General features: G+C 70.7%; 46 protein-coding genes, 3 pseudogenes and 1 CRISPR repeat array (1 of these 50 cut by a window edge). Of the genes and pseudogenes, 19 read left to right on the top strand and 30 right to left on the bottom strand.

Annotated features, from left to right (window positions below):
- From ACFY4B_RS17620 to tgmA, 8 genes are all read right to left on the bottom strand, one after another.
- A protein-coding gene (locus ACFY4B_RS17620; RefSeq protein ID WP_387968600.1) for a hypothetical protein crosses the window boundary here: on the bottom strand, positions 1 to 1194 show its 5' portion. Its footprint begins 207 nt before the window's first position; only the first 1194 of its 1401 coding nucleotides appear in the window; its start codon is at positions 1192 to 1194; its stop codon lies off the left edge, out of view.
- Between the two features lie 85 nt (positions 1195 to 1279).
- On the bottom strand, positions 1280 to 5512 hold the full coding sequence (locus ACFY4B_RS17615) for a caspase family protein (RefSeq protein ID WP_387968598.1): 4233 nt from the start codon (positions 5510 to 5512) through the stop codon (positions 1280 to 1282).
- Positions 5509 to 6432, bottom strand: a complete 924-nt coding sequence (locus ACFY4B_RS17610; RefSeq protein WP_387968596.1) for a hypothetical protein — start codon at positions 6430 to 6432, stop codon at positions 5509 to 5511. Before ACFY4B_RS17610 ends, ACFY4B_RS17615 begins: the two co-directional genes overlap by 4 nt.
- A gap of 272 nt (positions 6433 to 6704) precedes the next feature.
- Positions 6705 to 7436, bottom strand: coding sequence for a hypothetical protein (locus ACFY4B_RS17605; RefSeq protein WP_387968594.1), 732 nt, complete (start codon positions 7434 to 7436; stop codon positions 6705 to 6707).
- 52 nt (positions 7437 to 7488) lie between these two features.
- A complete protein-coding gene (locus tag ACFY4B_RS17600; protein ID WP_387968592.1) occupies positions 7489 to 8463 on the bottom strand; it encodes a hypothetical protein in 975 nt (324 codons plus the stop codon).
- A 40-nt stretch (positions 8464 to 8503) separates the two neighbouring features.
- Positions 8504 to 9652, bottom strand: a complete 1149-nt coding sequence (tgmC, locus tag ACFY4B_RS17595; RefSeq protein WP_387968590.1) for an ATP-grasp peptide maturase system methyltransferase — start codon at positions 9650 to 9652, stop codon at positions 8504 to 8506.
- Complete coding sequence (gene tgmB / locus ACFY4B_RS17590) at positions 9649 to 10620, bottom strand: ATP-grasp ribosomal peptide maturase (protein ID WP_387968588.1); 972 nt, start codon at positions 10618 to 10620, stop codon at positions 9649 to 9651. Before tgmB ends, tgmC begins: the two co-directional genes overlap by 4 nt.
- Before the next feature lie 3 nt (positions 10621 to 10623).
- On the bottom strand, positions 10624 to 10905 hold the full coding sequence (gene tgmA, locus ACFY4B_RS17585; RefSeq protein ID WP_375876868.1) for a putative ATP-grasp-modified RiPP: 282 nt from the start codon (positions 10903 to 10905) through the stop codon (positions 10624 to 10626).
- A gap of 825 nt (positions 10906 to 11730) precedes the next feature.
- On the opposite strand from tgmA, the gene ACFY4B_RS17580 reads away from it, so the two are divergent.
- The 3 genes and pseudogenes from ACFY4B_RS17580 to ACFY4B_RS17570 all read left to right on the top strand — a co-directional run bounded on the left by ACFY4B_RS17580 (position 11731) and on the right by ACFY4B_RS17570 (position 13126).
- Positions 11731 to 12297: a hypothetical protein gene (locus ACFY4B_RS17580; protein WP_387968586.1), complete on the top strand. Its 567-nt coding sequence runs from the start codon at positions 11731 to 11733 to the stop codon at positions 12295 to 12297.
- A 4-nt stretch (positions 12298 to 12301) separates the two neighbouring features.
- Positions 12302 to 12430, top strand: a pseudogene (locus ACFY4B_RS17575) (AAA family ATPase); the annotation flags it as partial.
- Between the two features lie 63 nt (positions 12431 to 12493).
- Positions 12494 to 13126 (top strand): SMI1/KNR4 family protein, encoded by a 633-nt coding sequence (locus ACFY4B_RS17570; protein ID WP_387968584.1) that lies wholly within the window; start codon positions 12494 to 12496, stop codon positions 13124 to 13126.
- A gap of 115 nt (positions 13127 to 13241) precedes the next feature.
- On the opposite strand, the gene ACFY4B_RS17565 is transcribed toward ACFY4B_RS17570, so the two are convergent.
- The 6 genes from ACFY4B_RS17565 to ACFY4B_RS17540 all read right to left on the bottom strand — a co-directional run bounded on the left by ACFY4B_RS17565 (position 13242) and on the right by ACFY4B_RS17540 (position 18752).
- Entirely contained in the window at positions 13242 to 14396 is a 1155-nt protein-coding gene (locus ACFY4B_RS17565; RefSeq protein ID WP_387968582.1) for a B12-binding domain-containing radical SAM protein, read from the bottom strand.
- Complete coding sequence (locus ACFY4B_RS17560) at positions 14350 to 15207, bottom strand: hypothetical protein (RefSeq protein WP_387968580.1); 858 nt, start codon at positions 15205 to 15207, stop codon at positions 14350 to 14352. Before ACFY4B_RS17560 ends, ACFY4B_RS17565 begins: the two co-directional genes overlap by 47 nt.
- A 114-nt stretch (positions 15208 to 15321) precedes the next feature.
- Complete coding sequence (locus ACFY4B_RS17555; RefSeq protein WP_387968578.1) at positions 15322 to 16593, bottom strand: hypothetical protein; 1272 nt, start codon at positions 16591 to 16593, stop codon at positions 15322 to 15324.
- A 19-nt stretch (positions 16594 to 16612) separates the two neighbouring features.
- A complete protein-coding gene (locus ACFY4B_RS17550; protein ID WP_387968576.1) occupies positions 16613 to 16834 on the bottom strand; it encodes a hypothetical protein in 222 nt (73 codons plus the stop codon).
- Positions 16831 to 17781, bottom strand: a complete 951-nt coding sequence (locus ACFY4B_RS17545) for a hypothetical protein (protein ID WP_387968574.1) — start codon at positions 17779 to 17781, stop codon at positions 16831 to 16833. Before ACFY4B_RS17545 ends, ACFY4B_RS17550 begins: the two co-directional genes overlap by 4 nt.
- Positions 17782 to 18143: 362 nt before the next feature.
- On the bottom strand, positions 18144 to 18752 hold the full coding sequence (locus ACFY4B_RS17540) for an ATP-binding protein (RefSeq protein ID WP_387968573.1): 609 nt from the start codon (positions 18750 to 18752) through the stop codon (positions 18144 to 18146).
- Between the two features lie 339 nt (positions 18753 to 19091).
- Here ACFY4B_RS17540 and ACFY4B_RS17535 point away from each other — a divergent pair, with 339 nt between their 5' ends.
- Complete coding sequence (locus ACFY4B_RS17535) at positions 19092 to 19937, top strand: helix-turn-helix domain-containing protein (RefSeq protein WP_380670789.1); 846 nt, start codon at positions 19092 to 19094, stop codon at positions 19935 to 19937.
- Positions 19934 to 20155, top strand: coding sequence for a DUF397 domain-containing protein (locus ACFY4B_RS17530; RefSeq protein WP_387968570.1), 222 nt, complete (start codon positions 19934 to 19936; stop codon positions 20153 to 20155). Before ACFY4B_RS17535 ends, ACFY4B_RS17530 begins: the two co-directional genes overlap by 4 nt.
- 185 nt (positions 20156 to 20340) lie before the next feature.
- Here the strand turns inward: ACFY4B_RS17530 and ACFY4B_RS17525 are convergent, their stop codons facing one another.
- From ACFY4B_RS17525 to ACFY4B_RS17515, 3 genes are all read right to left on the bottom strand, one after another.
- The gene (locus ACFY4B_RS17525) at positions 20341 to 21582 is read right to left on the bottom strand and encodes a helix-turn-helix domain-containing protein (RefSeq protein WP_387968568.1); all 1242 of its coding nucleotides are present in this window, start codon (positions 21580 to 21582) and stop codon (positions 20341 to 20343) included.
- 444 nt (positions 21583 to 22026) lie between these two features.
- Positions 22027 to 22356, bottom strand: a complete 330-nt coding sequence (cutA, locus tag ACFY4B_RS17520) for a divalent-cation tolerance protein CutA (RefSeq protein WP_387968567.1) — start codon at positions 22354 to 22356, stop codon at positions 22027 to 22029.
- Between the two features lie 209 nt (positions 22357 to 22565).
- The gene (locus ACFY4B_RS17515) at positions 22566 to 23180 is read right to left on the bottom strand and encodes a hypothetical protein (protein WP_387968565.1); all 615 of its coding nucleotides are present in this window, start codon (positions 23178 to 23180) and stop codon (positions 22566 to 22568) included.
- A 404-nt stretch (positions 23181 to 23584) separates the two neighbouring features.
- Between ACFY4B_RS17515 and ACFY4B_RS17510 the strand changes: the two genes are divergently transcribed.
- The 4 genes and pseudogenes from ACFY4B_RS17510 to ACFY4B_RS17495 form a co-directional block, all read left to right on the top strand.
- Positions 23585 to 25771 (top strand): PQQ-binding-like beta-propeller repeat protein, encoded by a 2187-nt coding sequence (locus ACFY4B_RS17510; protein ID WP_387968563.1) that lies wholly within the window; start codon positions 23585 to 23587, stop codon positions 25769 to 25771.
- Entirely contained in the window at positions 25768 to 27900 is a 2133-nt protein-coding gene (locus ACFY4B_RS17505) for a PQQ-binding-like beta-propeller repeat protein (protein ID WP_387968561.1), read from the top strand. The genes ACFY4B_RS17510 and ACFY4B_RS17505 overlap by 4 nt, the downstream gene beginning before the upstream one ends.
- A 26-nt stretch (positions 27901 to 27926) precedes the next feature.
- On the top strand, positions 27927 to 28727 hold the full coding sequence (locus ACFY4B_RS17500; protein ID WP_387968559.1) for a hypothetical protein: 801 nt from the start codon (positions 27927 to 27929) through the stop codon (positions 28725 to 28727).
- Between the two features lie 294 nt (positions 28728 to 29021).
- Positions 29022 to 29405, top strand: a pseudogene (locus ACFY4B_RS17495) (transposase); the annotation flags it as partial.
- A gap of 182 nt (positions 29406 to 29587) precedes the next feature.
- On the opposite strand, the gene ACFY4B_RS17490 reads toward ACFY4B_RS17495, so the two are convergent.
- On the bottom strand, positions 29588 to 30157 hold the full coding sequence (locus tag ACFY4B_RS17490) for a hypothetical protein (protein ID WP_387968557.1): 570 nt from the start codon (positions 30155 to 30157) through the stop codon (positions 29588 to 29590).
- Between the two features lie 243 nt (positions 30158 to 30400).
- Here ACFY4B_RS17490 and ACFY4B_RS17485 point away from each other — a divergent pair, with 243 nt between their 5' ends.
- Positions 30401 to 31201: a hypothetical protein gene (locus tag ACFY4B_RS17485; protein WP_387968555.1), complete on the top strand. Its 801-nt coding sequence runs from the start codon at positions 30401 to 30403 to the stop codon at positions 31199 to 31201.
- Positions 31202 to 31474: 273 nt separating this feature from the next.
- Here the strand turns inward: ACFY4B_RS17485 and ACFY4B_RS17480 are convergent, their stop codons facing one another.
- Positions 31475 to 32617 (bottom strand): ParB/RepB/Spo0J family partition protein, encoded by a 1143-nt coding sequence (locus ACFY4B_RS17480; protein WP_387968553.1) that lies wholly within the window; start codon positions 32615 to 32617, stop codon positions 31475 to 31477.
- 29 nt (positions 32618 to 32646) lie between these two features.
- On the bottom strand, positions 32647 to 33285 hold the full coding sequence (locus ACFY4B_RS17475; RefSeq protein ID WP_375876880.1) for a ParA family protein: 639 nt from the start codon (positions 33283 to 33285) through the stop codon (positions 32647 to 32649).
- Positions 33286 to 33951: 666 nt separating this feature from the next.
- Positions 33952 to 34162: direct repeats of the CRISPR family, unit length 28 nt; unit sequence GTCGGCCCCGCACGCGCGGGGATGGCTC.
- Positions 34163 to 34816: 654 nt separating this feature from the next.
- On the opposite strand from ACFY4B_RS17475, the gene ACFY4B_RS17470 reads away from it, so the two are divergent.
- The gene (locus ACFY4B_RS17470; protein WP_387968551.1) at positions 34817 to 38731 is read left to right on the top strand and encodes a hypothetical protein; all 3915 of its coding nucleotides are present in this window, start codon (positions 34817 to 34819) and stop codon (positions 38729 to 38731) included.
- The gene (locus ACFY4B_RS17465) at positions 38728 to 39615 is read left to right on the top strand and encodes a hypothetical protein (protein WP_387968549.1); all 888 of its coding nucleotides are present in this window, start codon (positions 38728 to 38730) and stop codon (positions 39613 to 39615) included. Before ACFY4B_RS17470 ends, ACFY4B_RS17465 begins: the two co-directional genes overlap by 4 nt.
- Before the next feature lie 152 nt (positions 39616 to 39767).
- Here the strand turns inward: ACFY4B_RS17465 and ACFY4B_RS17460 are convergent, their stop codons facing one another.
- Positions 39768 to 41093, bottom strand: coding sequence for a hypothetical protein (locus ACFY4B_RS17460; RefSeq protein WP_387968547.1), 1326 nt, complete (start codon positions 41091 to 41093; stop codon positions 39768 to 39770).
- 1452 nt (positions 41094 to 42545) lie between these two features.
- On the opposite strand from ACFY4B_RS17460, the gene ACFY4B_RS17455 reads away from it, so the two are divergent.
- Positions 42546 to 42845 carry a hypothetical protein gene (locus ACFY4B_RS17455; RefSeq protein WP_387968545.1) on the top strand — a complete coding sequence of 100 codons (300 nt, stop codon included), beginning with the start codon at positions 42546 to 42548 and terminating at the stop codon, positions 42843 to 42845.
- 291 nt (positions 42846 to 43136) lie between these two features.
- On the opposite strand, the gene ACFY4B_RS17450 is transcribed toward ACFY4B_RS17455, so the two are convergent.
- The 3 genes from ACFY4B_RS17450 to ACFY4B_RS17440 all read right to left on the bottom strand — a co-directional run bounded on the left by ACFY4B_RS17450 (position 43137) and on the right by ACFY4B_RS17440 (position 48791).
- Entirely contained in the window at positions 43137 to 43688 is a 552-nt protein-coding gene (locus tag ACFY4B_RS17450) for a hypothetical protein (protein WP_380663319.1), read from the bottom strand.
- A gap of 283 nt (positions 43689 to 43971) precedes the next feature.
- Positions 43972 to 44604: a S1 RNA-binding domain-containing protein gene (locus tag ACFY4B_RS17445; protein ID WP_387968543.1), complete on the bottom strand. Its 633-nt coding sequence runs from the start codon at positions 44602 to 44604 to the stop codon at positions 43972 to 43974.
- A gap of 314 nt (positions 44605 to 44918) precedes the next feature.
- Positions 44919 to 48791 carry a helix-turn-helix domain-containing protein gene (locus ACFY4B_RS17440; RefSeq protein ID WP_387968542.1) on the bottom strand — a complete coding sequence of 1291 codons (3873 nt, stop codon included), beginning with the start codon at positions 48789 to 48791 and terminating at the stop codon, positions 44919 to 44921.
- 334 nt (positions 48792 to 49125) lie between these two features.
- On the opposite strand from ACFY4B_RS17440, the gene ACFY4B_RS17435 reads away from it, so the two are divergent.
- The 5 genes from ACFY4B_RS17435 to ACFY4B_RS17415 all read left to right on the top strand — a co-directional run bounded on the left by ACFY4B_RS17435 (position 49126) and on the right by ACFY4B_RS17415 (position 52255).
- Complete coding sequence (locus ACFY4B_RS17435) at positions 49126 to 49728, top strand: hypothetical protein (RefSeq protein ID WP_387968540.1); 603 nt, start codon at positions 49126 to 49128, stop codon at positions 49726 to 49728.
- Between the two features lie 134 nt (positions 49729 to 49862).
- Complete coding sequence (locus ACFY4B_RS17430) at positions 49863 to 50282, top strand: DUF2690 domain-containing protein (protein WP_387968538.1); 420 nt, start codon at positions 49863 to 49865, stop codon at positions 50280 to 50282.
- Between the two features lie 252 nt (positions 50283 to 50534).
- The gene (locus tag ACFY4B_RS17425; RefSeq protein ID WP_375876891.1) at positions 50535 to 50963 is read left to right on the top strand and encodes a hypothetical protein; all 429 of its coding nucleotides are present in this window, start codon (positions 50535 to 50537) and stop codon (positions 50961 to 50963) included.
- A gap of 74 nt (positions 50964 to 51037) precedes the next feature.
- Positions 51038 to 51958 (top strand): hypothetical protein, encoded by a 921-nt coding sequence (locus tag ACFY4B_RS17420; RefSeq protein ID WP_387968536.1) that lies wholly within the window; start codon positions 51038 to 51040, stop codon positions 51956 to 51958.
- 63 nt (positions 51959 to 52021) lie between these two features.
- Positions 52022 to 52255, top strand: a complete 234-nt coding sequence (locus tag ACFY4B_RS17415; protein WP_380670520.1) for a hypothetical protein — start codon at positions 52022 to 52024, stop codon at positions 52253 to 52255.
- Positions 52256 to 52448: 193 nt separating this feature from the next.
- Here ACFY4B_RS17415 and ACFY4B_RS17410 read toward each other — a convergent pair whose 3' ends face one another.
- Complete coding sequence (locus ACFY4B_RS17410) at positions 52449 to 53357, bottom strand: ricin-type beta-trefoil lectin domain protein (protein ID WP_387968786.1); 909 nt, start codon at positions 53355 to 53357, stop codon at positions 52449 to 52451.
- 30 nt (positions 53358 to 53387) lie between these two features.
- On the opposite strand from ACFY4B_RS17410, the gene ACFY4B_RS17405 reads away from it, so the two are divergent.
- Positions 53388 to 54155, top strand: a complete 768-nt coding sequence (locus tag ACFY4B_RS17405) for a hypothetical protein (RefSeq protein WP_387968534.1) — start codon at positions 53388 to 53390, stop codon at positions 54153 to 54155.
- Positions 54156 to 54302: 147 nt separating this feature from the next.
- On the opposite strand, the gene ACFY4B_RS17400 is transcribed toward ACFY4B_RS17405, so the two are convergent.
- The 5 genes and pseudogenes from ACFY4B_RS17400 to ACFY4B_RS17380 all read right to left on the bottom strand — a co-directional run.
- Complete coding sequence (locus ACFY4B_RS17400; RefSeq protein ID WP_387968784.1) at positions 54303 to 55043, bottom strand: transposase; 741 nt, start codon at positions 55041 to 55043, stop codon at positions 54303 to 54305.
- Positions 54946 to 55401, bottom strand: a complete 456-nt coding sequence (locus ACFY4B_RS17395) for an exonuclease domain-containing protein (protein WP_387968532.1) — start codon at positions 55399 to 55401, stop codon at positions 54946 to 54948. Before ACFY4B_RS17395 ends, ACFY4B_RS17400 begins: the two co-directional genes overlap by 98 nt.
- Positions 55401 to 56507, bottom strand: coding sequence for a hypothetical protein (locus ACFY4B_RS17390; RefSeq protein ID WP_387968531.1), 1107 nt, complete (start codon positions 56505 to 56507; stop codon positions 55401 to 55403). Before ACFY4B_RS17390 ends, ACFY4B_RS17395 begins: the two co-directional genes overlap by 1 nt.
- Before the next feature lie 2 nt (positions 56508 to 56509).
- Positions 56510 to 56761, bottom strand: coding sequence for a hypothetical protein (locus ACFY4B_RS17385; protein WP_387968529.1), 252 nt, complete (start codon positions 56759 to 56761; stop codon positions 56510 to 56512).
- 168 nt (positions 56762 to 56929) lie between these two features.
- A pseudogene (locus ACFY4B_RS17380) lies at positions 56930 to 57187 on the bottom strand (RNA-directed DNA polymerase); the annotation flags it as partial.

The following is a 57187-nucleotide window of genomic DNA, read 5'->3' as shown; positions in this document are numbered from 1 at the left end:
GAGGTCGTTCGGGTCGTAGATGTTCAGCCACTCGGGAAAGCCGTTCGGCAGGGCGGCGCCGGGTTCCAGACCGTGCAGGGCGCCCAGTTCGTGCAGGTAGGGGGCCTGGGAACCGACCGTCACCAGGAGTCGCAGCCCCTCGGGGACCTCCTGGCGGGAGGCCGCCAGGGCCAGGAGGTCGACCAGCGCGATACCGCCGAGGCTGTGGCCGATGACCACCGTCGGCCCGGGGGAAGCCGCGATCCTCTCGGTCAGGTAGCGGCGGAGCGGACCGCCGCGCGCCTGGTAGCGCAGGATGTCGCCCAGCGCGGGGGTGAGCCCCACCGTCAGGGCGCCGCGGTGACGGTTCAGCAGGTACTGGCCGCCCATGCGCATCCCGAGCTTGCCGAGGACACCGGCGGCCCGGCCCAGGGGACCGCGGGCGGTACCGCCGAGGAGGTCGGCCAGGAGCTCGGCCACACGGTCGCGTTCATCTGCTGTGCACGGCGTGGTGGGACCGGCCGAGATGAGGAGCGCGGCAGCGACCGCGCGGGCGGTCGCCGCAGTCAGCTCGGCGGCGGTCGCGGGATCGACGGCCCGCTCGCACGCCTCGTCGAACTCCGGTGAGTCCGCAACCTGCCGCAGCGCGGTCCGCATATGGGTGGCCAGCCCGATGGACACCAGCAGACCGGACAACTCGCGTGCGGCCGACGCGGCCACGTCGTGGGATGTGCCGTCCACCGATGTTCCGCCAGAAGCTCCGGCCGGGGAAGGGTTCTCCGGTGATCCGGTCAGCGTCCCGTTCGCCAACCCGGCCAACGCGGCGGCCACGGCCGCACCGGGCGAACGGAAACCGGGCGACTCGAACCCCTCGTCCTCGACGGGCAGCTCGGCCAGGACCCGGAGCTCGCAAAGGGGATCGACGTACAGCAGCGTCCAGCTGCCGTCGGATCGACTCACCAGCGTCTCCGGACCCGGCACGACCGGTCCGCCGTATCCCTGTTCCGAAGCGGCGGGGAGGGACGACGGAAGGCCCGGGAACCCCGGGATCGAGGCACCGCCCGCGCCGAGCGTCGCACCGTGGTCGTCGCCCCAGTAACAGGGCATCATCTCGGCATCCGGGAACCGGGCCAGGAGTTCACGGCAGACCCGCCCGAACAGCGGGTCGTAACCGTCCCGTCGTACGCCGGTGCCGTGCACGAACAGGAACCGCATGCCACCCCCACGCCTACCCACATCCCGTGTCCGGACAGCACCCTAGCGCTGCGTGAGGCGTTGAGCGCAGGATCCGGGCGAATGCCTACCGTCCCAGGGGCTCGGCAGCATGCCCTCGGTTTGGGCTGGTGCGAGAAGCACCTGAGCGCTGCAGGACGACCACCTCGTATCCGGCTCCGACGACGAGCTCACCGCCTGGGGCGAAGGCGACAGCGGCGGGACGCACTGGCATCTGGACCTCATGAAGGAGCGCGCCGTGGGCAAGGTCCCAGATACAGACGGAGCGATAGCCGGCGGTGACGGCCACCGGCGTCCCGTCCAACAGGCCGAACTCCACATCGGACACCCAGCCGCCACCGAGCCGGTGACGCAGTTGTCGGGTCCGCAGATCCCACACCTGGGCACCGTTGGTCGCCGTAGCTGCCAGGACCACAGGGTTACGTCCGTCAGAGCCGCAAGCCAGGGCGTTGACCTGGTCTGAAAGGCCTTCCAAGTCACCTGTCTTGGTCTGGTCGGTGAGATTCCAGAGCGCTGTCCGCCGCTCGCTGGGCTGGCGCGAGTACCCCGAGACGACTGCCAAGGGTTGTCCGTCCACGAGAGCCCATGCCAGGGCGGACGTACCTTGGGTGCCCTCGAAGGTTCCAGCAGCCCCTAGGGTCTCCAGATGCCATATGTGCGTCCGCTCGTTTTCGAATTTCCCCTGTGCGACCAGGGCGATCGGACCGTTGTCGAGGTATCCGCAGGCCAGCGGTGCCGAATAGCTCGCCTCGGTTCTGCCGGTCTCCGAGCCATCCGTGAGGTTCCACATCCGGATGGTCCTGTCATGTCCGCCGGTCACGGCGGTCGGTGTGCCGGAGACTGCTGTGCAGGCCACCTGCCCCACCCAGTGGGTATGACCCGCCAATAGTTGTAGCAACTTTCCGGAGGCTACATCCCAGACCCGTGCCGTGTGGTCCTTGCTCGCCGACACGGCGACAGCGGCTCCGCCCACTACCGTGCACGCGACGGACGACACCTGGCTGGAGTGACCCACGGGCTCGGTGGCCTCGGCCTGCTCGTCCAGACTCCACAGACGGACGGACCCGCTGACGCTGGAGCTGGCGGCTACAGGCTCGCCGTTCACACTTGTGATCACGATGGAGGTCACCCAGTCCGTATGGCCGTTGAGCCGGGCAAGTAGTTGGCCATGCTGTTGATCCCTCAGTTCCATTGAGCCGTCCCCGTAGCCCACCACCATGACTGCGCGGTCGTTGAGTTTGGTGAACGCGAGAGCCGTGATCCAGCCCTCGCCGACACGGTAGGAGGAGACGATGGTGTTCGTGATGGGGTCGCGGAACTGAAGCCTTCCATCCTGATAACCATGGACCACGAGCTCGCGGTCGTCTTGGTCAACGCTCGCCGTCGTCATGCAGGCCTCGGAATCGTGGAGGTGATCCGACTTCCCTGTCTCCAGGTTCCACCACAGCAATGGACCGGAGTACAAGCCGACAGTGGCGGTAACCACCACCCGTGTCTCCGGAGAGAGGAGCGCGAGACGGTGGTAAGAGCCCTTCGGCGGGGGCGGAAGGGTCCGACGAACCTCACCGGACATCAACTCCCGAGCCCAGGCCGAGCCGTCCGGGGCGCAGCCGACGATCAGTGACTCGCCGTGGACCCGGGCGCAGGCCAGGCCTGCCACAACGCTCCTCGCCCCTCGTCGATCGGCCCTGCGGGCGGTCTCGGCCTCGCTCTGCACCACGAATCTCCGGAGTTCGGTGGTGCGTGCGAGGTCCCAGACGCGCACGGTTCCGTCGTCGGATGCGGTCACGACGAGCGTGGTGCCGTCTACGTCGATGCAGTCCATTGCCGACACCCTGCCGGTGTGTCCGTCCAAGGTGGCGATGCAGGCCTGTTGCGCGGGGTCCCAGATCTGCACCAGCCCACTGCGCTGTGGGCTGAGCACGACCGGCGTTCCGTTCATCTCCGTGGCGACCAGAGGGTGGTCGGACCACGAGCTCAGCTCGGCCCGGAACAGGCTGCTCGTCTGTGACCCGGTCGCCCACCGCGGCGCCCACTCCAGTCTCCGCCCCAGCCTCTTCCGGTGGTCCTCCAGCTGGTAGCGGGCCGCGTCCACAGCGAGCACCTGGGCCCGTTCGTGGACGCAGAGATCACGGTGGAGGTGGACCGAGGTCCGGTACATCGCGCAGATGCGCCCGGCCTCTCCACCCGGCACGCCGTCCATGGCGGCCAGCAGCCCGTCGGGCTCCGCGTGCACCAGGAACCACGGGTCCCGCAGCAGGTGTTCGAGGTCCCCCGAGGCCGCCGAGTGGCCCGCCAGGTGGGCGTGGACGTAGGGGTGCGCGCGCTCCCAGTCCGGGCCGTCGCTGTCGGCCCGCGGCGGGACGGAGGCGAGCAGTTCCGCGGTCATCCGGCGCTGGTCCTCGCGGCTGCGGCGCGGATCGCGCAGGTGCTCGGCCAGCGCCTCGTGGTACAGCCGGAACACCGACCGGTCCTCGCCGGCCCGGGCCTCCACCACGTACGCGCCCGCCTGCCGCAGCAGCCAGTCCACGTCGTCGTTGGTGCACTTCTCGCCCGACAGGGCCGCCGCCAGCGGGGCCCACAGGGAGTCCCACGGGAGGCCGGAGCCCTCCGCGTAGGCCAGGGGGCGCAGCAGCCGTCGGACCCGGTCCTCGTGCTCGCCGTAGCGGGCGAGGTAGTCGTCGAAGGCTTGTCCGACCTCGGAGGGCAGTTCCTCCTCCCAGCCCGGCCGGGTCAGGTCGGGGGTCAGGTGTCCGTGGAGCAGGGCCCGTACGGTCATCCGGGCGACGAGGAAGGAGCGTCCGGCACGTCGGGCCACCGCGGCGGCCAGGGCCTCGCGCTCCGGTGTCGTCAGGTCGCCGGGTTTCTCGGCCAGTGCGCGTCGTACGTACTGTTCGATGTCGTGGCGGCCGGTGTACGCCTCGCGGTCCAGGTCGACGACCTCCACGGCCCGGCCGAGTTCGGGGATCATCGTGCGGCGGGTGCCGATCAGCAGGCGCAGGTTGTGCAGGGTGGACATCGGGCGGAGCAGTTCGCGGGCGATGCGCTGGGGTTCCCGCCCGCCGACGCCGGTACCGGCTTCCTCCAGTGCGTCGATCAGCACGGTCCGCAGGGGGCCGTCGTACTCGGCGAGTCTCGCGAGCAGGTGCGGCGGGCCGTCCGCCTCCACCCCCAGTGCGGCGGCGAGCCGTGCGGTGAGCTTCTCCAGGGTGGTGCCGTGTGCGTGCACGGACACCGTCACCGATCCGGGCGGCGGCAGCAGGTGTGCAGGGGCTTCCGGATGGCCGGGGCGGGCCAGGGCGAGCAGCCGGCCCAGGACGGCCGACTTGCCGGAGCCCGGGTCCCCGGTCACCACGCGCGCCCGGGCGTCGTGGACAGGGTCGCGCAGCCAGCCCGCCAGCGTGGCCAGGGCCTGCCGGCGTCCGGTGAACCAGTCGCCCGGCTCGCTCGCGTACTCCACGCCGCGGCCCCGCGGACCGAAGTGCGCGGTCCACTCCCGCTGCGACTCCACGTCCATCGCCTCGTCGGGCAGGCCGGGCCGGTAGTTCGGGTTGGGCAGGAACGGCGGGACCGCCCGGCCGGACACCGCGTGGTAGTTGGCGCACTGGTCCGGGCGGTGCTCCCTGAGGTGGCCGTTGATCTGGTCGGTCACGGTCGGGATGTCCAGGTACCGCTGCCGCATCCCCGCCGTGCTCGCGCGTACCGCGGTCTCCAGGGCCGACACGAAGGCGTGGTCGTACGCGAGCTCACGGGAGCGGGCGGAGGCCACCAGCCACAGGCCGTCGGCTTCCGGGGGCCGGTTGTCCACCAGGTGGCCGGTGACGCCCGTGATCTCGGCCGCGCCCAGTTCGGAGTAGCAGGTGTCGAGCAGCAGCAGGACGTGCCCGACCCGGGTGTCGGCCAGCAGGTCGGCGAGTTCGCGGGAGCCGAGGGTGGTGCTCCGGCGGTTGTGGCGGCTGTTGCGGAAGGTGACGCGGTGGGAGTGGTCGTCCCGCAGGCCGTGTCCCGCGTAGTACACGACGAGCACGTCCTGCTCGCACCGCTCGTCCGCCTTGAGCCAGTCCTCCAGGTCCGCGCGCAGCTGCTGGGCATCGGGCGCGCCGGCCAGGTGCGGGAGGATCTCCCGGTACCCGAGGGAGGTGAAGAGGGCGTTGACCCGGCGCAGGTCCTCGGGCACGCCGGGCAGGTCCTCGAGCACCGGGTCGACGGGGAACGTGTCGGCGCCGAAGGCGAGGACATACCGGTTGAGCCCGTCCGCCGCGCCCGTGGCAGGAGCACCCGTCGTCGGGCCGTGCGTCACCGGGCCAGTCCCGCGGCGATCGCCGTCCCGGTCTCCACCGCCGTCAGATAGGCGCGCATGCTGTGCATCTCGGAGCCGTTGTCCACCGGAACGTCCACGACCTCCGAGCCGAACCGGGGCGCGAGTTCGCGGACGACGGCGACCAGGTCGCACCTGTCGGCGATGTTGGTCCACTGCTTGACGGGGGCCGGCCAGACCCCCGTGCCGTCCTGCCGCGGGGCCGGCTGCAGGCGGTCGAAGACCAGCCCGGCCAGGCCCAGCGGGGAGCCGAGCGTGACCAGCGTCAGCGGCGGCCGCTCCGGAGGGAGGCCGCACAGTACCTCGTAGGCGACCACCGAGCCGAGCGAGTGCCCCACGACCACCTCGGTGTCCGGCGTGATCAGCTCCTCGACCCGGGCCCGTACGGCGGCACGCAACGCGGGCTCGGTGAAGTACCGGCGCACCTGCTTGAGGTCCGAGACGAGCACCCGGTCGGAAACGGGGCCGAAGTATCGGGTGCGGGTGAGGGCGTGCAGGGCACGGCGGACCCGCTCCACGGCCAGGGGGCGGGAGGCGAGGCGGCCGACCGCGCCGCGGGCGGCGGGAGCGGCACCCGTCCCGTCCGGGGCACCGGCGTCCGGTCCGGGAACACCGGGATCGAGCCGGGCGGCCTCCCGCCACCAGGCCTCCAGCAACTCGGTCTCGAATCCCGGCTCGACGTCCTCCGCCCGGTAGTACGGCTCGCCGCGGGTCCCGGCCTGCCGGTAGAGGTCTCCGTACCCGGCGCAGACGATGTCGCCGTCCGCCAGGTGTCCGAGCGCGGGGTCCCTACGCAGCGCGAGGCCGACCCCGCCGCGCAGCGCCGGCTCCACCTCCGCCAACAGGGTCTCGGCGGTGTCGAGTTGCCGCCCCACCCCGTGCACCACGACAACCCGGCTCATGGCCCCCCTCAAACGCGTCCCCGTGTTCCTGCCGCGAGCATAGTCCGGGGCCGGACCTCGGGAGTCTCCCTTCCTCCTCGGGGCGTCGGACGGGCGGCTCTGCACTGCTGCGCCTCCGGTCGGGCGGGGCGAGTACGGTCCCCACCTCAACCCCGCGACCGATGACACGCTGGGGGGCGTGTTGGCATGACTCCTCACCAGCGTGGTCACGAGTCCCTATGAGGACGGTGACCGACACCAGGCACACGCGCGGTTCCGGAATCCGAGGCAGGTCAGGCGGGCGCGGTCGGCTCCGCCCGGGTGAGTGCAACCCACTGGCTCACCTCGTCGGCGTAGCCGCCTGAGGCCGTTGCCTCCGCGACGGCCGCGACGGCCTCGGGCGCCGGCGCACCATTGCGGAAGAGCAGGGCGAGCGGCCAGGACGGAGCGCTCGGCTGCCCGCCGTCGAACGCGTTCCAGCACCACGGAGCGTCGAACCGCCACGCGCGCCCGTCGCGGTCGACGACCTCGTCGCCGGCTTCCAGGAACGCGAAAGGGCGGAAGAGCAGTTCGAGCTGGAACGGCACACCACCGACCGGGTCGATCTCGTACCCCTGCTCCTCGAGCCCGGCGTCATAGGACTCGCCCTGCCCCAGGACGTGGAGGTAGGTCGCGGGCCGCGGCAGCCAGCCCGTCTCCAGGGGCGGATCGAAATGGCGGACCGCCAGGACGTGCACCACGGTCGCGGGGATCCCCACCCGGCACCTGTCGCCGACCTTCACCGTGTCCACCGCCGGCACCGTCCGGAAGAACTCGTTCCTCCAGTCGTCGTCCGTCGGCGTCGGAAGAGCCACGTCGCCGTTCCATTCGATCCCGTCCGCCGCAGTGTCGATCTCCCACCATGGCCAGCGCACCGAGACGTGGGACCGGAAGACCCCAGTGACCGTGACCTCGGTAAACGGACATGCCATCCTCAACACGTCGCCCGAACGGTAGCCCTCGGCTTCAAAGGTCTGGCTGCTCATGTGTCCCAAGGTGTCCTCGGGCCTCGGCACCGTCAAGAGCTGACGAACATGTCTACGAGCCGTCCTTGTTCAATGAGCGGATCTGCTGCACCTTGTCTGCGGCCCGTCGGCCGAACAGCACGACTGCCGAGATCAGTACCCCCGCGCCCACCGTCTGGACCTGTACACCCCCTGTCAGACCCACGGCTTCGGCTGTCCAAGCCAAAGCGGGTGGGGTCACCGCGAGGACGGCCAGCCGCAGAGTCTCGAGCTCGTCGGATGGTTTGACGCCTTCGAGGTCGGACTCCGGTAGCAGGGCGCCCAAGCGGCCTTCCACGTACGCCTCGGCGATGCAGTGCAGTTTGGCCGCCAAGTCACACCGCGCGAGTTCTGGATACGTATCCAGGCTCGCCTCGGCTTTCCGGAGGGCGGAGACCACCTTGCCGGCGTGCCCTTTGAGCGCAGCCTGGCGGTGCGAGCGGCGGGGAACCGTTCCGCGCCGCAGGCGGGCGCGCCGAACGGCCCGCTCACTGCTACGCAGCAGCCGTGGCAGATCTCCGGCCCGATCAGGCGACTCACACGCCGCCAGCGCCTTCAGAAGCGGCTCGAGTGTCCGGTAGTGGTTCCACTTGCTGTCTGTCAGTGCCTTGGCCGCCTCGTGCGCGCACCACATGGCGGCCCGCAGTGCGACGAAGAGCATGCTGTAGAGGATCGATGCCGCCAGCATCGCGAAGATCGTGCTCTGGAGCGCGAGCAGCTGCTCGATGACGTGCGTTCGCTTCACGACCTTGACTTCGAGGCCGAACACGGCGAAGCCGACCAACGCGCTCGCAAACACGGAGAAGCTGAATACCGGAAGCACCGCGTGGGCGGAGCGAACCTCCATCCGCAGCGCGGTCGATATCCGCCGTCCGGATGCCACCGCGTTGAGTGCGCCCTGCGCTTCTCTGGTGAGCTTGCGCGCGGCCGGCCCTCCGGGTGCCGTGGTCGCTAACCGCCACCAGTGTCCCAGGCGTTGCCGCGCCGAGGCTGCTTCCGTTCCCGACACGTCGCCCTCCTCCGACACGGACCCCGGGTAGGCAGCGCGATCACACCGGCAGGTGCCAGACGGGTCCGTCCTCGTTGCCGAGCCAGACCCGTTGTCCGTCGCCGTCAACGGTGATGCCGAACCGCTCCTGGTGCGGTGCGCCCGCCGCCTGCCAGGTCTCGACCGCGTCCTCGACCTGGTCCCACAGGCGCAGCGGGCCGCGCTGGGTGACGGTCCATCCGCCGTGGCCATCGGGTTGGGTGCGGGCTTGGGAGCCGGTGGCGTGGTCGATGAGGATCTGCTGGTCGCCGGCGTCGATGCGTTCGGCGGAGGGGGCGGCGAGTTGGGCGACCCAGGTGCCGGTCCAGGTGGTGATGGTGGCGGGGTCGACGCGGGTGGGGCGTTGGTCGCCGGGCAGCAGGGTGGGGTTCTGGCGCGGGAGGCGGTCGTGGGGGCGGGCGATCATGAAGCTGGTCCAGCCGGGCAGGAAGCGGCCGGTTGCCTCGCCGGGGTCGGTGACGGTCAGTAGGGCGAGGGCGTAGCCGTACTGCCAGCCGGAGAAGGTGACGAGGATCTTTCCGCCGGGCCTGACCTGGTGCAGCCAGGGGTAGGGCAGGGTGCGCACCGCGCAGGTGGCGATGAGCCGGTCGTACGGTGCGGCGGGCTTGTGGCCGGCGAGGCCGTCGCCGATGGCCAGGTGCGGGGTGTAGCCGGCGGCTTTGAGGGAGGTGGCGGCGCGTTCGGCGAGGTTGGGGTCGACTTCGATGCTGACGATGTTCTCGTCGCCGAGGCGGTGGGCGCCGAGTGCGGTGGAGTAGCCGGTGCCGGTGCCGATCTCCAGGACGCGGTGGCCGTCGTGCACGTCGAGTTGCTGCCACATGCGCAGGACCAGGGAGGGCAGGGTGGACGACGAGGACGGGGATCCGGCGACCGGTTGGTCGGTGTCGGCGGGGTGGACGCGGCCGTCGAGCTGGGTGACGAGGGTCTGGTTGGTGTAGACGGCCTCCAGCCAGCCGTCGCCGTTCTCACGGACCGGTTCCCAGGAGGTGGGGAAGGAACCGGGGACTTCGCGGAAGTAGTCGCCGACGAAGGCCTCGCGCGGTACGGCCGCCGCGGCGGCGCGCCAGAGCGGGTCGGTGAGGCCTTCGTCGGCGGTGAGCTGCCGGACGAGGGCTGCGCGCAGGTCCGCGGCGGCTGCGGTGGTGGTCATACGGCAGGGCCCTTCTGGAGCTGGTCGGCTATCGCCGTGGCGATGGCACCGGTGGTCGGAGGCGGGAAGAACGCCCACTGCCCGTTGGCGTTGCACTCCAGGAACACCCAGCGGCCGTCGGTGGTGACGGCGAAGTCGAAGGCGCCGTAGACGAGCCGGAAGTGCTCCAGGTAGCGGGCCACGGACCGGCGCACGGGGGGTGGGACGTCGATCGGGGTGTGGGTGACCAGGTCCTGGCGGCGGCGCCAGTCCAGGTCGGGGCTGTCGATGCGGACGGCGAAGAGCTCGCGGCCCACCGCGGTCAGCCGTACGTCGTGGTCCTTGGCCAGGCGTGCCTGGAACAGGTGCGGGCAGGCGGCGACGGCGTCGGTGATCTCGTCCGGGGAGACCTCGGCGACCCAGGCCTGCACCGGCCGGCCGTCCTCATCCGTGTAGGGGGAGTTCCACAATGGCTTGTAGACCGCCCCGCCGGGCTGCTCGGCGCAGAAGGCGCGCGCCTGCTCGGGATCGGTGGTGACGATCGTGTCGGGGACGGCGAAGCCGGCCGCGAGCGCGGCGTCGAGCTGGGCGGGCTTGTGCTCGGCGGCCCGGATCCGCCAGGGGTGGTTCACGTAGCGGGCGCCGGGCAGCGAGGCGAGGACGCCACCGACTCCCCACTGGGCCTGGGCGCGGGCGAAGTCGGCGTCCTGTCCGTCCATACCGGCCGGTGTGGCCCAGCCCGAGGGACGCCGGTACCAGACCGCGCGGACCCGGTCGAGGTCGAGGGCGCGGCTGGCGGTGGCGAGGGTGCCGCGTCGGCCGGCCGCGCCGTAGCGGGCGGTCAGCACGGCGCCCTGGTGGAGGTCGGCGCCGGGATCCGCGCGCACGACCGGCACCTGCCGTTCGGCCAGGATCCGTAGCACGATGTCGGCCGTCGGGTCGTAGGCGCAGGTCAGCACCAGGACCGCCGCCTGCCGGTCACCCGCCACGGTTCAGCTCTGGTCCTGGTCGTTGGACGTCACGGTGTCGACGTCGGTCGGCTGGGCCTGGCCACCGCTCTGCCCGTCCCCGCCACCGCCGCCGGTGCTCGTCGGGCCGGTCTGGTCCGTGCTGGTCCCGTGCTTGCCCAGCTCGACGGTGCGGCCCTGCTCGTCGTGGAAGACCGCGACCTGGGTGTCCGGGTCGATGACCGGTGTCAGGGCGGGCCAGGGCGGCGTGTCGGAGTACGGGCGCATCCGGGTGGTGCCCCACGGGGCGGTGACGGCGTTGGGCATCCTGATCTCTCCTGCACCTGATACGTGACGCTGGCGATGCGATTGGTGACCATCGGTCATCATGCCGGTCGGCGGGACCCGCTGGGTGGCGTTTTGCCGAACTGCCCTTCAGAGACGCCCCGGGCATGCCCCTGGGGGCGGCGATGGGCAGAGGGCGAGGACGGGTGTGCCAAGGAGTTCGAGCGGCCGACTGCTATGCGGCCGGCCAGCCGTGGTGCGCCAGGCCGCCGGGGTCGGTGAGGGTGTCGTGGATGCCGGCGGCGGGGTAGCGGATGAGGTCGTCGGGCAGGTCGTCCTCGGCGAACCAGCGCAGGTCCAGGCACTTCTCCGGTTCGCGGTTGACGGGCTCCCCCTCCCACGCGGTGGCGAGGCAGAACAGTCCGAGGTGCAGGGTCGCCGGGTCCTGGTGGTGCCGGCGGTGCGGCGGGGGCGGAGGTCGGTGTCGAGCTGGTGGAGGCGGTCGGCGGCGAGGGCCAGGGCGAGGGCGCGGCCGCGCATCGTCGCGGCGGCGGTGCGTACGGCCTGGCCGTAGGGGGTGGCGGAGGGGCCGGTGGCGGTGTGGACGGTGTGTCCGGCCGCCCGCAGGGCGCGGGCGGTGGCGGCGACGGCGGTGGACTTGCCCAGGCCGCTGGGCCCGTCCACGGTGAGCAGCAGGCCGTTCACGCGGTCACCTCCCGGCGGGCCGCGGTGGTGCGCCCCACTACGTGCGAAGACGGTGTCGCCGAGTTTCAGCAGCACCTGGATGCTTGACTCTGGACGGTTGTCGGATACTGCCCGCGCGGGGGTGGACGCCGCGTCCGGGTGCGTGCCGCGTACGGTCAGCTCATGCACGAACAGCGAGACCAGGGGCAGGTCGACGGCGAGGAGAACCGCGGGCACACCGCGCCTGCCGATGTCACCGACGCGAGCGCCAAGGCCGATGCGGTGGTATTCGTCTGCGCGACGTGTGGTGTCCCACTGACGGGGCCGCTCACACGGCTGCCGGCGGTTCCCGAGGCACCGTTTTACGCTTGGTGGGACGCCGACGAACCCGGTCCATCGCCGGCGACCGTGCCGTCAGGCCACTATGCGGTCGAGACCGAGCCGTACGGCGCGCCCCTGGTCGTCGCCGACGTGCCCGGCCCGGTAATGCCGCGCCACGGCGTCCACTACAACGCGGACGGCAAGCCGCTGGTGTCGAAGGGCCCCCGAGGCAACTTCGTCATCAACCCGGACGACGCCCGCGGCCTCGAATTGCGGCACGCGTCCGCCGCCTGCTGCGGAGCGACCCCGAACGGCGGCATGAACCAGCGGTGCGCCTGTGGAACCCTTGTGGCGACCCTTTGCTCCGACTGCTGCCTGCCGTACGAACTTCACCTGTCAGCCGATCACGTCCGCGCCGTTCACACCTGAGGCCGACCCCCGCCTCTGCGCGGCCATCGTCGACCGCCCCACCTTCAACAGCACCGTCATCGAGACCGGCACCGACTCCTACCGCCTCGCCAGCACCCGCGCCCGAGCCGAACAGCAGCAGGCGGTCGGCTAACCCCGCTCCCACCTGGTCAGGCCCCCGGCCCACCTTGACGGACGTGTGCGGCAGGATGACGCCATGCCCCAGCAGACATTGCCCCCGTCGGAGTCATGGCGCCGGATCGATTCGTGGCTGGCGACGCACACTCCCTCCGGCCTGGCGTTGCTGAACCCGCCAGCAACACCCAGCGAACTTCAGGACGCCGAACAGACCCTCGGCATCCCGTTGCCCGGCGATCTCGCTGATTCCCTGCGGTGCCACAACGGGCTGAGCACCTGGGCGACCGTCCTGCCCGAGCAGTCTCCTCTGTCGGTGAGCGGCATCGTGGACCGCTGGCAGACCTGCATGGACATCGCGACCGAGAACGACGGTCTGACCACCCGCCCCTGGGACGACGAACCCTGGTGGCACCCGTTCTGGGTGCCCTGGGCCGAGAGCTCCGACGGCGGGGCACAGGTGATCGACCAGCGTCCCGGCCCGGACGAGGGGCGACTCGGCTGGGCCGGCCACGGCGGCGGGGGCGACTTCACCGACTCCTGGCCCGGCCTGGCAGCACTACTTCACGCCGTCGCGCGAGCGTTCCACGGCGGTGGAGGTGTCCGCGGACTGCACCCTTACCTCACCGCACAGGGCGAGCTGTGGTGGGACGAGGAGAACTGCCACGAGCTGGAAGGTCAGCCGCTGACACCCGCCCCGATCGGGCTGTCCTGACTGTTAGTCACAGACTCGAACCCACCCCCACTGCTCTTACTTCTCACCGACACCGAGACGCGGTCACAGCACCTTGCGCTGCCAGCTCTCACCAACAATCGCTCTTCGTTCTCACCTACGCAGCCAAGCCGAGGATGAAGTACCCCTTCACGCCGATGCCCTTCTCCAGCAGGCGGCGGGCGACGGCGAGGGTCATCGCGGGGGTGATCCGCTTGTCCATGGCCTCCAGGACCCGGGTGGAGCCGGATTCGATGCCGAGTGCGACCTCGCGCAGTCCGTTGGCGCGCAGCCGCTCCAGCATGGTTTCGCTCTCGCGGTCGAGGACGTTGATGCGGCCGGTGGCGTCCCACACGTTCGTCTCGCCGACGCGTTCGGCGGCGAAGGCGTCCAGGGCGGGGCGGATGACGCGGCGGGCGCCGAGGAAGAGGTCGTCCACCGCGCGGAAGGCGGTGCAGCCGAGGTCGGCGTGGAGCCGGTGCATCTCGGCGACGATGTTCTCGGGGGTGCGGGTGTGGGTGCGGATGCTGATCTCGGGGTTCATGGAGGCGGCGCCGCAGAACCCGCATTCGTAGGGGCAGCCGCGCGAGCAGACCAGGTTGGCCTCGATGCGGCCGTCGGCCGCCTGGTGCGGGTCCTGGGTGAGGAAGCGGCGGTCGAGGGTGAGAGCGTTGATGTCGGGGGCGAGCCAGCGGGCGGTGTCGCCGCGTTGCGGGATGCCGCAGGCGATGGTGCCGAGCAGGCGGTCGCGCCACATCACCTTCGGCAGTTCGCGGCGCCGGTCGAGGTCGCCGAGCAGGGCGGTGACCCGGGTCTCGCCCTCGCCGATCACCAGGGCCTCCAGGCGGACGAAGCGTGGGTCGTCCAGGACGCGCCGCGGGTCGGCCTTGGCGTGGTGGCCGCCGGCCATCAGCGCGATCGCCGGGTCCAGGGCGGCGGCGATCCGCGCCGTCAGTTCGTAGGTCGGGGCGAGGAGGTTGAACGCGGCCCAGCGCGGCCGCAGCGCGTTGACGGTGTCGATGGTGCGCCGGATGCCGAGTCCGTGGGCCTCGGCATCCAGGATCCCGACGTTGAAGCCGTGCGCGGCGGCGTGGGTGGCGATGTAGCCCATGCCGAGGACCGGCAGTGTGTAGTCGTTGACGCGCGGGCGCAGGCCGTAGTCGCGCAGCGGGGCGTTGACGAACAGGCAGTCGAGGGAGCGGTGCGGGTCGGCTCCGGCGACCAGGTCACGGGCGGTGCGGGTCTGTTCCTCCGAGCTGATCGGTGCGGGCATGGGCCCCCCAGGTGAGTGTCGACAGGGTGAGGGTGTGCAGGTGGCGCGGCTCGTGGCCGGCCAGGTGGTGCCAGTGCGCGCCGAACAGGGCCTCGGTCCTCTTCGGCTTGTCGGCGGCGGGCCAGGGGTGGTCGGGGGCGATGCGGGCGGCCCAGGTGCGGACCGCGAGGTCGGCGTGCGGGTACACGGAGAAGTCGCCGGTGAAGTCGGCGGCGGCCGCGGCCGCCGTCCAGGGCCCGATCCGCGGCACGGTGACGAGCGCGGCGGCCAGGGCCGGGGCGTCGAGCTGCTCCCAGCGGGTGCGGTGCTCCTGGTAGGCGCGGGCGGCCGCGCGCAGGGCGGTGCGGTGGAACATGGTGCCGACGGCGGCGAACTGCTCGTCGGTCAGGGCGAGGACGGTTTCGGGCGTCGGTGCGGTGTGGAGGGCTGGGTCGGTGCCCGGCAGAGCGGTGCCGTGGGTCGCGCACCAGCCGCGGTAGAGGCGGCGGGCCTGGTCGGCGCGGACGACCTGGCGCAGGACGGCGGTGGTGATCGCGTCCCACAGCCACGGGTTGGCCACGCGCACGCTTGGCCCGAGGCCGCGCAGGCCGGTGAGGAGGGCGGCCGGGACGGTGCCGGGCAGCGACGCCGGGTCGGTGGTGACGAGGGCGGGCTTGGTGTCCTCCGTGCCGTCCACGCAGGCCAGGTCGAGGCCGTCGGGGGTGAGGGTGGCCAGCCAGCGGCCGTCGGCGGTGCGCAGGGGGCGCTGCCGGTGGCCGGTGGTGGTGTTCTCCTGCCAGGCGGGGTGGTCGGTCGTCAGGACGGTGTGCACGGGACGCTCCTTGCCTCGGGTGCCGAAGTGGCCGCCCCAGCTTGCCAACTCCGGGCGGGTGCCGGGGCCGGTTCGGCCGGGGACGGTGGCCCGGGGTGCCGGGCCGGGTGCCGTTCAGAGGCGCCCGGGCAGGAGGTCGATCACGCCGGTGGCGGCGAGGCTTTGATAGAGCGTGCGGTGCTCGGCGTCGGTCATCCGGCGCGAGTGCACCGGGGCCTCGCCGCCGGCGGGCACGGGCCAGGCGGAGACCGGCGGGATCAGGTCGGTGGCGGGATGGGCGGCGGTGTACGGGCCGCGCAGGACGAGGGTGGTGGTGCCGGGCAGTACGACGGCCCGGTGTGCGAGCGTGGGCGCCAGGGTGTAGGCACTGCCGGGGAGCTCGGTGGTCGTGACGGCCGGGCGCAGGCCGCGGGAGCTGACCGGTCCGCCGGCGCGGCCGTCGGTGCGCAGGAAGACGGTGTGGAGGCAGCCACCGGCCAGGACCCGGGCGGCGAACGGGTAGGCGTGGTCGTGCGGGAGCAGCTGGTTGCCGGGGCGCGGGTTGGCGTTGAGGCGGATCTCGTACCCGAGGTCATCCGCCTTGGACAGGACGAGCCGGTCCAGTGGCGGGGTGGTGCGGGAGGCCTCGTACCGTTCGGGGGCGAGGACGGTAGTGGTGACCAGGTAGGACAGGCGGCCGCGGTCGGCGGCGAGGCGGTGGAGGACGCCGGACTGGGCGTGGATCCGCGGCAGGTCGGCGGCGCGCAGATCGGGGACGTCCTCCAGGCCGGGCCCGGCGGTCCGGCCCGCACCGGTCGGGCGGCTTCTGGTCAGACGGGTACGGGCATCGTCGGCGGCGGCCCGGTACTCGCCGGGGTTCAGCCGTACGGTGCCCGGAACGTCGACCGGGACGTGGGACGCCACGAGCTGCGCACTGTCGGGGCAGCCCGTGAGCCGGACCCTGGCACCGGTGTGGAGGAGGCAGAGCTGGCCGGCGTCCAGGGTGCGCAGGTACTGCGGCCGGTCGTGGTCGACGTCGTCCCGGTCGTGGTAGAGGGCGAGGTCCAGGGCGCCGACGAGCGGGAGGATGGTGGTGGGACGGTCGGTGGGCCGGGGCTCGACGGGCGCGGTGCCGTCGGGCAGGCGCAGGTGGATCGCCGGGTGGCCGTCGCGGGGCGCGGTGAGCAGGAGCATGGTGTGGCCGGGGGCGGTGTGGGAGCCGGCGGCGAGGGCAAGGGGGTCGGCTTGGTCGAGCAGGTGCAGGGCCAGCTCGGTGGCGGGGGCGAGCCAGGCGTCGGTGACCAGGCGCTCGGGACGGTCGGTCAGGGTGTTCGGGTCCAGGTCGGCCAAGCCGGCCAGGCTGGCGAGGTTGGCGAGGTCGGTGCTCTGCGACGGGGCCACGGGCATGGTGGTGGTGTCCTCGTGTTCAGTGGGTGGCTGGCTGATGGGGGCGCTGCCTGACGGGTTCGGGCTCGGGCTCGGGCAGGGCGTTGACGGCGGCCGCGATCTCGATCGCGTTCAGGTCGGTAACCAGGTGACTCAGCACCTCGGCCTCGGTGATCTCCTCGGTGATGTGGTGGCTGCACCGCACGACCCGGGGCTCGTGGACTTCCGGCAGCGGGAGGGCGTTCGCGCGGGCGGCCGTCATCGCGGTCCCCAGTTCCATGGGGCCGGGTGGGCGCCGCGCAGGCACGCGATGCGGTGTGCGGCCTGCCGGCGGGCGCCGGGGTCGAGCCGGGCGCGGCGGACCGTGTCCATGACCGCGGTGAGGACGACGGTGTCGCGTACGGTCTGGTAGCCGGACCAGGCGCCGATGTAGGGGTGGGCCACGGCGTGGTCTTCGGATTCGTAGGAGAGGTAGGTGTCGGCGTAGGTCCGGTGGTCCTGACGCGGGCCGGCGAGCAGTTCGGAGCGCCAGCGGGCGGCGACGAGGTCCCACTCGCGGCGGCCGCGGGTCAGCGGGCGGCGCAGGAGGAGTCCGACGTGGGTGCCGTCGTCGTGGACGGGGACCATGTCGAGGGCGCCGAGGACGACGGTGTCCGGGGTCGGCCAGTCGAGGTAGTCCCACTCCTCGCGCAGCTGGGCCGCGCGTTCGCGTAGGAACCGGCGGGCGGTCTCGTCCAGCGGGGTGTCGTCCAGGCCGTCCAGCAGGGAGGCGAACGGGTCGTGCTCCCGCAGCCAGGACGCCGTCCCGGGGTCGATGCGATGGGTGAGGGCGGTCACCCACGCGGACAGGGACGTGTCGGTGCTCGGCCTCCCGGGGTTCTGCCAGAAGGTCACGGCCCGGCCGTCGGCGGCCGCGCGGACCTCGGTGTAGTACGGGCAGACGACGGGCAGCCGGTGCTGTCGGAGGAACTGCGCACCTCTGACCAGGGCCCAGGCCTCGTCCAGGTCGGGGTGGACGATGGCGAGTGCCCGGGAGTCGGGCAGCGACCACAGGTGGTTCGGGCTGTCGCTGACCAGCTCGGCCTTCGCGGGGTCGTCGCCGGTGGCCACGCAGGCCTGCGTCAGGGCCTCGTAGGAGGCCGCGATGTCCAGTCTGCGGGCGGGGCTGACGGTCTTGAGCAGCGTCTTGGTGCGGGTTCCGACGCTCACGGCACAGTCCTCGAATACGAACGAATCGGATGGATGGGGGGAGGGGACTCTGCCCAGGGACGGTTCGGCCCCTGTGTGGACCCGGCCGGGTTCTCACGGCCGGGCCCGCACACCGGGTGGCACCGTCTGCGGGAACGGCGCCATCCAGAGCCGCAGGGCCCACCCCTCATGCGGGGCCCTGCGGGTGTCCGGGCCTGCACTCTCCCGGTTGCAGTGAGGAACGTGGCCTTGGACGCGGTGAGCGTGCGCGCCCCGTGCAGGCGGGGCGGTGCTCTTCCGCCACCCGCCGCCGCGGCGTTCCCGGGGCGGGTGTTCCGGAGTCCGGTGGCAACACGTGCCACCGGAGGCCTACGAGGCGCCGGTCACGCCGGTATTCGGTCGGGCGCCGGCTGCCCAGGCGGCCGGCCCACGGCGGGCCGAGGCCGGAACTCCCGCACGAGTGCGTCCGCGCGTGGCGCCGCGACCCGCAGGCTGACCTGCTCGCCCACGGCGGCCGCCGGACGCACCTGCTCGGGAAGCCCGATCTCCGCCCAGATCTCCTTGCCGCCCTGGGGGAGCTCCTCGACGCCGAACCGGGACACGACCGCCGTGACGAGCATCAGCCCGCGTCCGCAGGTCGCCTCGTTGGTGGCCGACCGGTACTCGGGGCGGCCGAGCCCCGGGTCGGTCACGGACACCCGCAGCACACCCGTGTCGTATCGCAGGCAGGCGGTCAGCACCACGTCCGGCCGCTCGCCACCACAGCCGTGCACGACGGCGTTCGTGCCGAGTTCGCTCAGCACGAGCTGCACATCGTCCAGCACGGCGTCCTGCTGACGACCGTCCAGGCCGAGCGTCGGCAGCACCGTCCTCGCCCAGCGGCGGAGATCGCCGATCCGCTCCCGTTCGGCAGGGAACTCGATGTCGGCCGTGAGGCGGGTGTCCGGCCCCCGGGCCTCGTCGGCGGAGCTTTCACTGTTTGCGGCATACACGGCATACCTCCGCTGGGAGCCACCCGTCGAGGCTCTCGGCAGGTGTTCGGGGAAGCGGTCAACCGACCGCACGACGCGGCAAGGTGTCTCGCTCGCCGTCGTTCTACGCGTGCTCAGGCGTTACGGCCGCCGGTCACTCACCGAAGGCGTGCCCCTGCGGTCCGTGACATTGAGCATGGCGGCTGATCCCTCGTCAGTGCAAGCCCATCCGCGAAATTTATGAATTCTCATTTGGTGATGAGAGTTGCTGCCATGTCGAGCAGGGAGCTGCTGGCGACCCACGCGACTGACGGGGCACACTGGCCACCCAGGCCTGGATAGCGAGAATTGGGGGTACCCATGGCGGAAGCCACGGTTCGGCAGCGCCAACTCGGCCGCCAGCTCCGTACGATCAGAGAGACGCGACACCTCACGCTGGAGGACGTCGAGCAGGCCACGGGCATCACCAGCGCGAAGTTGTCACGGATAGAGCTGGCCAGGTCGGCTGCCAAGCCGGCCGACGTCCGGGTGCTGGCTCAGATGTACGAGTGCGACGAGCAGCTTGTCGAGTCGCTTGTGGCAGTCGCCCGAGACGGGAAGAAGCGCGGGTGGTGGCTCAACTACGGGGAGGTCCTGTCGCCATGGCTGGCCGACCAGATCAGCCTGGAGGAAGACGCCACCACGTTCCGGACCTACCAGGTACAGCTCATCCCGGGCCTGTTCCAGACGGCGGGTTACGCTCGCGCGGTCCACAGCCGGCTGGCGATCGGGGCGACTTCGGAGGACGTGGAGGCGCGCGTCCGGATCCGAAGGGAACGTCAGGCCATCCTCACCCAGCCCAAGCCGGTGGAGATGCAGGCGGTCATCCACGAGACAGCGATTCGCAGTCTCGTCGGGGGCGCTCAGACGATGCGCGAACAGTTGGAGAAGCTGCTTGAGCTCGCGGTGCTTCCCAACATCACCATCCAGGTGATGCCGTCGGAGACCGGTGTCCACCAGGGCATGAACGGCCCGTTCTCCGTTCTCGGCTTCCCCAACGGCAATCTCGACGTAGTGCTGCTCGAGGGGCTGCTGACCAGTGAGTGGGTCGAGGAACCCGAGCGCGTCACCGTCTTCGACCGAGCGTTCCGCGACATCGTCGCCGAGGCCTGGTCACTTGACCAGTCGCTTGAGTTCATCACCGCACAGAAAGACAGGCTGAAGTGACATTCGTCCCCAACTCCACCATCCTGACGGTCAGGTGGAAGAAGAGCACTCACAGCGGCGGCAACGGCGACTGCCTTGAGATGGCCACCAGCGGAGACATCCGATACGTACGCGACTCGAAGGACCCCGCAGGCCCCGCGCTAGCCTTCAGCGCTGCAGCCCACAGCTCCTTCATCGCTGCCGCAGCAACCGGCATGTTCGACTTCGATCTCATCTGACCCACGCAGCACCAGGGTCCGGCGCGGGAGGTACGCCGGACCCTGGTGCCGTTCCACCCATGGCCGCAGCCGACGAACAGCCCCGGACCCAGCAGCCGGCGAACTGCGGCCAGAACGGTCCTCTCCTTGTCCGGCGCGATCCCGGGTTCGTCCCAACGCTGCTGCGAGACTGCAGGTTCGTGAAGCTACTGCACGAGTTCCATGCTGCGGACGAGCCCGGAGAGGACAGCGTCCTGGGAGGGCACTCCGACCTGGACGAGTTCAGTGACCAGGGCGCGGCTCATGGGGTCGGCGTACACGTAGTGCGGTGCCGCCGTCGCGGCTTCCTTCAGCTTGACCACCGCGGCCGAGTTCCTGCCCATCCGGTGCATCGCTCGTGCCTCGTCGATCGTGTAGTGCGTACGGCGCTCCTTCGACGGCACCTCGTGGATGTCCACCTCCGGAACACGCCTGAGGCCACGGTCCGGCTCGTCCACCTCCACGCCGGCCTCCGCTGCGTGCACGGCCACGACACCACGTCCGAACACGGTGTGGTTCGCCAGGTCGTACCAGCCGTCGCCAAGTCGGTCGGCGTCCTCCAGCGCGGCGCTGATCCGGGCCCAGGCGTCGTCCTTCTGCCCTGCGCGGGCGTGAGCGATCGAACACCTCAAGTGCAGGGCGCCGCGCAGCGAAACCGCCGCTCGGTCGGCTGAACCTCCGCTGGTGTAAGGCTCCAGGTCCCGCATCGCAGCCTCGGCCACGGCGATGGTCTCGCGGTTCGAGGCCTGGTGCAGCAACGCGCCGCACCTGTCCCACGCGACGGCGGCCCGCATGAGCGGGTCATCGACGGCTGTCGCGGCATTGGCGGCCACCTCGGCCGCCGACCACGCCAGATCCGGATAGCCGAGTTGGTTCAGACACATCCGGGCCGTCCTCGCGGCGTCGACCAGCAGCCTCAGGGCTTCGTTCCGCTGGTGGCCGGCAAGGGTGAGCACCGCAGTGTTCAGATCTTCGATCAGTGGCGCAAGCAGGGTGGCGACTCCCGGCAGGTTCGCCGCCTGGCGGGCCGCGTTGGCACGGCGGGACTGCTCACGCAGCCTGGCCAGCTCAACCGGGGGCCCTTGCGGGATGAGCCCGGGGTGCCCAGACAGGATCAGGCCGGCACGGCGGAGACCGGTTCGGATCGCGGGGACGTGGGCGTGAGCAAGGCTTCCCCCAGCTCTCTGAAGGCGGTACGGCTGGCCGAGGAGCCAGACGACGTCAACATCGCAACGGTCGGCGATCGCAGTGATCACGCTGTACCGGTCGAGCGGCTGTCGGCCGCTCTCGACGTTCGCCATCCAGGACTCGGCCCGGCCGAGGAAGCCGGCCAGCTCAACTTGAGTCAGTCCAGCCGCGTTTCGGGCGATCCGCACACGTGCGCCGATGTGCTCGCTGTTCAAGGGCATGCTGATGTCCTCCGTTCTGACCTCGTCAATCAGGACGGTACTCCCGATGCCGTCGCCGTGAGGTGCTTGGACCGAACTCCCGGTGATTGCGCGAAGGCGCGGAGGCGGCACCCAACCCGACGTCCCCAGCGCACCGACCGCCTGGTCGACGCCGCGCACCTGCACGGTGAGGTGAACCCGGGCAGCGGCTTCGTGAACAACGGCTACGTCATGGACCTGTGCACGGCCGCTGCCGGGTGGCCGACGCACGGTCGCTCGCCGTTCGTGGGGCTGTCCGGGGCAGCGGTGTTCTGCGCCCGCTACCTGGCCAGCGTCGTCGCCGCCGACCGCGCCCACTCCGCACACAGCCGCCTCACCCCGCGGGGCGCCCCTGGAAGACTGATGAAGATCCTGGTGTGGTTCGGGCTGCCACTGTCAGCCGGTAGCGCGGATCTGCCACACGGGCTAGCCGCCCGCAGGTCGCGTCGCCCGGGTGATCCACTCCAGGCAGGGCTGCGGCCCAGACAGGATCGGTACCGCGATCACCTCCGGGTTGTCGTACGGATGCTCCGAAACGACATGCGCCTCCAACTCGGCTACCCGGTCATCCGTTGTACGGAAGGTCACCTGCCACTCGATGCCCTCGCACACCTCTCCAAGGTGTCGGTAGGTCGTGGCGACCGGCCCGGTGACCTGTCCTGAGGCAGCCAAGCCGGCTTCGACCGCGGACCGGGACAGTTTGGCGCCTGCAGCGTCGCTGTCGACCGTGGTGATCATGATCAAGAAGTCAGCCATATCCGCGACACTACTCGGCACCCGGAGGGCCGCGAGAGTGCGCGCGTCAACTGGTCGAACCTACCCGCGTTTCTGCGGCGCCGGGGCTTCATCAAGGGGTCGGCTGAAGTCGGCCCCTTGATGCGTCCTCTCCGTGGGGTGGTGCAGCCAATGCAACGATGCTGCGTTGAATACAACGTGAATCAGTGCTGGTCGGTCCGGAGGGCGACTCAGTCCTGCAGGTCTTCCATCCGGTCCAGGAGGGCGGCCAGCAGCGTGGACCGGCCCTCTTCCGCGCGGGCTACCAGCTCTCGAAGCCGACGCATGTCCTCTGGGGTCAAGGCAGTGCCAAGGCCTTGGGCGCGAAGCGCTTCACCAAGAGCCGAGCCGGCGATGTCCAGTGAGATGACGATGCCCGGGCTATCTTGGGATGGGCTCGACTGGTGTCGGCGGGGCCGCGCCTGTTGACCTGAGTCGTGCTGCCGGCGGCGCATCGCCTCCTCGGTGCCGGGGGAAAGCGCGAGGTCGAATCCGTCGATCGTCGACATCTCCGCTGCGTCCGTGACGGCGCTTCGTGCCGCTTGCCAATCGGCCGTAAACCCGTCCCTGGAGGCCGGCTGGGCGGACTCCAGGCTTTCCACTGTGTCCGACAGGAACTTCAACGCCTCTCGGGTGCTCTTGCGCAAGGCGATGAGCCGACGCATCTCCTCCTCGGCACGCGAGCGTCGTCGGATACGTTCCGCCGTTCTGGTCTGAAGCGCTGACGAGAACATGGTGGCCCCCGCTCCCAGTACGGCTCCCCCGATCACGCCGATCAGACCGAAGAGCGCTTCGCTGTCTGCCATACGGGCATTTTCACGGTTGCGCGGCCACGTGTCAGGGACTTTCCCGAAGCAGGTGAGGCAAACTTGACGGCTTCACGTCACACCCGATAGGGGGAGCCTCAAGGGCGGAGGCTTTCCTTGTCCTACTCGCATACCGAGGCCGTTGGCGGTGTCTCGCGCCCACACCAGCGCAGTTCCTCCGAGACCCAAGAGGGGGTGCGCAGCACGCGGGCAGCCCTGGGCAGTTCGCCGCTGGTGCTGCCATCCGTCTCGCGCCAGCCCGGTTCGGGGCCAGGGTGACCGGCCGTGGCGTGCCCGGCCGTCGGCGGGGGTGGAAGACCATTTGCGCGAAAGAGAACCACAGGGTGAGTTGTACGTGTCACTGTGTCTGTCGGTGATGACGGCAGCACGCTCGGGGAGGACTGGTGGCGGCCGACAGAAACACCAAGGGCACGCGGGCCCAGCAGACTGTGTTCGTGGGCCCGCATCAGCTGCTGCGTCCGTTGGGCGCGGGAGCGATGGGGGAAGTTTACCTGGCCCGTTCACCCGGGTTGAGACTGCTCGCGGTGAAGGTGATCAGGGCTGAATACGCTGAGGACCCCCAGTTCCAGCGCCGCTTCCGGCAGGAGGTGGATGCCGCGCGACGGGTGACGGGCTTTCACGCACCCCCCGTCGTGGACGCGGAACCGCGCGGTCGCCGGCCATGGATGGCCACGTCCTACGTACCCGCGCCGGACCTCGGCGAAGTGGTGCTGCGCTTCGGCACCCTCGGCGAGGCGGGAACACAGGCCCTGGGAGCCGCTCTCGCGGAGGCGTTGACCGCGATCCACCTCGCGGGGGTGGTCCACCGTGACCTCAAGCCAGGCAATGTGCTCATCGCGCGGGACGGTCCGCGCGTCATCGACTTCGGGATCAGCCGCGCCTTCGACGCCGTGCACCTGACCCGGACCGGCATGGTGTGCGGCACACCCGGCTACGTCTCCCCCGAACGCATCGTCGCAGACTCCGCCACCACCGGTGCGGCCGACGTGTTCTCGCTCGGCTGCCTGTTGGTGTACGCACTCACCGCCCGTACGCCGTTCGGCGACGGCGAACCGGCGGAGGTCAACCGGCGGGTCGTGTACGAGGAACCGGATCTCTCCGGAGTGCCCCCCGCACTGCTCCCTGTGGTGGCTTCCTGTCTGGCCAAGGACCCCGTCCTGCGGCCCACTGCGGCGGCCGTGCTGGGCGCACTGGCCCCAGCCGATCCGGTGGCGCTGCTGAGCCCGTGGCTGCTCGCCGACCTCGATGCCCGGGAGCAGCAGGCCGAGGTGGACCTGGGCGCGCCGCCGGCCGATCCGCCCGCGCTACCGGTGCGGACCTGGCAGTCGCTCAGTCGGCGCGGCCTGCTCGGGCTCGGCGCCGGGCTCGGCGCGGGCGTGGCCGCTGCCGTTGGCGTGCCGCTGCTCGTCCGGTCGTCCGGCGGACCGGCGACGGTGGGCAAGGCCGTCGACGCGTGGGGAGTTTCAGCGGCGGGTTCCGGTGCACCGGCCTCCGGTCCGGAACCGTTGTGGAGCACTCCGATGAAAGGTCTGACGATCGGCCATCAACTGTCCATGCTCGGTGCCACACCGGTGTTGTGGTACGAGGGACGGGGCGCGGCCGGCTTCGACGGCGCAACGGGGCGCCAGACCTGGTCCCGGCAGGACACGCAGTTCTACCAGGTCCAGAACGGCCTGATCTACGGAACATCTCTGGGCTTCGCGAACCTGGTGTGGCTGAACGCCGGAGGCGAAAGCCGGCAGAGCCCTCTCACCGTTCCCGCCGAGCAGCGCAACTACGCCGCGATGAGCCTGCGGGTCTTCGGCGCGGACAGCCGGACGGTGGTGCTCGCCCGTCAGACGTCCTTGACGGGCGGCGGGGTCGTGACCGGGACTGAGCTGAGCACTGGGGCGGTGCTGTGGCAGCAGGAGGTCACCAATCCCATGGCAGTGGCTTCGGCCCGCGACTCGGAGAGCATGATGAGCGGTTCCGGCAGCTCGATGGGCTTGGTCGCCGACGGTCGTTGCTACTACGAGGACAGCGGCACCATCCGTGCTGTGGACCTGCGCACCGGCGCGTCCCACTGGCAAGCCACCAGCCTTGCACCATCCGTCGGAATGCTCACCCGGCTGCTGCGTGCCGGCGAGCTGCTGTTGGTCATCAATGGCACCGCGGTCGTCGCCCTGGACCCGGCCACCGGGCAACAGCGCTGGGCTGCTCCCGCTGTCCCGCAGGCGGTCTTCGGCTGTGCGCTCGGGGCAGGCAGGCTTCTCCTCTCCGGCGTACAAGGCACCGCCTACTGCCTGGACGTCACGACCGGCAGGGGGCTATGGCACACTGCCGTGAAGGCGATGACCGGGCCGAGCACGGACACCAACTTCCGGACGCCGTCAGCCGGGAACGGCTTCTTCGGAGTGCCCCTGCCGGACGGATCGTCCGGAGCAGTAGTCCTGGATGCCGCCGACGGCGCCATCCGCTGGGTAGCGAAGGCCGCCTCCGACGAAGGCCAGTGGACCACCGCGGCCAACGGCAGCACCCTCTACTGCGGGTCCGCCACCATGCTGCGCGCCTTCCGGGCGAGCGGTGCGTGAGCACGCGGAGCATCGGCCCGTATCGCGTGCTGCGGCGGCTCGGCACGAGCGGCATGGGTGACGTCTACCTGGCCACCACCGACAGCGGACGCCCCGTCGCGGTGAAGACCGTGAAGCAGCAGTACGTGGCCGACGCCGACTTCCGACGCAGGTTCACCCAGGAGGTGGCAGCGGCCAGGGCAGTCAACGGGGCCTACACCGTGGCGGTGGTGGATGCCGACACCGAGGCGGAACTCCCCTGGTTGGCAACCGAGTTCGTCGCAGGCCCATCACTGCACGAGGCCGTGGCGCGGCACGGCCCGCTCCCTGGGCCCGCCCTGCAGGTACTGGGGGCGGGACTGGTGGAGGCGCTGACCGCGATCCACCGCGCCCGGATCATCCACCGCGACCTGAAGCCCTCGAACATCCTGGTCAGCAGGGACGGTCCGAGGGTCATTGACTTCGGCATCAGCAAGCCGGCGGTCGACGCGCTTCCCACCGCGAGCGGCGAGATCGTCGGCACCCCCGGGTTCATGTCCCCCGAACACACGAGGGGCGAGGACCTCACCCCTGCCAGCGACCTGTTCTCGCTCGGCGCGGTCCTGGCCTTCGCCGCCACCAGTCGCCCGCCCTTCGGCGAGGGCCCGCCGGAGGTGCTGATCTACCGGTCCGCTGAGGAACCCCCGGACCTCAACGGGGTACCGCCGGAACTGGTGAGGCTGCTGGTGCGCTGCCTGGACCGGGACCCAGCCCGGCGTCCCTCACCGGCCGAACTCGCCGCAGCCTTCCGGTACGGTCCGGCGGTCGGCACCGACTGGATGGGCGTAGCCGAGCGGACGGTGCGCCGACGCGAGCGGGACCTGGCCCGGGTGCTGAGAGACCCGAACGGCACCCGGCGTCGGCTGCTCGTCCTCGGCGGAGCCCTACTGACCACGGCCGCTGCGGGAGGCGCCACCCGGGCTTTGTGGCCCGGCCCGGCCGGCGGCGCGCCCCCGACGACCTGGTCGGTCACGCTCCCCAGAGCCGGTATGGCTCCTGTCGGCTGCGGGCCGGCGGCGGTGGTGTGCGCGGACCGCACCGGAGTGATCGGCTACGCCCGCACTGACGGGCGGACCCTGTGGAGCAGCACCGCGGAGACCGGTATCCTCCCGATCGGCGACGGCAGCCGGGTGTGGACCGTGGACTCGGTTGGCGCGGTGCAGGCGCGCGACGCCCGTGACGGAACGACGCTCTGGCATTCGGCCGACACCGTTCCCGGCGCGCGGTCCGCCGCCCTGCCGATACCCAGCCTGTTGCTGGTCGTCGGTCAGAACGGCGAGCTGCACGCCTACGACGCGACCGGCGGGGACCGGCTCTGGACCAGCGCCGCGCTCGGCGGCCTCCCCAGCCTCCAGAGCATGGCCTCGACGGGCCTGCTGGTCGTGATGGGCATCTCGGCGCAGATCCAGGACACGAGCACGGTGTTCCACTTCACCGCGCTCGACCGAGCGAGCGGGCAGCAGCGATGGTCGCTCGACGCCCAGGACCTGTACGCGCCGCAGACCGGAAGCCGGTTGTACAGCTTGACCTCGGATCTCGCCCTCGCCGCGGTGAACAGCCAGGACGGCGCCACCATCTGGAGTCGGCCCACCGCCCTTCCACCGGCCTCCGTGGCGCTGTACCCCATGTCCTACCGGGGCTCGCTGTCGCTGCGCCAGGACGTGGTCACCTGCCTGCCCGAAGCCTTTGGGACGAACTTGGACCAGCAGGTCACCACAGCGGCCTTCGACTCCACCCAGGGCACCCGACTCTGGAGTGGACAATACAGCGGCTCCGTCACCGGGAGCGCGGACGCCGCAGGAGTGCTCGTTCTGGGCGGGCCACGGGGCGTATCCGGCACCGGCCTGCGCACCGGGCATACCGCCTGGACCTGGCAGTCGCCCCGAGGCGCAGCCACCGTCCGGGGCTCCGCCGGGAGGCTGGTCGTCCTCACCACACCCACCGCCGCCGGCGGGATCACCCTACAGACACTCACCGCTACCGACGGTACCCCGCAGTGGCAGCACACCTTCGCCCGGCAGCCAGGCGACCCGAAGATCCTGCTCCAGGACTCGGCCCTGCTGGTCAGCTATGGGACCACGCTGACCGCCTACCACCTGCCCAGCAGCTGACCCTCCTCCGAAAGGTTCACCACGAGATGGCCGACACCGAGGAAACCCCACACACACCAGAGCCGCTGCCAACCCCCGAGCCCACCCGCATCCTGCCGGGACAGCCCACCCCGGCCACCCTCCCCGACCCGGCGGACCTGCGCCCCGCCGGTCCCACCCGACGATGGACCTGGCTGCTCGGCGGCCTCACGGCCGGAGCCGGCATCACCGCCCTCGCACTGAGCCTGGTGGCCAACCTCCTCCACCCGACACCGACCGCTGTGTCGGCTACTGCGGCGACCACCCCGGCAACCGTCCCCGGCGGACCTTCCTCCTCCGCTCCGGCCACCCCGACCACCACGCTCTACACCACACTGATCGACGGCTGCGCGCTGCTGCGCCCGGAGACAGTCGAGGGTTACATCAAAGGGGCCGCCTGCACTGTGAGGGCGTCAAGCGGTGGTGTGATCTCGTCAGGCGGGATATGGATGAGCAAGGAACCCGGCTACGCCAACGCGGAGGTCGACGTCATGTTGTCCACCTTCGTGGAGTCCGTCTACCAGCAGACGCTGACCATTGGCCGGACCACAGCGACCACCACTGGCGCGAAGATCACTGACGACCGGACCATTCCCGGCCTCGGTGACAAGGCGACCCTGCTCTACACCTCCTACAGCGGCTCCGGCAGCGTCAGCCTCACGGTGGTCCAGCGCAATGCTCTCGTCACCGTAAGATACAGCGCACTCACCAGCTCCGGCCCGGTCCTCCAGGACGTTCCCACTGAAACGGCCGAAGCCGCCGCCATCGCCTGTGCCAAGGACGCGCTCGGCACGCTCACCACCTCCTGAAGCCTGTCCTGGACCTGTACCTACGCTCGCTTCACCACCACGACAACGGCAACGCCTGCTGCGACCACTCCGAGGTTGCCAAGGAGCTTGGGCCTCCGGAGCCTCGGATTCTCCCAGCCAATGATCTGAGCCGGGCCACCAGTTGGCGAGGAAGCGGATAGCTGCGGGGACGTCCGAGAACTACAGCACAGCGGAATAACTGATCATTTCAGAATGAGTTGAGCCGCAGGTCTTGCACTCGAAGATCTTGGTCGGCAGGGTGTCCGGGGCCGTGCTGATCTTGTTCCGGACGACCTGTGGAAGTGGGTGGCTCCGCTGCTGCCACCCGCTCCCGAGCGGCGCTACCGCCATCCCGGGCGGCCCTCGCGGGCATCATGTACGTGCTGCGAACCGGTGTTGCCTGGCGCGACACGCCCACCGAGACCGTGGGCTGCTCTGGCGTCACGGCCTGGCGCCGGCTGCGGGACTGGACCGAGGCCGGCGTTTGGCCGCGACTGCACGCCGCCCTGCTGACCGAACTGCGCCGCGCAGACCTGCTGGACCTGGGCGACTGCGCCGTGGACGGCTCACACATCCGGGCCCTCAAAGGGGGGAGCATGTCGGCCCCTATCAGTCGACCGCGCCCGCCCCGGCGCCAAGCAGCACCTGATCGTCGACCGCCACGGAACCACTGCCGCAGCCAACGGCAGGGCGCATTGCCGCCGGATAAGTGGCCCGTGATCTCGCCCGCCACTGCCATACAGATGGCGCCGCCAATCCTTCAGTGCCTGCCCGGCATCAGCCCCGAAGCTGCCGGGCGCCGGGCCGCCGGGAGCCGTCAGGACCGCCTGCGCAGCGGAGGTCGCGCGCCGACGATGACGCTACTCCGCACCGGTGGCAGCAGCCTGCGCGCGGCAACGGTCCAGTCCCGCTATCACCTCGGCCCGGTCCGAACCGTCCTTGCCCGCCAGTAGTTCGCCGGCCGTGGTCATGGCGGCCCAGAAATCGGGCGGCGAGCCCCGCCCGTCCCGGAACCGGGTCCTGGCGAAGTACAGGAAGATCTTCGTGAGCTCACCGGAACGAAACCACCCGAGCAGGCTACCTGGATAGCCTCCACGTGCACCGGCGGCGATGCCCAACAGGTCGCGGATGCGCTCGTCGTACTCGTCGAGTGCTCGGTCCACGATGAACATGTCCCTCATCACGAGGACGCTGGCGACGAGTTCCTCCTCGCCTGCCGAGAACTCCGCGAAGAATGGTTCGGCTTCGCGGAGTCGGGCCTGTGCGTCCGGCCGAGGCACGCCCAGAGCCAGGCACACGGCCAGCGCGCAATCACCCCACTCGCCCGTCCTCGCGGCCAGTTCGGCGAAGATCTCCTCGTCGTCCTGCCCAGCGGCAAGCATCTCCCGGGCCTCCGGAACCAGCGCGTCCGCGCCCTCCCCACGATTCATGGCCAGAGGCTACCGCGAGGTGCGACGGCCGAGATCGCTCGGATCCCCGCGTGCGTTCGAACATGCGACCGGCGTTCTCGCCCGTGCTCCGCCACGACGAGCGGCCGGACGAGACCGAGCCGGACATGGGCAGCACCCGCCTACTGCCGGCCCCACTTCGGCCGCGGAATCCCGTACAGCTGATGCCTGGCCGGCTGCGACATCCCGATCGGAGAGCTGACCGTCCTCTGGGACACTGGGGGTATGACGGACACGGGGGGCCGGGAAGGCGTGCGCGAAGGGCGGCGAAGGCGGCTGGTGGCCGCCGTGATTTCTCTTGGCGCGCTGGGTGTCGGTGTCGTCCACACCGTCAGGCCGGATCTGAAGATCGACGGTGCGACGCTGGTCCTGGCCGCGATCGCCGTGGTCCCGTGGCTGGGCGATCTCTTCGAGAGCATCGAACTGCCCGGAGGCGCCAAGTTCCAGTACCGGCAGTTGCAAGAGCGCGTGGAGGCCGTCGAGCAGCAGGCCGCGGAGGCCCGGCAGGTGGGGGACGACGCGAGCCGCCAGGCCCGGGTGGCCCTGGTGGCCGGCAGTGAGGGCATCGGGAGTGCCGAGGCGGAGGAGGAGGTCGGCCGTCTCGTCGGCGAGTTCGCGGACCTGCGGCGCAGGGAGCCGTCGGGGCCGGCGCGGACCTACCGTCAGGAGCTGATCTTCGCCGAGCTGGCCAGGCTCACTCCGCTGGTGGACGGCTACGACACCGCATCCGCTCTCGGCTCCGCCGACGGCGGGACCCGGCTGGCGGGCTACGCCCGCCTGTACGCCCGGCCGGAGGAGGAGTTCCTGTCGGCGCTCGTCGAGGCGGCGGCTTCCGAGGAGCTCGCGTTCAACCAGTACTGGGCCTTCCAGGCGGTCGGTTCGGTCGTCGACGCCGTCGGGCCGGGGAACGTGCGGCTCGACACGGTGCGGCGCCTGCGTGCCTGCCTTCCCGCACTCCCGCAGGGCACCGACCGCGTCCGGGTGCTGACAGCGGTGCTCAGGCGGCTGTACGGCGCGGCGGGCTGACGGTTCCTCGCACCGGGTGCCAGTCCTGATGGCCGGCGTCCTGCTCGGGGCAGGGAGTCCTGGACGAGTGGCCCGCCCCGAGTTCCGTCCTCTGACGCGAAGTCGAAGACCCTCGGCGACGAGCCGGGGTCGAGACGGAACGGTACCCGGTCCCCGGCTGCAGCCGCCGCAACGGGCTGTTGCCCGGTGACGCCGCCGGGTCGCGCAGGAATCCGATGCCGTGGTGCCCCGGCGCCGCCGCCAGGACAGCGGAGCCGGGGCACCACGGGTGGGTCAGTTGCTGGTCGTCAGCAGCCGGTTGGCCAGGGCGTCGGCGAGGCGGTAGGCCTCGTCGGCCGAGAGGGTGCGGCAGATGGCGTCCGCCAGCTCCTCCACGTTGTGCCAGTCGACGCTGCCGAGTTCCGCCTGCGGGGCGGCCGACGACTGCTCGTCCACCGGGGCCATGGCCCGCTGCTCCGGCATCGGGAGCGGCTCGGAATTTTCCGCGGAAAATCGCTCGGTGCTCCGGACGGGCTCGTCATTCGCGACCGGGTTGCGGGGTGCGGGCTCCGGCCGAGGGGTGACAGGAGCCGGGGCCTTCACAGTGGCCGGTGCCGTCTCCGCTGCCGCTGCCGCAGCCGACTGGGCCGGCGATGCGGCAGCGGGTGTCGCGGCGGGCTGCGGTGCGGGAGCCTCAGCAGGCGCCTTGGCAGCGGCCTTGGCCTCCAGCTTCGCGGCGCGCCTGGCGGCCACGGCGTCGGCGTCGGCCTGGAGCAGGTGCTCCAGTTCCGCGGTCTGCCCGGCCAGGGACATCGCCTCGATGCCCTTCACCGACCCGAGCCGGCGGGCGACGTTGATGGAGACGCCCTCCTCGCCGCGAGCCTTGGCCCGCACCTGGCGCTGCAGCTCGGGGTGGAGCTTCAGCAGGTTCTTGCGGTGCGAGATCCAGCTCTGGGACCAGCCCTCCGCCTCGGCGGCCTCCTTGGCGGTCGGGTACTGCGCCACGATGAGAAGGACCGCATTGGCCTCCTCGATCGGGTCGAAGTCCTTGCGCGCCATGTTCTCGTCGAGCGCGGCCCGCAGCAGGGTCGCCTTGGACTCCGCCACCGAGTCGTCCACGACGACGAGCAGCTGCTCGCGCCCGTACAGTTCCGCGGCGGCACGCCGGCGGTTGCCGTTGACGATGACGACGTCCTGCGGTCCCGCGCCCAGCGTCTGCTGGTCCTCCGGCCACAGCCGCAGGTAGGCAGCCGGGGTGACGGCGAGGCAGCTCTGCAGCTGGCGGTCCTTGATGCTCGCCAGGTCGGAGAGGTCGCCCAGCTCGTCACGGGGGTTGCGCGGGTTGGGGAGGCAGCTGGCGGTGAGGATCCACTTGGCCACCGGGGCGTCGTTGGCGCTGTCCACACCCGGAGCGTCGACGACCGGGTCGGTGGCCATCGAGGCGAAGGAAACACGACGGCCTGCCATCAGCGGCCCCCGTAACCGAGCTCGAGGGACAGACGGAAGAAGTCCTCGCGGGCCCGGTAGGCGGTGCCGCTCTCCTTGTACTGGGTGACGACCGTTCCCTCGGCCACCGCCCGCGAGTGGATCTTGTAGCGGCGCAGGACGGTCTTGGCGCGGGGCCACCCCTTCGCCGTGATGTACGCCTCGGTGTCCTCCAGGTCGGCGCGGCCGTCCCGGGGGTCCCAGTTGTTGACGACGATCCGGAAGGGGATGTCCATCGGCTCGATGACCTTCTGGATCGTCCGGGCCGTCGGGTCGAAGCACAGCGGCTCGGTGATCATCGGGACCAGGACGTCGTCCGCGATCTCCAGCGCCCTGCGCAGGATCTCCTCGTCCGCCAGGGTGCCCGGCGTGTCGATGAAGATGTGCTGGTACTCGTCCTTCTCACCGAGGACGTCGAAGGTGCACGCCGCGAGGTTGACCGTGGTGGTGGTCTTGCCCACGCCGCCCTTCTGGTTGGCGATGACGTGGATCTTCGCGCCGGTGTTCTTCAGGTGGATCAGCTGCTCGGCGTGGTCGTGTGCAGCCATGAAGTCGAAGGGCAGGTTGTCACCCACCCGCTCGGCCCAGACGACGGCGGACCCCTGGGGGTCGGTGGACACGACAAGCACGGATGGCTTCATGATGTTCCGTTCTCTCCGTGGGCTTCCCGGGCCGACTGCCCGGTACTGCGGATGCCCGCCGCTCAAAGCCGTGGTCGGCGGACAGGGAACAGCATTCCAGATGATCAGCCCGGAGCCTGACACGACCCGCGTGTCATGGAGCACAAAAGGGTTGGATCGCGGTGGCCGGACTTCCGGAGAACCGTCCTTCTTCCCTGAGATGGCGTCCAATCTCCAGGGTTTCCACCTGCGGTGATGCATGTTTGACGGAGGGGGGAATTTGTGAGCACCGGTCATTCGCATGGGAGGGCGCGTCGTGCGCGTGCCGACTGTCGTGGCACGGTGAGTCCCGCCCGGAGCCGGCCACCGGGTGACGGCCGGCTCCGGGCCCGAACTGGGCAAGGTGAACATCGGTGGTGCCCAGCCGACTGCGCCACCTCGGAGCAGCACGGGACGCGCGACGGTGATCCCGTGATCCCGCTGCTCGAGGTGCTCCCCCGTGCGGGTGACGTGGCGGAGCGATGCACCAAGGGTCGGCCAACCGAGGAAGTAGCCCTGCTCGGTTGAGAGAACGGAGCGCCAGGTTGGCTCCCGCGTAGACGGGGCTGTGGACTCGAACTGAATTAATTGGCGTACTCTGAGCCGAATCACAGCAGGTCAGAAAGTGTCGGCCCCGCACGCGCGGGGATGGCTCCTCGAACATCAACCTCGGCACCGTGAACGGCGGGTCGGCCCCGCACGCGCGGGGATGGCTCGATCCACGGCTTCGCCGCGCCCAACACGAACTCGTCGGCCCCGCACGCGCGGGGATGGCTCCGCGTAGTCGTCGGAGCGCTCGAAGCGGATCGCGTCGGCCCCGCACGCGCGGGGGCGGCTTTCATGACGAGCCGGCGTGGTCCTGGCGGCGGCAGGCTGAACGGCCCGGCCGAGACCAGCGCCCACCGGCTCCACAACCTACGACTGGGCATGGTTCCGAGCCCGCCCCCTGAAGGCCTCCGCCGCAGGACACGGCGTGTAGCCGAAGGCGAACCGGTGCCAGCAGCCTGTCACGAGATCGGCCCGAACGGCGTAGTCTCTCCGGATCGGGTCAGGTCGGATCCGAACATCACACCAGAACAGCCGAGAACGGGGATCGGAAGTGCGCCGTCATGCGCTGGTGGTCGGCGTGGGAGGCGCGGCCGCGAGCCTCACTGACGAGTCGCCTCCGAACTGGCCGCCGCTCGCCTACGCGGCCCCCTACGCGCAACGGTTGCGCGAGGTCCTGGGCAAGCAGTACTCCTACGTCCTCCTGGAGCCCGACCCGGATCCCGCGTCCACCGCGGCCGCGCTCAGTGACGCGCTGACGGCAGCGGTCAAGAGCGGGGCCGACTTCATCGTCATCCACCTGCTCGGGCACGGGGCGCCCACCCGCAACAGTCACGGGCTCCAGGTCGTCGGAGGTGACGGTGAGCTCACCGAGGCACTCTCCCGCTGGGTCGACCTGGCCGAGAACCTGACGACGGGAGGGGACAGCGAGCCCGCCGTCCTGCTCGTGCTCGACCTCTGCCACTCCGGCACGGTGGTGACCGAGCACCTGCGGTCGCTGGTCCGGCCGGAACATCGGCGGGTATGGGTGCTGGCGGCCTGTCAGTCCGACCAGTCGGCCTACGACGGCCGCTTGAGCCTGGCGTTCGACGAAGTCCTCCGGGGCTTCGCATCAGGCGCCCTGAAACTCGACGAGTCGCACGAGCACATACCGATCGACCGCCTCTGCCGCGAAGTGGCCCTCCACGTCGAGGACCAGGGTGCGGGTTCCTACTCCCAAGCCGTGGAGCGCCCGCTCGTCGCGCTCGGTACCGACCTGTCCCACCTTCGGTTCTTCCCCAACCCGCGCTACGAGCCTGGCGGTCCGCGCGGCCGCGCCGGCGTCGACCCGGCGGTTTTCGCCTTCCTCGACGAGGTGGCCGACGCTCGCCATTTCGTGGGGCGGGCGCATGGAGGCAACGGCGCCGCCGCCGAGAGCGGTCTGTCGACCTTCACCGGCCGAAGTGCCGAGCTGCGCGAACTCACGGCATGGGCGGAGGGTGAGGGCGCCCCGGTGCGGATCGTCACAGGGGCGCCCGGGGCGGGCAAGTCCACGCTGGTCGGCATCCTCGCCTGCACCGCGCATCCCCTGCTGCGCGAGGCCACGGAGTGGTTGTGGAGACCGTCGGCCGGCGACCTTCCCGACGCCGTCGAAGGGCTTGCCGTCGTCCACGCGCGACGGCGGACCGTCGCCAGGATCCTTTCCTCCCTCGCAGCCCAGTGGAACCTGGAACCAGCAGGCCCCACGACCACGTGGACCACGGACCGGCTGGTGGCCGCGTTGCGCACCAGAGCCGAACCGCCCCACCTGATCGTGGACGCCGTGGACGAGGCCGAGAATCCCGCTGACCTCGTCACCGCCCTGCTGCTGCCCCTGCTGTCGATCGAACGCGCGGACATGAAGCCGCTGTGCCGGGTGCTGATCGCCACCCGTCGAGAGGAGAGCCTTCGGCACCTCTTCGAGGTCACCGCCCGGTACTGCGATCCGATCGACCTGGACCATGTCCCCCCGGCCCGGCTGCGCAAGGACCTCGTGAACTTCGTCAGCCGCGTGCTGCGCCCCATGGCGGACGAGCCCGCGTGGTGTTCCCTGTCCGCGGCCGAGAGCCTCGGCAGGGCGATGGCGGACACGCTGCTCACCGGCACACGGGAGTACGGTGAGTTCCTCGTCGCCGGCCTCTACCTCCGCCTGCTGCGGGACCAGGCCGCGCCCCCGGTCGACGTGGCCGAAGCCGAGGCCTTGGGCCGGGACGTCCCCCGTACCCTCGGTGCGGTCCTCGACCTCGACCTGGAGGTCCTCGCCCGGCCCGGACTTCGCGAACTCCTGGCCGCGTTGGCGTGGGCCGAAGGCGACGGGATGCCTGAGGAACTGCTGGTCCGTGTCGCGGACATCGCGTCGGCTGGAGGGAGCGACGAGTGGGCGGACGCGGCGGAACTCCTTCAGATCGCGCGCTTCTACGTGCGCCGGAACGTCGACCGTGAAGGAACGCCGGTGTACCGCCTCTTCCACCAGGGGCTCGCCGACGAACTGCGCGGTCGGCCCGGTCTCGACGCGGCGACGGTCTGGGAGCGGCTCGTGGCCACGGTACGGCCGGCCGGTGCCCGGCAGGGCCGCTGGTCGACCGCCGTGCCGTACCTGCTGAGCCATGCCGCCCGTCACAGCGCCTCCGCCGGCAGGCTCGACGAGCTGCTCGAAGACGCCGAATTCCTCGTCCACGCGGATCCGGCCCCGCTGGTGAACGAGCTGTACCACGGTGGACGGAGCCCGCGCGCTGCCGTCTATCTGACGTCCTACGGAGCCCACTACGACGGGCCGCCCGACCAGCGGCGGACAGTTCTCGCCATCGACGCGGCCCGGCACCAGCAGTGGCAGCTGAGTTCCGAGCTGTCACGGGACACGGCGTGGAGGATCCGTTGGACGGCCGGACGCGATCTGCACCCCGGCCTGCTGAGGACGCTCACCGGGCATCGCGGCGAGATCTCGGACATGACGACGCTCGTGATCCAGGAGCGGCCCCATGCCCTGACGGCCGGACGGGACGGTACGGCGCGCCTGTGGGACCTGGATTCGGCCGAGACGACACACGAACTGGCCGGTCACGGCTCGCCGGTGAACTGCGTCGCGGTTGTGGAGGCGGACGGTGCGCACATCGCGGTGACGGGATGTGAGGACGGAGTCCTGAGGGGATGGGACCTGACGACGGGGCGTCGCCTCTGGATGCGGCAGGCCCACACGGGTCCGATCCGGTCGATGGTGGCCATGCCCTACGGCGGGGTGCCGGCGTTCGCCACCGCCGGGAGGGACAAGGTCATCCGCTTCTGGCATCCGGCCTCGGGGGACCCGCTGTCCGACATTCGGCTGCAATCGCTCCGAGCATCCCCCATCAGTGGTGACGTGTGGCAGCTTTCCCACGTCGTGGTCCCCGGCCGGGGTGACTGCGTCGTCGCCTGCTACAACGATTGGCTCTCGGTGCTCACGGTGCACGGTGAGGAACTGGGAGACGAGGACCTGTTGATCACAGGGCCGGAACGGCCGACGCGAGTGCGGTACATCGAGCGCGGATCCGATCTCGAACCGGTTTCGGGTGACAGTGACGGCATGGTCCTGATCGGGTACGAGCTCCTGGACGAAGCGCACGCCGATGCCATCACGGACCTCGCCCGTGTCCCCTTGGAGGGCTCCGCCTTCGTCGTCAGCGCGAGCGCGGACGGAACCGCCCGACTGATCGAGACGCGTGAGCCGTGGCGCGCGCGTCAGGTCGCCAGTCACACCACGAAGATCACTCGTGTAGCGGTGGCTCCCGACCCCGACGGCATGCGACTCCTCACCGCGAGCGAGGGCGGTACCGTCCGGATCTGGGACTTGACGGCCGAGACGACCCAGCAGCGGTACTCCGGGCACGTCCACACCGTCACCGCGCTGCTGGCTCTGTCGGGAGGCCGGCTGGTCTCGTGCGGCGCCGACGGGACCTTGGCGTTGTGGGACACCGAGACCGGGGAGAGGCGGCAGGTCTCCCTCCACGTTGATCACGACGGCCACCTGATATCGGATGAGGCGACCGGCATCGCGCTGCTGGAGGACGGAGAGCACCCGCGGATCGTCGCCTCCTGCGCCAGGGAGGACTTCGCGCTGTGGGACACGAGCGTCGCGGAGGAGACGCTCGAGGGACGGGTCGACGGTTCCCTGCCCGGTACCGACGCCATCGTCTCGGTTGTGATCGACGGCGTGCCCCACATCGCGTGCGCGGGCCCGACCGTCAAGCTCTACAGCCTCGATCGTGTGGACTACCTGGCGGCCTGGCCCCATGGCCACGGAGACTGGCCGAGCGCACCCACCGGCGAACGCGAGCTGGACCTGCCCGGAGACGTGGCCTGCATGGCCGCCTCGGCCGGCCACATCGTCGCCGGGTACCGCTCGGGTGTCGTCCGATCGGCACCGCTGCGAGGTTCGTCCGGAGGACGCGAGCTCACCCGGCACCCCACTGCCGTCTGGGCGGTGGCCACGGTCGAACTCGACGGGCAGCTCCACGCCATCAGCGGGGACCACGCGGGAGGGCTCCGCCTGACGGCGTTCGACGGCACCTCGCAGGTCGACCTCGTCGGACACACCCGCGCGGTCTTCACCGTCGTACCGGTCACGTTCCAGGGCCGAGCACACGTCCTCACCGGCGGCATGGACCGTTCGATGCGACTGTGGGACCTGACGACCGGTCGGCAACGCGACGTCTTCTGGTTCCCCGACACCGTGTTCGCCATCGCCGTGGCCGAGGACGGCACCGTCTTCGCAGGCGTGGGCCCGGACATCGTCCGCCTGGAGACGACCGACCACCTGTCCCCGCTGCGGCCCTGGACGGCCCCGGCACGAGAAACGAGGACCGCATGACCGCCATCGTCGGAGTGCACGGCGTCGGGCACTACGCGGCCGGCCACTCCCCCGTGGATGTCGTCGCCGCCCGCTCGACGCTCTGGACCGGGGACCTCGCCGCCGGACTCGGCGTCGCCCCCGACCGGATATCACTGACCTACGCCTACTACGCCCACCACCTGCACCGCGACCGGCCGGTCGCGCAAGGGGCGGCGGACGCTCTCGAACAGCTTGTGCGCGAGCATCCGGAGGCGGTCGCCGGGGTCACGGACTGGGCGGAATCGTTGGACGAGTCCCTGGGCCTGGGGCTGCCGGCGGTCACGGCGCAGGGACGTCTGGCCGTGCCTCTGCGGCAGCTCGTGTCGGTCATCGCCGAGCGCCTCAGCCTCGACGGCCGGCTGACCCGGGCCTTCATCGGCCTGTTCTTCCGGGACGTCGCCCTCTACCTCGGGCAACGGGACGATGCCACCCGTATCGCCGCCCGCGACGAGGTGGCCGCCGTCATCGCGTCGGCAGGGGCACGGGTCGTGATCGCCCACTCGCTCGGCAGCGTGGTCGCCTACGAGGCCCTGCACGCGCACCCCGAACTCGAGGTCGACCTCCTCCTGACCCTCGGCTCGCCGCTGGGGCTTCCCCACGGGGTCTTCGACCGGCTGTCACCGACGCCTGTCGACGGCACCGGGCAGCGACCGGGAGGGGTCCGCCGTTGGGTCAACCTCTGCGACCACGGCGACATCGTCGCGATCCCCCGACCGCTGAAACGACGCTTCCCCACCGTGGACCTCGACCTGGTCGACAGCATCGCCCCGTTCGACTTCCACAAGGTGGCGCCGTACCTCCGGTCGGCCGCGGTGGCTGCGACCATCGCCCCGTTCCTGGGCGGTGACGGCTCGTCGCGCTGACGAGCGCCGTCGCACGCTGAGGGAAGGAGCGGCCGCCGCCTACGGATTCGGTCTCCTCCCCGCCGACGTCGCCTGGGGCGGGAGCCAGTCCCCTGCCCCTCCGCTCGCCTGTCCCTCCCCTGTCGCCTTCCCACCGGGGGCGGTCAGCCGGGCTACAGAGGTGGTGCGTTCCGCCCCTCCAGTCGGCCGGTGCGGGCGGCCGCCCAGGGGTTCTGCTTCCGGACCCGGATCCGGCGGAAGTAGCGGCGCATCGCGGCTGAGTCCTTGCGCCAGTCACCCATTTCGGCGATCTGGTCCTCGGGAACATCGGCCTCGCGCAGCGCGGAGGCCCCGCCGGCCCGGAGGCCGTGTGCGGTGACGGCCTTGGCGGTGGCCTCGTGCAGGAGCGCGTTGTAGCCGGACTCGACGCGGTGCTGTTCCGAGAGGTCGGCCACGTGCCGGTACGCGTTCCGGGCACGGGACTTGACGATGGTGTTGACGGCGTCGCCGGACAGGTAGGAGAGCTCCACCCACTCCTCGACGGCGATCTCGTGGTCCGCCTTCGGCTGCCCGTCCCGGTGCTTCGGCCGGGTCTGCGGAGTGAGCCGGACCTGGAGCCGGCCGGCCTTGTTCAGCGCGCGGAAGAGGGCCTGGTCGAGCGGCATGCGGACGGTGCGGGCGTACTCCAGCCAGGCGCGCAGGCGGCGTACCGGGCACAGGTGCGGGGCGTCGTCGCGGGCCGGGATCCAGGCTTCGAAGACCGAGCCGTCCTTGCGGGTCTTGCGGGCGACGAGGCGGACGGCGATGCCGTCGGGGTGAAGTTCGGCGTGCACGGGTACCAGGTGGGCGAGCTCGATGCGGCGGCTGAGCAGGTGCCAGCCCATCGTGAGCATGGCGGCGTCGCGTCGGCCGATGCCCTGGCGGTGGTCCCGGTCGCAGTCGGCGACCATCTCCTCCAGGTCGGCCTCCAGGATCGCGGGCGACTGCCTCTCGGTCTTGGTCGCGGACCACTTCCTGCGGAAGGCGGCGATCATCCTGCTGGTCTGGATGGTCCCGGGCCGGGTGTTCCCGGGGGTCTCCCGCTCCTGCCAGGTGACCACGGTGCTGTGGTAGTCGGAGACCGTGTTGGGGTCGTAGACGTCGCTGAGGATCATCCACCCGACGTACTCGATCAGCGTCGCCGTGGTGCACGGCAGTGCGACCCGTCCGCGCTCGGCGCACCAGCGTTGGAACACCCGGATCCGGGCCCGGTGGTTGCGCTCGGTGTTGGGCACCGTCGAGTCGCCGAGGAGCTGCGCGATCTCCTCGCTGATGACGAAGTCCCCGGCCGCGTACTCGGGCGCGGTGAACTCGGCCGGCAGCGGCCGGCCTGCGACCAGCACGGTGTCACGGTCGAAGCCGCCGATGTCGATCCCGTGCCCGCCGGAGCGGGCGGCGGGCAGTCGCTGGTCGTCGCTGTCGACGAACTCGGCTTCCACGACGTCGAGTTCGTCGCTCATGCCTGCCCGCCGTGGAGGTGGTGCCACTGCCGTCCGAGCTGTGCGGATCCGTGGGTGGCGGGCCCGGCGGGCGCGCCGGGTGTGGGTTCGGTACTCAACTCGGCTCTCCTGCGCGCACGGGCTGCTGACGGAGAAAGCCTCTCACAGCAGTTGCCTCGTATATTGCCAGATATACGAGGCTAACGACCGTTCACATGTGGTGGGAGGGGGTGAGGGATGCGGGGTCGGACGGGTCGTCCGTCAGGTGTCTGATGGTGAGTCAGGTCGTTAGGATTCTAACGGAGACCGTGCAGGTCAGGAGGCACCTCCTCACGTGAGTAGGTGGTCCCTATCCGGCACTGGTCGCCTCCGTGGGACCAATTGGTCCCACGGAGGCGACCAGCGCCGGGCGGTCTGGGGTGCTCCGGGAGGTGTCGCCCCCGCGGGGCGAGCCGGAACCGTCCCGCGCGGGACGCTTCTCCCGTGTTCCGGTGTGCCGTGGTACGCCGGCTATCGTGCATTATCGCCATTATCTATGCGATGCGGCAAAGTCGATGTTTGCGGCGAGGGTTAGTGACAGGTAGAATCCAATAGCCATCGCGAAGTTCGAAGTCTTTATGTCGCCACCATTAAAGACTTTGGAAGCATCTCGGATCTATTGCTAAGGTTCATTGGTTGCGAGACTGACGATATTGATAGCTTGGGATCACTTTTGATCGAAAATGTGAAGAAGTGGTCCCATGTGAGACTCCGGTGCCCAGGTGCCGGAAAGCGGTGCAAGCCCGTTCGGGCCCCCTTGCATGAAGGACCGAACGGGCTCAGGCAGGCCGCACGAACGCGGCCGATCCACCGCTGGTGTCGGCGCAGCAGGGTGGCACCCCTGCTGCGCCGCGCCTAATCGCCGCTAAAAGCCCTGGTCAGGGCCGTCAGTAGCCTCAGGCACTCGATGATCAGCCTGCGGTTCTCGTTGCGACGTCCCGTGTCCTCCGGCTCGGAACCCTGGTCGGACTCATCGCCGTGCGCCTCGCGGCGCGTGGGCGACTCGTCGTCCTCACCAGGCCTCTTCCTCCGCATGAACATGGAACACGCACTCCTCCCTGTTGGATCGCCCGAAGGGTTTCGGGACGTACGCGGGGGGTGGAGTCCAGGGAACTTCCTGGTAAGCGCTGCGAAGCGATAATAACGGCCGCTCAGCCACATTTACAAACTCGCAGTCGGGGCCGGAAGAAAACATATCGCCACGATATGGCTGTGGGTGATCTGCCCCTTTTGGCATGCGAAAGTAAATTACCGGCCGGTAGTAGTAGTCCGCCCCGCCGGCCACACCCGCTCAGAACGTGCGGTCGCCGGAGCTGTGCGAGCGGCCGGTGTCGGTCAGTGCGTGCACGGCTTCGGAAACGAGTGGCCATGACCCCGCCGCCGCACTCGGGAAACGATGTCGCTGTCCGACGTAGTCGGCGCTACGGTGGCGGCATGCCCATCAGCGTGACCGTGCGGACCTACACCGGAGAGACCCTGGCAGTCTGCACCCACCCGGCGATCGGTGACCTGTGCCGACGAGCCGAAACCTTGGCCTTGCCGCTGCTCGGCTACGTCGATCCCTATGACGACACCTGGTTCAACAGGTCGCAGATGCGGCTCCTGGTACCGGAGCTGAAGGCGCTGGTCGACAGCGCCTCAGCACCCGAGGCCGAGGCCGCAGCAGAAGTGCTCGCGTTGGCCGAGCAGCTAGAACACAAGCCGCACCGCTACCTCGTCTTCAGAGGCAACTGAAGATCACTTCTCCTGCGGAAACGGGTCCTCCTGCGTCATGACCTCGCTGTCGGTCGCCTGTACGAGGCTCCATGGACTGCGGCACGAGGAGATCAGCATGGGCGCCTGGGACCTGGGCCTTTGCCGAACCGGACCTGGCAGCGGCCGAACTCGCCGTACTCGGCGCCGTGTGGGTCGCGGTCGAAGACGAACTCCGCACCAGCGATCTGGCGGCCGCTGAGTTTATGCCCCGGCAGGCGGCGAGGCTGAGCGGCGGGTTCGGCCGAGCTCCGGCCGACAGCGCCGTACCTCTCACTCCCGCCAGCGGGGAGCCTCGTCGTCCGGGGTGTCAGGGCTGGCGAAGTGGAAGGGGACCGACAGGTGCTCGGCCAGGGTCCGGCCCGCGTGTTCGGCGGCCGCGGCGCACACGAGCTGTCCGCTGCCGACCCCTTCCCCGTCCAGGTAGCGCCTGGCCGTGGTGGAGTGGACGGTGGCCAACGGGTGCTCCTGCGCCGGGTCCTCGGTGATCGCCAGCAGGACCGTGAACCAGTCGTGGACGGTGTCGCCGTCCCAGACCGCCTCGATCGCCACGACGCGGCCGGGGCAGCCGGCGGCACGAAACGCCAGGGACTCCAGGTCGAGGGGGCTGTCGGGGCTCCGGGCGATCCGGTCGCCGTGGTGGGTGTAGCGGTCGTTGACGATGTCCTGCGCGATGCGGATGCCGATGCCGGAGGGGACGCGGCCGACATCGACGACGGTGCGCAGCGCGTGGAAGAGGGAGTCCTGGAGGACGTACCCGTCGATCTCGTCGCGGATTCCCGCAGGCAGGCTCTCCCACCACGCGGCCCGCGCCGCCTCGTCCATCTCCACCGGTTCCTCCCCCGCCTCGCTGCGGCCCTTCCCGACAGGGCAGTGCGCCACGGTACCCGAGGCGGTACGAACGAGCGCCCGATTTTCCTGTCCACCCCCGACGCACCCTCGCTCCGTGCCCGACGACCCCGGTCCCACCTGTGTGATCGGGATACCCGAGCCCGGCGGCGAGGACGTGCTCTCCTGAGCCCGGCACCTGTGGGAGACCGAGGGGCACGCGGCTGGCGGCGCGCCAACCGGATATGCGTCGAGTGCGCCGCACGCGGGACGATCACGATCAGCGGGAGGGGGGCTCCTGCCGCGACAGCGCCAGCTTTCGGCGTCCTCGGTCGATGTCGGTGACGACGACCAGGACTTCGTCGCCGACTCCTACGACCTCCTGCGGCGTCCGTACGGGTGTCCGTGCGAGGTCCTTGAGGTGGATCAGCCCCTCGACCCCGTCGGCGACCTGGACGAAGGCGCCGAACGGGACCAGCCGGGTGACCCTTCCGCGCAGTGTCCGGCCCGCGGCGACTCCGTCGGCGAAGTCCTGGAAGGGGTCCGGCCGCGTAGCGCGCAAGGACAGCCTGGCCTCCCCGTTCGTGGTGTCGAAGTGGAGGAATCCGCACGAGACGCGCTCACCGACCCGGACGATGTCCGTGGCCGTTTCGAAGTGACACCAGGACAGTTCGGGGATCGTGACGAACCCGACCCCCGGGAAGACCGGATGGCCGGGCCCGTCGTCCAGCGCCACGAACACGCCGAACGACTCGATCGACGCGACCGTGCCGGCGAGGATCTGGCCTGGGGCGAGCCGCTTCAGAAAGGCCCACAGCTCCGGGTTCCCGGTGGCTGCCATGGACAGCCGTACGCGGCCCGCAGGCAGGTCGACGGCGATGACCTCAGCGGTGATCCGCCGACCGACCTCCACACCCTCGCTCCGAGGCCGCCCCCAGGGCAGGTCCAACGAGCCGACGAACCCCAACGGTCTCGCCGGGAACCCGTCCAACGTCACCGCCACCCCGGAGCGGGTGACCTCTGACGCGACCCCACCACACAGGTCGCCGACGCGGATCGCTGACAGAAAGCTCCGTACGGCGCGGTCCTCCGGTACTTCGCGCATGTCGGCAAGCCACGGCATCCCACCTGGGCATCTCAGTGACCGTTGACACAGGCCGACGCGACGCCTCCCGGCCTGGTCGTGCGGTGACCGTCCATCGCTCGTCGACGGTGAAGCCGTCGGGGTCAGCAGACCTTCCGGTAGGGCACCTCGGGGAGGTACGTGTCCCAGTCGGATTGCGGCAGTCCGCCTCCGGCTCGTTCGCACATGTCGGCGGCTTCCTGGTCCGGGGCGACCGGGATCTCGTGCGCCGGTACGTGCTCGGTCGCTATGCGCAGGGTGCGGTCGTCGGGGCCGAAGGCCAGGGAGAGGGTGGCGCCTCCTGTCGTGGGGACAGCGGGGCCGAGTGGCTGGTGGGATGCGAGGTCCCACATCCGCAGTGTGCCGTCGGTGCCCGCGGCGGCCAGGATGCGGCCGTCGTGGGAGAAGGCCAATGCGGAGATGGGGTCGAACGCCCCCGTGGCGTTGGGTCTGAAGCTGCCGGGCAGTACGCCCAGGTTCCGCTCGGCGTTGTCGTCCCAGAGCGTGACGCGGCCGGCTTCGTCGCCGGTGGCCAGGTACGTGCCGTCCGGGCTGAACGCCACGGTGTGCGTCGTGTTCTGGGTGAGCGTACGAGGGACCACTCGACCTGACGGCAGGTCGGCGAGTTGGTTGTGGGAGGTGACGAGGAGCCGTCCGTCCGGCCGGACGGCGAGTTGCTCCCCGCCAAGGCCGGAGAGCACCCGGGTCCTGGCCCGTTGGGGCAGGTCCCAGACTTCCAGGGCCTCCTGCTGCGGAATCCGTGACACCAGGAGCGACCTTCCGTCCGGTGTGAAGGCGATCGCATTGACGTCGTCCACCGCACGCCGTTCGGGAGCCGCGAGATCCAGGGCCGCGGTCGTGCGGCCGGCGGAGACGTCCCAGACGGACACTCTGGGTGGTGAAGTCGGCTGCCTGTGGTCGACGATGCCGTAGGCGAAGGCTCGCCCGTCGGGACGGAACGCCATGAGGACGGTGCAGGAGAAGGAGAGCCGTCTGCCCTCGGGAGGCGGCAGGCAGGACAGGACGGGCAGGTCGACGACGTGTCCTCCGCCGCGGAGGTCCCGCAGTCGGATGTGGTGCGTGTGGTCGCCCGCGGACGACAGCAGGGTGGCGAGCGTGCTGCCGTCCGGGCTGAACACGGCGGCTGAGATCGGCTGGCTCGTCCAGGCCGGGGCGAGGACGTTCGTGAGGTCGATGGTGCGCACCGCGGCTCCGGTCGAGCCCTCCTGGTAGCGGATCCGGTGTTCGTCCGGATCCAGCCTGAACTGGCTGGCGTCGGTGTTGGCGAGTGGATGCCGCAGGAGCGGGACCGACGGGATGTCGAGGCGCCACAGCAGCACCTCCTTGCCGTCCGACGCCACCATGAGCGTTCCGTCCGCGCTGAACGACGCCTCCCTGAGGTCGGCGTGTTCGACCCGCGGGAGTTCCGTTCCCGAGGCGATGTCCCAGATCCGGACGCCGCCGCTGTCGACGACCGCCAACCGGCGGCTGTCCGGTGAGAACCCGACGGCCTGGTCCAGGCACTGCTGCGCGGTGGCGTCGGGAGCCCCGGCGAGCGGGACCTCGCGCTGCTCGGGCACGTTCCACACCTGGACCGGCCCGCCCGGAACGCACAGCGCCATCAGGCGGTCGTCTTGGCTGACCGACGCCTCGGGATACGGGAAGTTCTCCAGGCGGGGCCACTCTCCCCACATCCGCCGCTGCCTGACCTCCGGTACCCGGCGCGTCTCGTCGCGGGTGGGCGCTCTGTGTACGCCGCCCCCGGTGCGTCGTTCGAGCAGGAGCCGGCCGCTGTGGCTGTCCCGGACCTGGACCACGTCGTCCGTGCCCTCGGTCGCGAAGAGGACCAGGGTCCGCCCGCTCGGACCGAGCCGGGCCGCGGTCCCGGTCAGACCGGGGTCGAACGGGTGGCGTGTCACCGGGGATCCGCCCGTACTCTCCGCCGGCAGGTCCCACACGTTCACATGATCGAGTCCGAACACGGCGAGTGTTCGGGTGTCGGCGCTCATGTCCTCCACGTCCTCGGCCTCGGCCCCCAGGCCGGGGAGTGTTGCCACTCGCCGGTGCGTGCCGACGTCCCACTTCACCACCTCGTCCCGGCCGACACCGACCAGGGTGCGGCCGTCGCCGCTGAGGAAGTGGGTCTGCGGGACGGCTTTGCTCGACGGGGGGTCGGTGAAGACGTCCTGGTCCGGCTGGACGGCTGCGCCGAGCAGCGCGGACCGTGACTCGGGTAGATCGGCGGTCTTCCACGCGGCGACGCTCAGCCGCATCGCCGTGACGGGGTCGGAGGAGCGCATGCCGTCCGCCACCGCGGCGGCCCGGCGGGCGGCGGCCTCCGTACGGCGGCGTTCGCCGGTCAGGTTCTGCTGCCACGCGATCACCCCGGCCAGCAGGACGAGCACGACCAGGGCGGACAGCGTGGCGAGCAGGGTGCGCAGCCGCCGGGCGGAGCGCGCGGTCTTCCGGTTCTCCTGGTCGCGGGCTGTGAGGGCGGCGGTGAGGAAGCGGGACTCCAGCGGGGTGAGGTCGTCGCGGTGCCCGGCGCCGGCGAAGGTGGCTTCGGCCGCTGCCACGCGGGTGCCCCGGTAGAGCGCTCCGGGGTCATGGCCCAGTTCCTCCCAGGCCTTGGCGGCTTCGGTGAGGTGCCGGTGGCGGCGCAGCCTTTCGCGGGCGTCTTCGACCCACGCGCTCAGGCGCGGCCAGCAGCTGATCAGAGCCTCGTGCGCCAGGTGGACGGTGTCTCCGTCCAGGGTGATCAGCCTGGCGCGGGTCAGGCTTTCCAGCACCGCTGCGGTGTCGGCGTCACCGGTACCGAGGGACTCGAGTTCGGTGCGGTCTGCGGGTCGGCTGGTGTCCTGCGCGCCCTCTCCCGGGGTGACCAGTCGCAGCAGGATGCGCCGGGCGACGGCGGCCTGCTGCGGCGTCAGGCGGTTGTAGGTCTGTTCCGCGGTGCGGGCGATGGCGCCGTGCACACCTCCGGCGGCTTCGTAGGCGGCCTCTGTCAGTGTCCTGCCCTTGCGGCGGCGCCAGGTCTCCAGCAGGGCGTGCGACAGCAACGGGAGACCGCCCGGCTCGCCGTCGACCTCCTCGATGATCCTCGAGGTCAGGGCGCGCTCGACGATCAGGCCCGCGCCGGCGGCCGGATTGACGATCGCCTCCCGCAGCTCCGCCGGGCCCATCGGCCCGACCAGCAGCGTGGCCTCCCGCAGGGCCACGGCGAGCCCGTGGTGCTCCGCGCAGCGTCCGAAGAAGTCCGCCCGCACCGCCAGGACCACCCGTAATCGGCTCTCCGGCTCACACGCCGCCAGCAGCAGACCGATGAAGGCGGCACGCTCCGCCGGCTCGGTGGACAGCGTGAACGCCTCCTCGAACTGGTCCACCACCAGCACCGTGTCGCCCGTGCCGTTCCCGGGCGCGACCAGCGCGGCGTGCTCGGAGGCGGGCCGCGGGCCCGGAGTGAGGATCCGAATGGCAGCCGGACCCGTGCCCGTAGCACCCCGGTCCCGGAGCGCCGGGATCAGTCCGGCGCGGAGCAAGGAGGACTTGCCGCTGCCCGAGGCGCCTACGACGGCGACCAGGCGACGGGAGTCCACCAGTCCCAGCAGGTCGGCGACGAGCCTGTCCCTGCCGAAGAAACGCTCCCGGTCACCCGGTTCGAAGCGGGCCAGGCCCCGGTACGGCGCATCGGCATCATCACCGTCCTCCGCGGCCACGTCCCGCACCGCGGCGTGCCAACGCCGCTCCCACTCCGTGAGGTCCCCGCCACAGGCCTCCACATAGGCCAATGCCACCGGCAGCGACGGGAGCTGCTGCCCGCCGGCCGCCCGCGACAGCGTCGCGACCGAATACCGGGTACGGCCGGCCATGACCCGGTAGGTGACGTCCCCCGCATCCCGGCGCAGCTTGCGCAACTCGGACGCGAAGCGCTGGACCGGCCCGGCGGCCGGATCCAGCGGGCCTTCTTGGCGGCCCATCCGTGTCCTCCCCCGCTCGGCGGCACCCGGACCGTCAACGTACGCACCGGAGAGAGCCGCGGCAACGGCTTCCCAACGGCCTGTCCTGTTTCATCCGTCGTTCCGGCCCACGGAGCGGCACTTTGTTTCACGTGGTGAGGAGGGCTGCGCAACAACCAGTCGGCCGTGAAAGCTCGGTCGTGTCAGGGCCGGAAGGCGACACCACCGCCCCTGACGCCGGCCCGACCGCGCCCCGCGGTACCGCCGCCCGCGTGGGCTGCGGTACACGTGCGGCGGAGATTCCGAGCCGGGCAACGTCCCTCACCCCTCTGTTTCGCACCGACAGGAGACAGCCATGCGATTGGCCAAGATCCGTGCCGCAACGGTCGCACTCACCCCGACGCTGAAGGCGAAGCGATTGTCCGCGGCCACGGCGGCAGCGGTACTGCTGGTGCTTCCTGCAGCGGGAGCGGCCCATGCGGCGCCAGGCGAGAAGACCGCGCATTCCGGCCGCTACCACGTGGTCGGTGCGGTGCAGGAGATCTCCCCTGAGGCTGCCGAGCGGCTGCGCTCCGGCGCTGAGCAGCAGGGCCTGGCCTCGTCGTGGGTAACGCCGTGGGCGCATTGGACGCCGTACGCGGGCGGCGAGGTGAACGATGTGCGTATGCACGTGTTCAGCGGCTCCGACGGCCACGACCGAGCGTACGCGGAGGCCTACCTGAACTATGCCTGGGACGGGCTGTACCTGGACGTCTCGCAGACTGCGGGAAACGGGCACTGGCCGTGGCAGGCCCAGAACCTGAGTACCGTCGGCGGGCAGTCACATCGGGAGACTGCCAGCGTCTATGACGGGCCGGGCAACTGGGTGCGGGCGTGCGGCGCTTCATGGGGGGATGACAACGACCCGTGGGGCAACCCGAGGTGGGGCACCAACATCGCATGCACCGCCTGGAACTGACCGGCCAAGGAAGAGGCCGGCTCCACACCATCAGGAGGTCGCGTTCCGCACCGGCTCCAGGACCGTCGCGCCGACAGCGGACGGTACTGCCCGCCGGGCAACGCCGATCTTCTCTCCTCAGGAAGGAACGTCCCATGAAGCGCATGAACCGGTTGACCGGGATCCTGTTCGGCCTCGCCGCGGCCACCACGGCGCTGACCGGCTTCGCCGTCCCCGCCGCGTCCGCCGCCACACCCCAGGTCACCGCCGGTTGCTACGCGTCCTCCTGCAACGGACGGGACCCCATCCAGATGGGCTGCAACGCGGACGCCTACACCGTGGAATCGGTGAGTTCCGCCTACGGCACGATCGAACTCCGCTACAGCTCCTCCTGCAAGGCGAACTGGGCGAGGATCTCCGGTGCCTCGAACGGACAGCTGTTCTGGGTGGAGAACAGCTCCGACATCCAGTTCTGGAACGCGATCGGCTCCACCGGCTACGGCGACATGGTCGACGGATCGGGCAGCGCGCGCGCCTGCATCTCCGGCAACGGTCCCTGCACCGGCTGGCACTGAGACTCCTCTGCCCGGCCGGGGCCGGGAAGCCGCGCGGTTCGCGCTGGTTCCCCGTCCCCGGGCCATGGCCACGGCATGCGACATCGGAGAACCTCAGGACTCCGTGACACCGCCGTTCTGCGGGCCCCCGTTGCAAAGCGACCCCCCAGGACAGGACCCAAAGGCCCAGCACCACCGAAACGGACATGGCATCGACACGCATTCCGGGCCGGGACCTTCCCGGCCCGGAATGCAGACACCAGGAGGAAGAACATGAAGACACGACGCATCCTCACCACCCTGCTGTTGGCGGGGACGGTGGCCACCGCGACGCTCGCGGTGACGCCCGCCGCGCAGGCCGCCCCGAACAACGGGAACTGCCGCGGCGCCCGGGCCTTCTGCTTCTGGTACAACAGCAACCAGTCCGGCTCGGTGGCCGGCTGGGACCTGCTCACCGGCTTCAAGGGCTTCGAAGACCTCGCCTACGCCGGCGCGTTCCAGGGCCCCGGCAACGGACAGGGCGTCGCGGTGAAGAACAACGCGGCCTCCGCCACCTACCAGTTCCCCGGCAACTGCTACGGCTACGTCAGGGTGTACTACAACAGCGGCTGGAGCGGGCCCTCGGACGACGTTCCGGCCTGCGGCAACATCAACCTGGTGCGGACGAAGAACGAAAACGCCTCGTTCTACGTCTACGGCTGACCCAGCAGGACCCTGCCGGGCCGTCCGACTCCTCGGACGGCCCGGCCGACCGGAGACACGAGGCCCTCGACACCATGGACACACCACGGCTCACCGCCCCGCTCGCGGCCGTCGCCACCTGCCTTCTGCTGCTCGCCTCCTGCTCCACGAACAGCGGAACCACCACCGGCACCGCACCGACCTCCACCAGGGGAACGCCACCCGGCCCGGCAGGCACCTCCGCCGACAGCACCAAGACCGCGCCCGACCCCGCCGACGACCCCACCGTCATCTCCCTGCCCCTGGACCCGTACTTCCTCCCACCCGCCGACAACGCCCGGCTGCACACCGCCCTGGACCGACTGGTCGCCGACTGCCTGCGTAACGCCGGAGTCCGACCACCCGCCCCGGCCACCGCCCCGACCCCCGTGCTGGGCCGGTACGAACGGCGCTACGGAATCACCAGCGCCTCCGGGGCCCGAACCACCGGCTACCACCTGCCCGCCCACCCGGACCCGGCACAGGTACGGCTCTCCCCTGACCAGCTGAACGCGCTCACCGGCCCGCAGAGCTGCCAGGAATCCGCCGCGCGCCGGATCACCGGCACCACCAGCTACCCCGGAGACGCCTACCTGGTCCGGTCGGTCAACCAGGAGTCCTTCGACCAATCGACGAAGAACCCGGAGGTCGTGGCCGCCGTCGCCGCGTGGTCCCGGTGCATGAAGCAGGCCGGCCACGACTACGCGACACCGCTGCAGACCGGCACCTGGCCCTCCGAACAACCCACCGACGAAGAGCGGACGACCGCGATCACCGACGTCGTCTGCAAACAACAGACCCGGCTCGTCCGGATCTGGAACGAAGCCGAGGCCGCCATCCAACGCACCCTGATCCAGCAGAACACCACCGCGTTCGACAACGTCCTGGCCGAACGCCGCCGCATGCTCAGCGAAGCGGACACCCTCCTCGCCGAAGGTCCGGCGTCCGGGCCGAGCCACTCGGCCGCCTTCGAGTAGTCACCGGGCCAGGGAACCCCCAGGGCAGGGGCCACTGCGGGCCTGCGGCACGGCGCCCGGTCGGTGCCCCACCACGGCGATGACTACGACTGGGATGCCTGCGTCGACCTCCTCTTCCAGGGCACCGACATCCTGATGCTCTTCAGCGCGCACCTGGACGGGATCGAAGACCCCGACGACATGGCCAACCAGGCCATGGGCATCGGCGACATGCGCCCCGCTGCCTGGTTCACGCCTTCGACAACGTCCAAGCCCGCAACCCGGGGCGCGGCTTCCGCCGCTGACCCGGCGGTGTAGAGGTCGCTCTCGGGCGTCGCGAGGGACACGAGCAAGGCGTAGGAGACCGGTCGGCTGACCCGGTCGAATCTGTTGTTGCACTTCCACCAGCTGGGCAGACCGCAAGGGCTCTGCGGTCGGGGAGATCGGCGGCCCCAGAAAACGCGGGTGGGGCCCGCAATGCCGGATGCATCGCGGGCCCCAGGGTGGGGGGTCAGGTGTTGTTCGGGTACATGGTCCAACGTTGGTTGGCATGATCAGGGAGACACTCCCCGATGGCCAGGACTGTTCCGTTGGCGTCGATTGCGCCGGGGAGGTCGAGGCAGCGGTCGGCGGTCGGATTATAGATGCTGCCGTCGGCGCGCAGGGTCCAGACCTGACCGGTGGCCCCGACGCAGTCGGTGATCACGACCTGGGTACCGGAGCTGGTGGCGTTGTTCTTGGTGGCGACGCAGCGTCCGCTGGTGCGCAGGGTGCCGTCGGAGCCGAAGGTGAACTTCTGATTGGCGCCGGCCCAGCAGTCGTAGAAGCGAAGGTTGGTGCCGTTGCTCGCGCCAGAGTTGTCAAGGCAACGATTGGGGTTGGCGGCGGAGTTGATGTTGTACGAGGCGGGCTTCGGCGTGTCCAGGACGCGGATGTCACCGAAGCGCGGCAGGCCAGCCTCGGGCGCGGTGCCCAGGTACTGGACGAGGCTGTGGTTGTTGTCGGTGATGATCAGGTCGGGGTACCCGTCACCGTTGATGCCACCGGGAGAGTCGACCACAGGGTACGTGGCCGAGCTGAAGCCTCCGACGAGGGCCGTGGTGGCGGTGGGCGCCTGCCAGTACTGGCTGCTGTTGTCGAGGCAGTCCGAGATGATCAGATGGGTGCCCGGCACGTTGCTCCCACTAGGGACGGTAAGGCAGCGGCCGGAGTTGGGGTTCTGCAGGGTGCCCGGGTAGGGACCGGGGACCCACTTCTGGGCGGCGCCGCTGTGGCAGCCGTACAGATTGACCGGCGCGCCGTTGTCGGTCAATCCATTGGTGATGTCGAGGTTTGCTGGGAGTGTCCGATGCCTGAAGGTCCGATGACCTGATCCGCGCTCAGGCCGCTGCCCGCCTCGTCGACGGCGGGCAGCGGCCACCTCAATGCCGCTTCCGTACAAGGAGAAAGTATGCCCAGAGACATCGCCACGGTCTGCCTGGAGGCGACCCCTGCCGAGAATGTCATGGCCGCTCTCACTGCCTCCCTCGCCCCCTTCGCGCACGAGGCCCAGCCGGTCGACAACCGCTGGCAAGGGGAATGGGACTGGTGGCACGTCTACGGAGGCGACGGCGAGCATGGCCTTGCCGTCCGTCTGGGCCATGAGAACGACCCGCGACTGATCCGTCATCCCACCTGGCTGGACGGCTCCCCACGCCCGGCACAGCCCGCACACCGTTGCGACGGCGGGCCCCGAGGCCTCCTCGACCTCGACACCGAGCGCACAGCCGCAGCTGTCGCAGCTGCCACCGAGTGGGATGCCTGGTTCACCTTCGCTGCCCGGTTCCCACCGGCCCACTCCCTCCGGACAATCACCGAGCGCAGCCGGTCCGGGTCCTCCGCTGCCAGCTCGGCCTACCAGGCGTTCAGGAAACAGCCGCTCATCCAGGCCTTTGCCGCCTGGCAGCAGTCCGACCCGTACGCGCCCACCTGGACGAAACACTCAGACCCCATCGGGCACTTCGACGTGAGCCGTGAACAGTACATGCATCGAGCCGCAATACGGGTCCAGACCACGAATATCCTGGTCACCATCGACGGCCGGTGGATCGACCGCTTCGAGTACACCCCCACGCCGCAGCAACCGGTCGCGGCCAACGCGTACTTCGACTTCGCGGACCAGTACCTCCACAACCTGCCGGAGGACGCCATCATCGTCCGTGTCCGATTCCATTCGTGACTTCTGGCCGTCAGCGCGGACTTGCCTCGTTCAAAGCCATCGGCCGGGCCCGTCCGCTTGGCCCAAACGGTCGCCGCGCTGGCCCGGCTAAAGCTTGTTGCAGAAGGTCGGGTGTGGGCAGGTCGGTGTGTGGTCTGGCCTGCTGGTTCACGGGGTTCGGGCGAGGTTGTGCATGTGGGCGGCGGCCTGCACCGCGTGGTGCAGGCCGCCGCCTTTCTGTCGGCAGTCTCGGAGGATCTTGTGGTTCTTCATGCGGGCGAAGGTGTGCTCGACGCGGGCGCGTACGCGGCGGTGTTCGGCGTTGTCCTCCTCCTGGGCCCGCAGGAGCGGGCGCCCGGGTCGTCGGCGGTGCGGGACGACCAGGCCGGTGTTGAGGTAGGCGCCGTCCGCGAGCACGGTGGTGCCGGCCCAGGTGGCGGGCAGGTCGGAGGCTCGCCAGGCGTGGGCGTCGGCCCTGTTGCCCGGTACGGGGCGGGCGGTGGCGACCACGAGGCGGGTGTCGGCGTCGATGACGACCTGCACGTTCGCCGAGAACCGGTAGTTGCGGCTGGACGCGGCCACCGTCCGGTCCCGGACCGGGATCAGGGTGCCGTCCACGATCCACAGCCGCTCCACGCCCGGTCGCGGGCGTGGAGCGGCTTCCAGGGCCAGGAACGGAGCGAGACGCCGGACGATGCGGCGCACCGTCGCCGTCGACGGCAACCGTCCGGCGCGCATCACTTTCCGACTCCATGTCGTTACTCGACGCTGTCGGCAAGGTGCTGGTTCCCGGCGAGCGGCTCGGGCTGGATCATTCGGCGCTCCCCTTCTCCTTGGTGTAGCGGCCACCCAGCCGGGCGGGCCACCCCCTCCAGCGGGCGACCGCCATGTTCCGAAAGGAGCGTGGATCGGTGGCGCGGCCGCAGCCGGCGGCCGGACGCCACGTCGGCAGGTGCCGCAGCAGCGCGCCGTAGTCGGTGTGGGCGTTGTGCGCGGCGATCCAGACGCCCTCCAGGTCGGCGTGCACCCGCTCGGCGATCTGCTCCCAGGCCGGCGCGCGGGCGACGTCCCGGTTGGTGATGCGGTGCACGCGCATCGCGGGCTGCGTGATGGGGCGCGGCGGGCGGATCAGGCTGGAGCGTGCCGACGAGGGCACCGGTTGCCCGGCCACCACGGGGATGGCCGCGACCTCGACCAGGTCCGGCGGCTGGGCGCCGTTGCCCTCCACGTCCACGACCACGACCCGGGGCCAGGTCTGGTAGTCCATCACCGCTCCTTGCCGGCGAGGCTGCGCACCAGCACCGAGCGGCTGCGCTCCAGCGCCGCGGTGAGGCCGTTCCGCAGCTGCTGAGGGATCAGCTCGGTGCCGAGTTCGCAGGCGGCCACGGTGGCGGTCAGCCGCTCGCGCTCGGTGCCGGTCAGCAGGCCGGAGCAGCCGGGGTGGGCGAGGACTTCCCGGGCGGCGTAGCCGTCGCCGTGCTCCAGCGTCCGGGCGATCAGGGAGCGGGCGGTACTGGCGGCGGCCGGCTGGCCGGTGCCGCCGGCGGCCTCGATGAGGGAGAGTCCGAGGCGGGTGTCGAAGACGGCGAACCGCGGTTCGCGCTGGTGCTGCTCGTAGCCGTCGAGCATCGGGGCGGGGTCGGCGGCAGGGTGCCCGGCGTGCCGGCGGCACAGCGCGGCCAGGCAGGCGGTGACGGTGGCTTCCCAGGGGTCGCCGGGCAGGGTGGCGGCGATCAGGTCGAGCGCGCCTTCGGTGTCGCCGCCGCAGGCGAGGGCGAGCACGGCGATCTGCCGGCCCTCGAACATGCGCCGTCCGATCGTGCCGGGCCGCGCGAGGTGATCGTGGGCCTGCGCCCACCGGCCCGCCCGTACCAGCGCGCGGGCGCCGTCGAAGAGGAACGTGCCGCGCATCCACCGCACCATCTCGGTGTGGTCCGCGTCGGTGGCGGTGAGCGTGCCGACGGGCACCGTGATGCCGTCCACGGTGGTGTCGGCGCGGGCGGCGACCGCGCGGTTGAGTTCGTGGAGCATGCGGAACGCCTGGTCGGCGTCGTCCTCGCGGATCCGCAGGCTCGCCAGGTTGACCAGCGGGGCGAGGGAGTAGCACGCCTCCTTTCCCGGCAGCGGCCGGACGGCGAAGAAGATCTCGGCGTGGTCGGCGCACAGCTTGCGGGCCAGGCCGTGCAGGCCGACATCGCAGGCCAGCAGTGCGGCACCGTTGTGCACCGACGATGCGACCGTGGTGTCGGCCGTGTCGTCGGCCTGCACGGCGAGCTCGCCCAGGCGGCGCACCCGGTCCTCCAGCGGCCGGCACGCCGGGCGGAAGCGGGGGGCGAGGGGGAAGCGGCCGGTGGTCTCGGTCAGCTGGGCCATGGTCACTCCTGTCCGAAGACGACGCGGCCGGCGGTGGTGGCGAGGGCGCCCTGGGCGGTGGGGGGCAGGCCGAGCCGGTTGAAGTGGAAGAGCAGGTGCTGGGCGCAGACGGCGCGCAGGCCCCGGGTCAGGTGGCCGTCGTGGGCGAGGCGGCGCAGTTCCTGGCCGGCCAGCGTGTGGGTGTCGATCCAGGGGGCGGCGAAGGCGAGGGTGCCGGTGGCGAGTGCGCTGCCGGGGCCGGTGTCGACGGACATCAGTCGCTGGACGGCGGGGGTGAGCCGGTTGGCCTGCGCGGGGTCGGGGGCGGGCCGGTGGGCGGCGACGCGGGCCCAGACGTCGTCGGGTAGCGGGGACGCATTGCTGCGTCCCCGCCCCCTCAGAACCGGCCGTGCCCGTTTCCGGGCAACCGGCTCAAGCAAGCCCTATGGCTCGCGGGCCCGCGAAAATGCTGGAGCCTGCCGGCTGGCGGTTGTTAACCGTCGGTGGCAGTGCGTGTGGACCAGACGTGGTGCGGCGGGTTGGTCCGGCCTGCCATGCCCCGTGTCGGCGATGATCGCGGATTTACGGATCGCCTTGCGGGTGCCTTTGAGCCACTGTTCCCATTCTTCAGGGCTTTGCGGCTCATGGTCGGCGTGTAGCAACAGCTCTCCGCAGTACGGGCAATGGCCGTTTTGAGCCTT

The sequence above is a fragment of the Kitasatospora sp. NPDC001261 genome (genome assembly GCF_042896795.1).
Classification (GTDB): Bacteria; Actinomycetota; Actinomycetes; order Streptomycetales; family Streptomycetaceae; genus Kitasatospora.
This window is presented reverse-complemented; position numbering and strand designations above follow the sequence as displayed.

Excerpts from the sequence above, each read along its gene's own strand:
- ACFY4B_RS17610 (WP_387968596.1), bottom strand. The coding sequence starts at position 6,432 with ATGAGCCGGGTTGTCGTGGTGCACGGGGTGGGGCGGCAACTCGACACC.
- ACFY4B_RS17605 (WP_387968594.1), bottom strand. The coding sequence starts at position 7,436 with ATGAGCAGCCAGACCTTTGAAGCCGAGGGCTACCGTTCGGGCGACGTG.
- tgmC (WP_387968590.1), bottom strand. The coding sequence starts at position 9,652 with ATGACCACCACCGCAGCCGCCGCGGACCTGCGCGCAGCCCTCGTCCGG.
- tgmA (WP_375876868.1), bottom strand. The coding sequence starts at position 10,905 with ATGCCCAACGCCGTCACCGCCCCGTGGGGCACCACCCGGATGCGCCCG.
- ACFY4B_RS17580 (WP_387968586.1), top strand. The coding sequence starts at position 11,731 with ATGCACGAACAGCGAGACCAGGGGCAGGTCGACGGCGAGGAGAACCGC.
- ACFY4B_RS17570 (WP_387968584.1), top strand. The coding sequence starts at position 12,494 with ATGCCCCAGCAGACATTGCCCCCGTCGGAGTCATGGCGCCGGATCGAT.
- ACFY4B_RS17565 (WP_387968582.1), bottom strand. The coding sequence starts at position 14,396 with ATGCCCGCACCGATCAGCTCGGAGGAACAGACCCGCACCGCCCGTGAC.
- ACFY4B_RS17555 (WP_387968578.1), bottom strand. The coding sequence starts at position 16,593 with ATGCCCGTGGCCCCGTCGCAGAGCACCGACCTCGCCAACCTCGCCAGC.
- ACFY4B_RS17550 (WP_387968576.1), bottom strand. The coding sequence starts at position 16,834 with ATGACGGCCGCCCGCGCGAACGCCCTCCCGCTGCCGGAAGTCCACGAG.
- ACFY4B_RS17535 (WP_380670789.1), top strand. The coding sequence starts at position 19,092 with ATGGCGGAAGCCACGGTTCGGCAGCGCCAACTCGGCCGCCAGCTCCGT.
- ACFY4B_RS17525 (WP_387968568.1), bottom strand. The coding sequence starts at position 21,582 with ATGCCCTTGAACAGCGAGCACATCGGCGCACGTGTGCGGATCGCCCGA.
- cutA (WP_387968567.1), bottom strand. The coding sequence starts at position 22,356 with ATGGCTGACTTCTTGATCATGATCACCACGGTCGACAGCGACGCTGCA.
- ACFY4B_RS17515 (WP_387968565.1), bottom strand. The coding sequence starts at position 23,180 with ATGGCAGACAGCGAAGCGCTCTTCGGTCTGATCGGCGTGATCGGGGGA.
- ACFY4B_RS17500 (WP_387968559.1), top strand. The coding sequence starts at position 27,927 with ATGGCCGACACCGAGGAAACCCCACACACACCAGAGCCGCTGCCAACC.
- ACFY4B_RS17490 (WP_387968557.1), bottom strand. The coding sequence starts at position 30,157 with ATGAATCGTGGGGAGGGCGCGGACGCGCTGGTTCCGGAGGCCCGGGAG.
- ACFY4B_RS17485 (WP_387968555.1), top strand. The coding sequence starts at position 30,401 with ATGACGGACACGGGGGGCCGGGAAGGCGTGCGCGAAGGGCGGCGAAGG.
- ACFY4B_RS17480 (WP_387968553.1), bottom strand. The coding sequence starts at position 32,617 with ATGGCCACCGACCCGGTCGTCGACGCTCCGGGTGTGGACAGCGCCAAC.
- ACFY4B_RS17465 (WP_387968549.1), top strand. The coding sequence starts at position 38,728 with ATGACCGCCATCGTCGGAGTGCACGGCGTCGGGCACTACGCGGCCGGC.
- ACFY4B_RS17460 (WP_387968547.1), bottom strand. The coding sequence starts at position 41,093 with ATGAGCGACGAACTCGACGTCGTGGAAGCCGAGTTCGTCGACAGCGAC.
- ACFY4B_RS17455 (WP_387968545.1), top strand. The coding sequence starts at position 42,546 with ATGCCCATCAGCGTGACCGTGCGGACCTACACCGGAGAGACCCTGGCA.
- ACFY4B_RS17450 (WP_380663319.1), bottom strand. The coding sequence starts at position 43,688 with ATGGACGAGGCGGCGCGGGCCGCGTGGTGGGAGAGCCTGCCTGCGGGA.
- ACFY4B_RS17440 (WP_387968542.1), bottom strand. The coding sequence starts at position 48,791 with ATGGGCCGCCAAGAAGGCCCGCTGGATCCGGCCGCCGGGCCGGTCCAG.
- ACFY4B_RS17435 (WP_387968540.1), top strand. The coding sequence starts at position 49,126 with ATGCGATTGGCCAAGATCCGTGCCGCAACGGTCGCACTCACCCCGACG.
- ACFY4B_RS17430 (WP_387968538.1), top strand. The coding sequence starts at position 49,863 with ATGAAGCGCATGAACCGGTTGACCGGGATCCTGTTCGGCCTCGCCGCG.
- ACFY4B_RS17425 (WP_375876891.1), top strand. The coding sequence starts at position 50,535 with ATGAAGACACGACGCATCCTCACCACCCTGCTGTTGGCGGGGACGGTG.
- ACFY4B_RS17420 (WP_387968536.1), top strand. The coding sequence starts at position 51,038 with ATGGACACACCACGGCTCACCGCCCCGCTCGCGGCCGTCGCCACCTGC.
- ACFY4B_RS17405 (WP_387968534.1), top strand. The coding sequence starts at position 53,388 with ATGCCCAGAGACATCGCCACGGTCTGCCTGGAGGCGACCCCTGCCGAG.
- ACFY4B_RS17395 (WP_387968532.1), bottom strand. The coding sequence starts at position 55,401 with ATGGACTACCAGACCTGGCCCCGGGTCGTGGTCGTGGACGTGGAGGGC.
- ACFY4B_RS17390 (WP_387968531.1), bottom strand. The coding sequence starts at position 56,507 with ATGGCCCAGCTGACCGAGACCACCGGCCGCTTCCCCCTCGCCCCCCGC.
- ACFY4B_RS17385 (WP_387968529.1), bottom strand. The coding sequence starts at position 56,761 with ATGTCCGTCGACACCGGCCCCGGCAGCGCACTCGCCACCGGCACCCTC.